Origin of the sequence: Paenibacillus kobensis NBRC 15729 (assembly GCF_004000825.1) — a bacterium.
Classification (GTDB): domain Bacteria; phylum Bacillota; class Bacilli; order Paenibacillales; family Paenibacillaceae; genus Paenibacillus_T; species Paenibacillus_T kobensis.
In genome coordinates this window covers 1-57,671 of the sequence record NZ_BILZ01000004.1, presented here as the reverse complement: position 1 = coordinate 57,671, position 57,671 = coordinate 1, and the positions used below count along the sequence as shown (strand labels likewise).

57 protein-coding genes, 3 pseudogenes and 1 riboswitch (1 of these 61 running past the window's edge) are annotated in these 57,671 nt (G+C 50.8%); of the genes and pseudogenes, 44 read left to right on the top strand and 16 right to left on the bottom strand.

Features of this window, described 5'->3' with window-relative positions; genetic code table 11:
* From PKO01S_RS04535 to PKO01S_RS04525, 3 genes are all read left to right on the top strand, one after another.
* A protein-coding gene (locus PKO01S_RS04535) for a VanW family protein (protein ID WP_246070436.1) crosses the window boundary here: on the top strand, nt 1-534 show its 3' portion. It extends 420 nt beyond the left edge of the window; 534 of the gene's 954 nt are visible here — the last part of the coding sequence; the start codon falls outside the window, past its left edge; the stop codon is at nt 532-534.
* A 167-nt stretch (nt 535-701) separates the two neighbouring features.
* The gene (locus PKO01S_RS04530) at nt 702-1,130 is read left to right on the top strand and encodes an Rrf2 family transcriptional regulator (RefSeq protein WP_127530116.1); all 429 of its coding nucleotides are present in this window, start codon (nt 702-704) and stop codon (nt 1,128-1,130) included.
* Nucleotides 1,131-1,205: 75 nt separating this feature from the next.
* Nucleotides 1,206-1,844, top strand: coding sequence for an NAD(P)-dependent oxidoreductase (locus tag PKO01S_RS04525; protein ID WP_127530115.1), 639 nt, complete (start codon nt 1,206-1,208; stop codon nt 1,842-1,844).
* A gap of 73 nt (nt 1,845-1,917) precedes the next feature.
* On the opposite strand, the gene PKO01S_RS04520 is transcribed toward PKO01S_RS04525, so the two are convergent.
* A complete protein-coding gene (locus tag PKO01S_RS04520) occupies nt 1,918-2,517 on the bottom strand; it encodes a hypothetical protein (RefSeq protein ID WP_127530114.1) in 600 nt (199 codons plus the stop codon).
* Between the two features lie 142 nt (nt 2,518-2,659).
* Here PKO01S_RS04520 and PKO01S_RS04515 point away from each other — a divergent pair, with 142 nt between their 5' ends.
* The 5 genes from PKO01S_RS04515 (at nt 2,660) to PKO01S_RS04495 (ending at nt 10,429) form a co-directional block, all read left to right on the top strand.
* Entirely contained in the window at nt 2,660-3,028 is a 369-nt protein-coding gene (locus PKO01S_RS04515) for a glyoxalase superfamily protein (protein WP_127530113.1), read from the top strand.
* Nucleotides 3,025-3,693, top strand: coding sequence for an HAD family hydrolase (locus tag PKO01S_RS04510; protein WP_127530112.1), 669 nt, complete (start codon nt 3,025-3,027; stop codon nt 3,691-3,693). The genes PKO01S_RS04515 and PKO01S_RS04510 overlap by 4 nt, the downstream gene beginning before the upstream one ends.
* A gap of 186 nt (nt 3,694-3,879) precedes the next feature.
* Nucleotides 3,880-5,196, top strand: a complete 1,317-nt coding sequence (locus PKO01S_RS04505) for an ABC transporter substrate-binding protein (RefSeq protein WP_246070435.1) — start codon at nt 3,880-3,882, stop codon at nt 5,194-5,196.
* 92 nt (nt 5,197-5,288) lie between these two features.
* A complete protein-coding gene (locus PKO01S_RS04500; protein ID WP_127530111.1) occupies nt 5,289-5,864 on the top strand; it encodes a GNAT family N-acetyltransferase in 576 nt (191 codons plus the stop codon).
* 539 nt (nt 5,865-6,403) lie between these two features.
* A complete protein-coding gene (locus PKO01S_RS04495; protein WP_127530110.1) occupies nt 6,404-10,429 on the top strand; it encodes a sugar-binding protein in 4,026 nt (1,341 codons plus the stop codon).
* Nucleotides 10,430-10,617: 188 nt separating this feature from the next.
* Here PKO01S_RS04495 and PKO01S_RS04490 read toward each other — a convergent pair whose 3' ends face one another.
* On the bottom strand, nt 10,618-11,208 hold the full coding sequence (locus PKO01S_RS04490) for a kinase (protein ID WP_127530109.1): 591 nt from the start codon (nt 11,206-11,208) through the stop codon (nt 10,618-10,620).
* Nucleotides 11,209-11,449: 241 nt separating this feature from the next.
* Here PKO01S_RS04490 and PKO01S_RS04485 point away from each other — a divergent pair.
* Nucleotides 11,450-11,623, top strand: a pseudogene (locus PKO01S_RS04485) (amidohydrolase family protein); the annotation flags it as partial.
* Nucleotides 11,624-11,662: 39 nt separating this feature from the next.
* Here the strand turns inward: PKO01S_RS04485 and PKO01S_RS04480 are convergent.
* A complete protein-coding gene (locus PKO01S_RS04480; protein ID WP_127530108.1) occupies nt 11,663-12,202 on the bottom strand; it encodes an NAD(P)H-dependent oxidoreductase in 540 nt (179 codons plus the stop codon).
* Nucleotides 12,203-12,460: 258 nt separating this feature from the next.
* Between PKO01S_RS04480 and PKO01S_RS29730 the strand changes: the two are divergent.
* From PKO01S_RS29730 to PKO01S_RS04450, 6 genes and pseudogenes are all read left to right on the top strand, one after another.
* Nucleotides 12,461-12,711 (top strand): annotated as a pseudogene (locus PKO01S_RS29730) (winged helix-turn-helix transcriptional regulator); the annotation flags it as partial.
* Nucleotides 12,712-12,890: 179 nt separating this feature from the next.
* Nucleotides 12,891-13,187 (top strand): hypothetical protein, encoded by a 297-nt coding sequence (locus PKO01S_RS04470; protein ID WP_127530106.1) that lies wholly within the window; start codon nt 12,891-12,893, stop codon nt 13,185-13,187.
* Between the two features lie 36 nt (nt 13,188-13,223).
* Nucleotides 13,224-13,670, top strand: coding sequence for a hypothetical protein (locus PKO01S_RS04465; protein ID WP_127530105.1), 447 nt, complete (start codon nt 13,224-13,226; stop codon nt 13,668-13,670).
* Between the two features lie 193 nt (nt 13,671-13,863).
* The gene (locus tag PKO01S_RS04460; RefSeq protein WP_127530104.1) at nt 13,864-14,760 is read left to right on the top strand and encodes an AraC family transcriptional regulator; all 897 of its coding nucleotides are present in this window, start codon (nt 13,864-13,866) and stop codon (nt 14,758-14,760) included.
* 179 nt (nt 14,761-14,939) lie between these two features.
* Nucleotides 14,940-15,545, top strand: coding sequence for a sigma-70 family RNA polymerase sigma factor (locus PKO01S_RS04455; protein WP_127530198.1), 606 nt, complete (start codon nt 14,940-14,942; stop codon nt 15,543-15,545).
* Entirely contained in the window at nt 15,472-16,788 is a 1,317-nt protein-coding gene (locus PKO01S_RS04450) for a DUF4179 domain-containing protein (RefSeq protein ID WP_127530103.1), read from the top strand. Before PKO01S_RS04455 ends, PKO01S_RS04450 begins: the two co-directional genes overlap by 74 nt.
* Before the next feature lie 169 nt (nt 16,789-16,957).
* On the opposite strand, the gene PKO01S_RS04445 is transcribed toward PKO01S_RS04450, so the two are convergent.
* Together PKO01S_RS04445 and PKO01S_RS04440 are read right to left on the bottom strand one after the other, a co-directional pair.
* A complete protein-coding gene (locus PKO01S_RS04445) occupies nt 16,958-18,175 on the bottom strand; it encodes an AGE family epimerase/isomerase (protein ID WP_127530102.1) in 1,218 nt (405 codons plus the stop codon).
* Between the two features lie 27 nt (nt 18,176-18,202).
* Nucleotides 18,203-18,901: pseudogene (locus PKO01S_RS04440) on the bottom strand (glycoside hydrolase family 113); the annotation flags it as partial.
* Nucleotides 18,902-19,145: 244 nt separating this feature from the next.
* Between PKO01S_RS04440 and PKO01S_RS04435 the strand changes: the two are divergent.
* The 13 genes from PKO01S_RS04435 (at nt 19,146) to PKO01S_RS29585 (ending at nt 30,469) form a co-directional block, all read left to right on the top strand.
* Nucleotides 19,146-20,420, top strand: coding sequence for an ABC transporter substrate-binding protein (locus PKO01S_RS04435; RefSeq protein ID WP_127530101.1), 1,275 nt, complete (start codon nt 19,146-19,148; stop codon nt 20,418-20,420).
* A gap of 108 nt (nt 20,421-20,528) precedes the next feature.
* On the top strand, nt 20,529-21,410 hold the full coding sequence (locus PKO01S_RS04430) for a carbohydrate ABC transporter permease (protein WP_407669627.1): 882 nt from the start codon (nt 20,529-20,531) through the stop codon (nt 21,408-21,410).
* A 2-nt stretch (nt 21,411-21,412) separates the two neighbouring features.
* Nucleotides 21,413-22,243, top strand: a complete 831-nt coding sequence (locus PKO01S_RS04425; protein WP_127530100.1) for a carbohydrate ABC transporter permease — start codon at nt 21,413-21,415, stop codon at nt 22,241-22,243.
* 23 nt (nt 22,244-22,266) lie between these two features.
* Complete coding sequence (locus tag PKO01S_RS04420) at nt 22,267-23,052, top strand: response regulator transcription factor (protein ID WP_127530099.1); 786 nt, start codon at nt 22,267-22,269, stop codon at nt 23,050-23,052.
* Between the two features lie 270 nt (nt 23,053-23,322).
* Nucleotides 23,323-23,868 carry a hypothetical protein gene (locus PKO01S_RS04415; RefSeq protein WP_127530098.1) on the top strand — a complete coding sequence of 182 codons (546 nt, stop codon included), beginning with the start codon at nt 23,323-23,325 and terminating at the stop codon, nt 23,866-23,868.
* A gap of 36 nt (nt 23,869-23,904) precedes the next feature.
* Complete coding sequence (locus PKO01S_RS04410; protein ID WP_127530097.1) at nt 23,905-24,873, top strand: hypothetical protein; 969 nt, start codon at nt 23,905-23,907, stop codon at nt 24,871-24,873.
* Between the two features lie 264 nt (nt 24,874-25,137).
* Nucleotides 25,138-25,542: a hypothetical protein gene (locus PKO01S_RS04405; RefSeq protein ID WP_127530096.1), complete on the top strand. Its 405-nt coding sequence runs from the start codon at nt 25,138-25,140 to the stop codon at nt 25,540-25,542.
* A gap of 55 nt (nt 25,543-25,597) precedes the next feature.
* On the top strand, nt 25,598-26,017 hold the full coding sequence (locus PKO01S_RS04400; RefSeq protein WP_127530095.1) for a DUF5071 domain-containing protein: 420 nt from the start codon (nt 25,598-25,600) through the stop codon (nt 26,015-26,017).
* Nucleotides 26,018-26,553: 536 nt separating this feature from the next.
* A complete protein-coding gene (locus PKO01S_RS04395; RefSeq protein ID WP_127530094.1) occupies nt 26,554-27,282 on the top strand; it encodes a (Fe-S)-binding protein in 729 nt (242 codons plus the stop codon).
* A complete protein-coding gene (locus PKO01S_RS04390) occupies nt 27,279-28,811 on the top strand; it encodes a LutB/LldF family L-lactate oxidation iron-sulfur protein (protein WP_127530093.1) in 1,533 nt (510 codons plus the stop codon). The genes PKO01S_RS04395 and PKO01S_RS04390 overlap by 4 nt, the downstream gene beginning before the upstream one ends.
* On the top strand, nt 28,795-29,520 hold the full coding sequence (locus PKO01S_RS04385) for a LutC/YkgG family protein (RefSeq protein WP_127530196.1): 726 nt from the start codon (nt 28,795-28,797) through the stop codon (nt 29,518-29,520). The genes PKO01S_RS04390 and PKO01S_RS04385 overlap by 17 nt, the downstream gene beginning before the upstream one ends.
* A gap of 39 nt (nt 29,521-29,559) precedes the next feature.
* Nucleotides 29,560-30,267 carry a FadR/GntR family transcriptional regulator gene (locus PKO01S_RS04380; RefSeq protein ID WP_127530092.1) on the top strand — a complete coding sequence of 236 codons (708 nt, stop codon included), beginning with the start codon at nt 29,560-29,562 and terminating at the stop codon, nt 30,265-30,267.
* Nucleotides 30,268-30,334: 67 nt separating this feature from the next.
* Nucleotides 30,335-30,469, top strand: coding sequence for a hypothetical protein (locus PKO01S_RS29585; protein WP_281278829.1), 135 nt, complete (start codon nt 30,335-30,337; stop codon nt 30,467-30,469).
* Between the two features lie 80 nt (nt 30,470-30,549).
* Here the strand turns inward: PKO01S_RS29585 and PKO01S_RS04375 are convergent, their stop codons facing one another.
* On the bottom strand, nt 30,550-31,221 hold the full coding sequence (locus tag PKO01S_RS04375; protein WP_127530091.1) for a class I SAM-dependent methyltransferase: 672 nt from the start codon (nt 31,219-31,221) through the stop codon (nt 30,550-30,552).
* Between the two features lie 278 nt (nt 31,222-31,499).
* On the opposite strand from PKO01S_RS04375, the gene PKO01S_RS04370 reads away from it, so the two are divergent.
* The gene (locus tag PKO01S_RS04370; RefSeq protein WP_127530090.1) at nt 31,500-31,937 is read left to right on the top strand and encodes an Rrf2 family transcriptional regulator; all 438 of its coding nucleotides are present in this window, start codon (nt 31,500-31,502) and stop codon (nt 31,935-31,937) included.
* 146 nt (nt 31,938-32,083) lie between these two features.
* The gene (locus tag PKO01S_RS04365) at nt 32,084-32,734 is read left to right on the top strand and encodes a nitroreductase family protein (RefSeq protein WP_127530089.1); all 651 of its coding nucleotides are present in this window, start codon (nt 32,084-32,086) and stop codon (nt 32,732-32,734) included.
* A gap of 112 nt (nt 32,735-32,846) precedes the next feature.
* On the opposite strand, the gene PKO01S_RS04360 is transcribed toward PKO01S_RS04365, so the two are convergent.
* Nucleotides 32,847-34,121 carry a serpin family protein gene (locus PKO01S_RS04360; RefSeq protein WP_164779475.1) on the bottom strand — a complete coding sequence of 425 codons (1,275 nt, stop codon included), beginning with the start codon at nt 34,119-34,121 and terminating at the stop codon, nt 32,847-32,849.
* A gap of 222 nt (nt 34,122-34,343) precedes the next feature.
* On the opposite strand from PKO01S_RS04360, the gene PKO01S_RS04355 reads away from it, so the two are divergent.
* Both PKO01S_RS04355 and PKO01S_RS04350 read left to right on the top strand, forming a co-directional pair.
* A complete protein-coding gene (locus PKO01S_RS04355) occupies nt 34,344-35,348 on the top strand; it encodes an aldose 1-epimerase (protein ID WP_127530087.1) in 1,005 nt (334 codons plus the stop codon).
* A 162-nt stretch (nt 35,349-35,510) separates the two neighbouring features.
* The gene (locus PKO01S_RS04350) at nt 35,511-36,755 is read left to right on the top strand and encodes an acyltransferase (protein WP_127530086.1); all 1,245 of its coding nucleotides are present in this window, start codon (nt 35,511-35,513) and stop codon (nt 36,753-36,755) included.
* A gap of 113 nt (nt 36,756-36,868) precedes the next feature.
* Here PKO01S_RS04350 and PKO01S_RS04345 read toward each other — a convergent pair whose 3' ends face one another.
* Entirely contained in the window at nt 36,869-38,896 is a 2,028-nt protein-coding gene (locus PKO01S_RS04345; protein ID WP_127530085.1) for a beta-galactosidase, read from the bottom strand.
* Nucleotides 38,897-38,995: 99 nt separating this feature from the next.
* Complete coding sequence (locus PKO01S_RS04340; RefSeq protein ID WP_281278831.1) at nt 38,996-39,877, bottom strand: helix-turn-helix domain-containing protein; 882 nt, start codon at nt 39,875-39,877, stop codon at nt 38,996-38,998.
* Nucleotides 39,878-40,212: 335 nt separating this feature from the next.
* On the opposite strand from PKO01S_RS04340, the gene PKO01S_RS04335 reads away from it, so the two are divergent.
* The 6 genes from PKO01S_RS04335 (at nt 40,213) to PKO01S_RS04310 (ending at nt 48,273) form a co-directional block, all read left to right on the top strand.
* Nucleotides 40,213-40,455, top strand: coding sequence for a hypothetical protein (locus PKO01S_RS04335; RefSeq protein WP_127530083.1), 243 nt, complete (start codon nt 40,213-40,215; stop codon nt 40,453-40,455).
* A gap of 176 nt (nt 40,456-40,631) precedes the next feature.
* A complete protein-coding gene (gene glgB, locus PKO01S_RS04330) occupies nt 40,632-42,548 on the top strand; it encodes a 1,4-alpha-glucan branching protein GlgB (protein WP_127530082.1) in 1,917 nt (638 codons plus the stop codon).
* Between the two features lie 16 nt (nt 42,549-42,564).
* On the top strand, nt 42,565-43,731 hold the full coding sequence (locus tag PKO01S_RS04325; RefSeq protein ID WP_127530081.1) for a glucose-1-phosphate adenylyltransferase: 1,167 nt from the start codon (nt 42,565-42,567) through the stop codon (nt 43,729-43,731).
* Nucleotides 43,728-44,840, top strand: coding sequence for a glucose-1-phosphate adenylyltransferase subunit GlgD (gene glgD, locus PKO01S_RS04320; RefSeq protein WP_174818544.1), 1,113 nt, complete (start codon nt 43,728-43,730; stop codon nt 44,838-44,840). Before PKO01S_RS04325 ends, glgD begins: the two co-directional genes overlap by 4 nt.
* A 20-nt stretch (nt 44,841-44,860) precedes the next feature.
* Entirely contained in the window at nt 44,861-46,324 is a 1,464-nt protein-coding gene (gene glgA / locus PKO01S_RS04315; protein ID WP_127530080.1) for a glycogen synthase GlgA, read from the top strand.
* Nucleotides 46,306-48,273 (top strand): glycoside hydrolase family 15 protein, encoded by a 1,968-nt coding sequence (locus tag PKO01S_RS04310; protein ID WP_127530079.1) that lies wholly within the window; start codon nt 46,306-46,308, stop codon nt 48,271-48,273. Before glgA ends, PKO01S_RS04310 begins: the two co-directional genes overlap by 19 nt.
* A 170-nt stretch (nt 48,274-48,443) precedes the next feature.
* Here the strand turns inward: PKO01S_RS04310 and ade are convergent, their stop codons facing one another.
* Entirely contained in the window at nt 48,444-50,210 is a 1,767-nt protein-coding gene (gene ade, locus PKO01S_RS04305; RefSeq protein ID WP_127530078.1) for an adenine deaminase, read from the bottom strand.
* A gap of 49 nt (nt 50,211-50,259) precedes the next feature.
* Nucleotides 50,260-50,358: riboswitch (purine riboswitch) on the bottom strand.
* 174 nt (nt 50,359-50,532) lie between these two features.
* Here ade and PKO01S_RS04300 point away from each other — a divergent pair.
* The gene (locus PKO01S_RS04300; protein ID WP_127530077.1) at nt 50,533-51,033 is read left to right on the top strand and encodes a GNAT family N-acetyltransferase; all 501 of its coding nucleotides are present in this window, start codon (nt 50,533-50,535) and stop codon (nt 51,031-51,033) included.
* Between the two features lie 119 nt (nt 51,034-51,152).
* On the opposite strand, the gene PKO01S_RS28665 is transcribed toward PKO01S_RS04300, so the two are convergent.
* The 6 genes from PKO01S_RS28665 to PKO01S_RS04275 all read right to left on the bottom strand — a co-directional run bounded on the left by PKO01S_RS28665 (nt 51,153) and on the right by PKO01S_RS04275 (nt 53,486).
* Nucleotides 51,153-51,293 (bottom strand): hypothetical protein, encoded by a 141-nt coding sequence (locus PKO01S_RS28665; RefSeq protein ID WP_164779474.1) that lies wholly within the window; start codon nt 51,291-51,293, stop codon nt 51,153-51,155.
* 191 nt (nt 51,294-51,484) lie between these two features.
* Entirely contained in the window at nt 51,485-51,964 is a 480-nt protein-coding gene (locus PKO01S_RS04295) for a spore germination protein GerPE (RefSeq protein WP_127530076.1), read from the bottom strand.
* Nucleotides 51,961-52,209, bottom strand: a complete 249-nt coding sequence (locus tag PKO01S_RS04290; protein ID WP_127530075.1) for a hypothetical protein — start codon at nt 52,207-52,209, stop codon at nt 51,961-51,963. Before PKO01S_RS04290 ends, PKO01S_RS04295 begins: the two co-directional genes overlap by 4 nt.
* Entirely contained in the window at nt 52,206-53,024 is an 819-nt protein-coding gene (gene gerPC, locus PKO01S_RS04285) for a spore germination protein GerPC (RefSeq protein ID WP_127530074.1), read from the bottom strand. Before gerPC ends, PKO01S_RS04290 begins: the two co-directional genes overlap by 4 nt.
* Before the next feature lie 19 nt (nt 53,025-53,043).
* Nucleotides 53,044-53,250: a spore germination protein GerPB gene (locus tag PKO01S_RS04280; RefSeq protein WP_127530073.1), complete on the bottom strand. Its 207-nt coding sequence runs from the start codon at nt 53,248-53,250 to the stop codon at nt 53,044-53,046.
* Complete coding sequence (locus PKO01S_RS04275; protein ID WP_127530072.1) at nt 53,247-53,486, bottom strand: spore germination protein; 240 nt, start codon at nt 53,484-53,486, stop codon at nt 53,247-53,249. The genes PKO01S_RS04280 and PKO01S_RS04275 overlap by 4 nt, the downstream gene beginning before the upstream one ends.
* Before the next feature lie 174 nt (nt 53,487-53,660).
* Here PKO01S_RS04275 and PKO01S_RS04270 point away from each other — a divergent pair, with 174 nt between their 5' ends.
* From PKO01S_RS04270 to PKO01S_RS04250, 5 genes are all read left to right on the top strand, one after another.
* On the top strand, nt 53,661-54,080 hold the full coding sequence (locus tag PKO01S_RS04270; protein ID WP_127530071.1) for an Hsp20/alpha crystallin family protein: 420 nt from the start codon (nt 53,661-53,663) through the stop codon (nt 54,078-54,080).
* Nucleotides 54,081-54,196: 116 nt separating this feature from the next.
* Entirely contained in the window at nt 54,197-54,397 is a 201-nt protein-coding gene (locus tag PKO01S_RS04265) for a hypothetical protein (RefSeq protein ID WP_127530070.1), read from the top strand.
* A gap of 139 nt (nt 54,398-54,536) precedes the next feature.
* Nucleotides 54,537-54,758, top strand: coding sequence for a hypothetical protein (locus tag PKO01S_RS04260; protein ID WP_127530069.1), 222 nt, complete (start codon nt 54,537-54,539; stop codon nt 54,756-54,758).
* Between the two features lie 174 nt (nt 54,759-54,932).
* On the top strand, nt 54,933-57,011 hold the full coding sequence (locus tag PKO01S_RS04255) for a stalk domain-containing protein (RefSeq protein WP_127530068.1): 2,079 nt from the start codon (nt 54,933-54,935) through the stop codon (nt 57,009-57,011).
* Nucleotides 57,012-57,194: 183 nt separating this feature from the next.
* Nucleotides 57,195-57,626 (top strand): Fur family transcriptional regulator, encoded by a 432-nt coding sequence (locus tag PKO01S_RS04250; RefSeq protein ID WP_127530194.1) that lies wholly within the window; start codon nt 57,195-57,197, stop codon nt 57,624-57,626.
* Nucleotides 57,627-57,671 lie beyond the last annotated feature (45 nt).

Below are 57,671 nucleotides of genomic sequence, written 5' to 3'. Positions count from 1 at the left end.
TATACGACTTACTTCAACAGCCGGAATCGAAATAGGACCACTAATATTGCGCTTGCCGCACAGGCAATAAACAATCATGTCGTCTTTCCAGGAGAGACGTTCTCGTTCAACGGCGTCGTCGGACAGCGGTCAACGGAGAAAGGCTACATGCGCGCCCCTGTCATCGTGAAGGGCGAGGTGTCCGAAGGGATTGGCGGCGGTATCTGCCAAATATCCTCCACGCTGTTCAATGCGGCGGACCGGGCTGGATTGCAAATTGTACAGCGGTATTCGCATAGCCGCAACGTGCCGTATGTGCCTCCCGGACGCGACGCAACCGTTAGCTGGTACGGACCGGACTTCGTATTCAAAAACCGTTATAGCCAGCCGATTCTAATTCGGGCCTATGTTTATGGCGGCCAAGTGAGCATTAGCATTTTCTCCTCCGAAGCGGTCGATCATGAACCTCGGCAAGTGCCGAGCGCATCGAAGAAGCTGCCGGAAGAAGTCCGGATGGAGCAAAGCGTAGGCGCCGGGAAGGCGGCAAACGATTAGGGTCGAAGAGAAGCAGTCCTTGCAGCCGAACAGGGACTGCTTCTAGCGTGATATGCGGTGTCTGGCTGGACAACACAAATGCGTCACCTAGCTGTTGACAATTTGAGTTGTAACTGATAAGGTTACATTGTAAACGTCATTCGGTATCGCAATTCGAGCAATGGGAGATGTTCAAGGTGATTAGCAGTCGATTCTCGGTCGCGATTCATATTTTGTCCTTAATCGATATCCATGAGGGCAAGATTAAGTCGGAATATATCGCAGGCAGTGTCAATACGAATCCGGTCGTCATCCGGCGGATTATGAGCATGCTGGGCAAAGCCGGACTTATCGAGTCTCGTGCCGGCGTGACGGGAATCAAGCTGTTGAAGCCTTTGTCTGCTATTTCGTTTCTCGATGTATACCGTGCGGTAGAGCTGCCGGAGAACGATGTGTTGTTCAACATCCACCGCAACTCGAATCCACAATGTCACGTAGGACGCAACATTCAAAGCGCATTGGAGCAGCCGTTGACCGAAGCGCAGCGTCAGCTAGAGAATACGCTTGCTCAGACGACCGTCGCGCAAGTGGTCGGTCATATCCAGTCTCAGTCGTAGTCTTTTTTTTGCAACAATTAGTAACTAATTTGGTTACAGGTTTGCGGGAATTATAATATTTGGAGGATGATAAAGATGAAAATCGCGGTAATCGGAGCAACAGGCAAAGCAGGTCAAGCCATCGTGAAGGAAGCGCTGGAGCGCGGACATGAAGTGACGACTATTGTGCGCGACAAAGCAAAGGTACAACAACAGCAAGTGAGCGTCGTGGAGAAAGAAGTATTCGGGCTTCAAGCGGGTGATCTCGCACCGTTCGATGTGGTCGTGAACGCGTTCGGAGCGGCGCCTGGACAGGAGCAGCAGCATATTGAAGCAGGACGCGTCTTGATCGAAGCGCTGAAGGGCGCGCCGAATACTCGTCTGATCGTTGTCGGCGGCGCAGGTAGCTTGTTCGTCGATGCAGCCTTAACGACCCGACTGTTCGATACGCCGGAGTTCCCGGAGTTGTATCTGGCTACGGCCCGCAGCCAAGGACAAAATTTGTCCGAACTGCAGCAATCCGAGGGCATTCGCTGGACGTTCGTCAGCCCGTCCGCATTCTTCGATCCGGCTGGACGCCGGACGGGAGCTTACACGGCGGGGCAAGACCAATTACTCGTCAACTCGCAAGGTCAGAGCTATATCAGCTACCCAGACTACGCGATCGCAATCATCGACGAGATTGAACAGCCGAAGCATGAGAACCGCCGCTTCACGGTTGTGGGCGAGGCTTAATAATTCTTTTGTACGAAAGCAGCTAATCGTGCTTATGCACGGTTAGCTGCTTTTATTTGGCAAGAGATTGATTTCATTTTACTCGTAGAACGATTTCACCGTCTGTCCCTTGGTTGGGGGCAGGCATGAGTTTGAACACGAACTTAATACCGGACAGATTGTCCGGAAGCGGGGGCGTAACGACGAAGTTATTGGAGGAATGGCCGGAGCTGCTGTTTCCTCCATCGAACCGGCAAACATAGCCGACCCCTAAGTCGAGCTCAAAAAATTTTGCTTTCGAATGCATCGGGTCCTGGGCCTCGTTAGAAGCGTCCCAATCGATGAATAGAGTGACGACACTCGCGTTCTCGTACTGTTTGACCGCAGTTATGGTATAGAAGAAGCCGTTATTCTCCACAGATTGAAGTGCGGCAATGTGTTTGCGAAATCCGCTTGGTTCCACGACTGGCTTGAAGTGGTGCTCGTTCATGAACATACCGAACAGTACTTTCAAATATTCTTCGTATAACCCACTAGAAGCTGCCCATGCCTTAATGAACTCGAATGGCGGGTAGCCCGGATTGTTCTGAGAAATTTCTTTGCGATGCCTCAGCAATTCGCAGAGTTGCTCGTCAATCTTCATGACCTTCATATCGTAATGGTCCGTTGGCCGTTCGTATGGTAATCGTTTCATCGTTTATCCTCCTAATCGAGTAATTGGCATACGGATCCATTCGACCAATTCCTTACCATTTCCTTGTTCGATTCACTTGATTGTTGCCTGCATCCGTTCTACATTGAATATAGTTAATTGTCCGATAGGAGTGGGTTGCCATATGGCACAATTCGAAATCGCGGGTACGACGCCGATCCTGCGTATGTATGATGAAGAAGCGACGAAACAGTTTTATACGGAATTTCTAGAATTCCGGATGGATTGGGAGCACCGGTACGAACCAGATCTTCCGCTGTACATGCAAGTGTCGAGCGGCGGATGTATCCTTCATCTGTCGGGACATTTCGGTGACGGTACGCCGGGAACAGCCGTCCGGATCGGTGTCCGCAACACGGAGGCGTTCCATGACATGCTGGCTGCCAAACGGTACAAGCATGCGAGACCAGGCTATAACCGTGAGGAACGATCTGTAACACTGCATGACCCGTCGGGCAACCTGCTGAGGTTCTATGAGGAGATAGAGTCATGACGGCGGCTGAAGACAAACGCAGAATACGCGGAATCATTTTTGATATGGATAATACGCTCGTGCAGTCCCGCATCGACTTCGCTGCAATGAAACGGGATGTGTATGCTTATTTGCTGCACCATGGGTATGCAGAGCGGGGGTTGAATCTGCAGCAATGGACTACGTCTATGCTCGTCGAACAAGCGAAGCGTGAAGGGATGAATGAAGCTCAGTATGATGAGGCGATGCTCATTGCACGGCGGCATGAAATTGTCGGGATGCAGGGGGCGGAGCTTGAACCAGGTGCCGTGCAACTGCTCGACGAGTTGGCTGATAGTTATGTACTGACGATTGTGACGAACAATGCGGAAGAGGCTGCGCTGGAAGCGCTGAAGCGCAACGGTATCGCAGACCGATTCATTGAGATCATCGGCAGGGAAAGCATGCGGGAGATGAAGCCGTCGCCGTCCGGTTTCCAAGAGATTGTCCGCAGGACGGGGATGGCGGCGGACAACTGGCTGTCGGTCGGCGATTCGTGGATCGACGGCAAGGGCTCGATCGATGCAGGAATTCCGTTCATCGGTTACCAGGTGAACGAGCATGATCTTCAGCAGCGAGGTGTACAACCGCTCATGGTAATCGACCAATTATCGGCGCTCCATGACGTTCTGAGTCTCATGGATTGAAGGCTGCGGAAGCTTTCATCCGAGACGGATTATGTTTCCTTCAACAAGCAAACTGCCCGCACGGGGCCGTCCCGATGCGGGTGGCGGTAAGGCAAATGTGATTGCGCTTCCATACCGGCAACCGAACCGTTGGTCTTACGGGCTGATGGCAGCGGGTGACGAAACGGCCTTAGAGGAGGAGTTGGAATGAGGAACGGACGGAGTCGGTGCGGCCTAATCGGCGGCGGCCTGAGCTTGTTCATAATGGCCTGCATCACGCTAGCCGGGTGTACGTCAGAGCGTGTTCCGAATGTGGAATCGGCAGTCCAACCCGAGGAGCCTGTTACGAGCGAACAGACCATAACGATGTTGACGAACCGCGTCGATCTGATTGAGAACGGACAGATGGACAAGTATGCCGAACCATTCGAAATAGCGCATCCCGGCACGAAGATCCGGTTCGAAGGTCTCGCTAATTATACGGCTGATATTATGGTCAAGCTGTCTACCCGCAGCATGCCGGACGTACTGCTGCTGCCGACCAATTTGTTGTCGCAGGATTTGCCGAGATATTTCGAACCGCTGGACGATTCGATGTTCGAAGGGATGCGGTTTGCCGATTATAAGTCTTATCAAGGTTTGCGGTACGGGCTATCGACCGGCGCTTCGACTGTTGGAATCGCGTACAACAAGAAGGCGTTCCAAGCCGCGGGAATCACGGCGCTGCCGACGACGCTCGACGCGTTCTATGATGCGTGCAGGAAGCTGAAAGCGGCTGGCATAACGCCCATTTATCTGAATTACGGTGCAGGCTGGCCGATGAAGCTATGGGGCGAAGAACTGGTCAGCTTCATGACGGGAGACCCCGCTTATCTGAACGCGATGGTGAAGACCGACGCGCCGTGGCAGCTTGACAACGCATGGGGACAAGCTATGACCATTGTGAAGACGTTAATCGCTCGCGGCTATACGGAGTCGAATCTGATGGCGAACCAGTGGGAAGCGTCCAAGAGCAAAGTCGCAAGCGGTGAAGCCGCCATGTACTTCAACGGCAATTGGATCATCCAGCAAGTGATAGACGCAGGCGCGAAGCCGGACGATATCGGGTTTTTCCCTATGCCGTATGATAATGGGACGAAGCACTATGCGCCGCTGCTGCCGGACTGGTTCGTCGGAATCAGCAAATTCAGCAGCAATATAGAGCTTGCTCAGGCGTGGATCGAATATTTTGTGAAAGAGTCGAGTTACGTGGAAGATTCCGGATTTCTGCCGATGATGACGTCGAAGGAGCCGGCTCTTCGGCAGTTTCAACAGTTTCTTTCGTTCTCGCCGACGTTCGTCGAGACGGAGTCGCCGAGCGACTTGTTTCTCGAGTTGGCAGAGAAGGCGCAAATCCCGTTCTGGTCGGGCGAGTATATCCAAGAGTGGGTCGTGTCCAATGATTTGCAGTCGAAGTTCGAAGCGTATAACGAGAAATGGAAACTAGCACGGGAATCGGTTATTCCTGCTGTTGCAAATCCTTAAAGTGACTAAAGTGATTAAATGATTGAGGCAGAAATGATAGAGATATCTATTTAGTGAATAAGCAGTAGTTCAACGAGATCTGGAGGGTACACATGTTAGATACAAGTCTCGATTGGTTTAGAGTTATTCTCAAACGTGAACAAGGAACCCCACTCCCGCAAGCTTCATTGCCAAGCGGGTACTCCATCGTAACCTTTCAATCAGGTGATGAAGAAGCGTGGGGAGAAATAGAAGCATCCGTCCTAGAATTTGCCGATAAAGATGCTGCGACGGAGTATTTTGCGAATAACTATCTTCCTTATAAGGATGAGCTAGCACGCAGGACGATGTTCATTCAGGCACATGACGGAGAAAAAGTGGCTACTTTCACGGCTTGGTGGAATTATACAGGAGTGCGCCGCCATCCGTTTGTTCATTGGGTTGCTGTGAAGCCGCCATTTCAAGGACAAGGACTTGGCAAAGCGATCATTGCAGCTGGTGTAAAACATATGATCGATATCGAAGGGGATCGGTTAATGTATATCCCTACATCGACATGGGCTCATAAAGCCATAAGGTTGTATAGGTGGGCGGGATTTGAAGTCGAGCGCCATGAACCGGCGCCAGGCGGATTTGAGAATCAAACGGCACAGGCTTTACAAGTGTTGAAAGAACGTATGCTAATATAGTCGAGTTGCGAGGGACGGAGTCCACCGCCGGGAAGAGCAATGGCGGGACCAGCGGTTTCCTGAATGCAGGTCGGTTACGCGGATACCATTTAGGTTAACAATTTCTTCAAAAAGCAAATAGGCATTACACCCAGCAAGTACATAAATCACATCCTATAGAACTGAAAATATTCCTTTTGACCCGAGAATATTCTCTGCCAAACAAAGGGGGAAAACCGTACAATTTAAAACAGGATCGATTGACAACGCTTACAAAGACCTGACTGAATGGAGCGATCCCAAAATTATGGATGTGTGAACTAGGAGGTCAGAACTGTTTACGGCAACGGCTTGCGGTTCGATGCTCAGTCTCCCGGCGAATCGGAATCCCCGGCGGGTCAGACCTCTAGCAACAAAGACGATGGGGGGAGAAAATTAAGCTAAAAGCGATAACGATTACGACCGTCGAGATTATCGTCTATATGATCGGCAATGAGAGATTGATGACGCACTGACGGCAGGGACTATCTTGAAGTGAAGAATGAGAGGGGTTGGATAGGATGCTAAGTATTTCGGTTAAAAGGGAATGGCGCTCTATCTTAATGACGGTCTTGACCGTTGTTCTTGTTATGGCCAATTTCTCGGTTCCACAGGCTGCTTCGGCAGCGGAGACGTCTGCAGCACAGGCTGTGTATTACGTATCTCCAAGCGGGGATGATGTCAATCCGGGAACGATCACCGCGCCTTTCAAAACCATACAGCATGCAAGGGATATTATTCGCTCCGTTAATGCAAGCATGACGGGGGATATCTACGTGTATCTTCGCGGCGGAGATTATCCGGTCTCGAGCACGATCGAGTTCACGCCAAGCGATTCCGGCACAAATGGCTATCATATCATTTATCAAGCTTATCCGAATGAGACTCCGGTGTTGAACGGAGGTGTCCAAGTTAGCGGTTGGACTCAGCATGCAGGGAATATATGGAAGGCTCCCTTGGATCGAAGCAATAAACTTCGCGCGCTATATGTGAATGACAAGAGAGCAATGATGGCCTCGAAAACCATCAACTCTTTAGGCTGCTACGGTACGTATACCATAACGGCGGGTCAAGCCGATTGGGCTTGGGAATCAGGCTCGCAGTGCGATGGAGCCAGATACAACCTGACGGATTTCCCCGACATTCAATCGAATCAAGGTGATATCGAGATCGAAACGCGGACGACCTGGAACACTGCAATCGTAGGGGTTCGCCAAGTGACAACTACCCCAGACGGGGCCAATCGCGTTGCGTTGTTCCAAGAACCGGGAGCGGCTATTGCCCAAGGTTCCTTTAATGGAAATTTCCAGATCGGCGGTAGCCACAGAATCATGAATGCCTATGAATTTCTGGATGCGCCGGGCGAATTTTATTACGACAAAACCAATAAAACCGTATATTACTACAAAGCCGATAACGAGGATATGACCACGGCACAGGTATTCGCTCCGAACAATGTAACAACGATTCTGAAAGTGGCCGGCGCATCTATTAGCGATCACGTGCGCAATCTGACTTTCGATGGTATCACCGTTGAGCATTCCGATTGGAACCTATCCGAAATAGCCGGTTCGGCATTTAAACAGGTGCAGCAAGGGAATCTCAGCGCGATCGCTTATGCGAAACAAAACTTTCATGACTATTACTATCGCAATGTCGATTTGGAGCCTAGCGCCATTGATATTGAGAATGCAGATGGCATCATGCTTCTTAATAATAAGGTAGAGCATACCGGATCAGACGGCGTTAGTATGGTCAACGATGTTTCGAACTCGAAGTTGATAGGAAACTATACGAATGACATCGGCGGAGCCGCTATTTCGATCGGTCATCCACAGCATGTGTATATCGGCGATTATACTTCTGCTAATCATGAGAAATATACAGTCGACAAAGAAGGCGTCTGCAAGAACATTGATATCGAGAATAATTATCTGCACGACAGCGGAGTGCTGTTTAACGGATCTGCTGCTATCCAAGCCTTTTTTGTTGATTCGATATCGATACAACATAACCGGATCGAAAAAACGCCGTATGTCGGCATCTCGCTCGGTTGGGGATGGTGGAACTTTGATGGCTCGTCAGGCTCCATCGTGCCGGGCGTACCAACCACAACCGCCCGAAACAACAATATCAGCTACAACCAGATTATAGACACGATGCAGAAATTGGACGATGGCGCACCGATCTATACGCTGGGCAGCCAGCCGACAACCATAATTAGCAATAACTACTTGAAAGGCGTTCCGGCGGGCCATAAATACGGGCTGCATCCTGACGAAGGTTCAGCCTATATCAACTTTAGCAATAACGTATTGGATATCGACCCGAATGTTACGTATACGATCAACTCTGACGACTGGGGAAGAAAGCATGACCTGAGCATTATCCAAACGTATAGTAACGTCAACAAAATATCCAATAAAAACCTGCCGAGTAGCGTCGTTGAAGACATCAATTATTATCAGGACAGCGTATGGCCGTTGGCAGGATATACCATCGCATTGAATGCAGGTTTGGAAGGTCCGTATCAGTATCTGGAGTCGCCGGCCCATACGCCTGTACAAGATGTTGTGCTCCCGGCGAGCGTTTACATCAATCCTCCGACGGCTTCGATTCCGATACAGTCTGCGGGAGATGCCGCCGCAACCGTATGGCTTGCACCTGCAGGAACAACAAGTTTCATCGAAGGTCCGACCATGACGAAGGCTAGTGGAACGGCCGCTTTTATTGCTGTTCCACAGACTGCAGGGACCTATCATCTCTATGTGGTTGATGCACAGGGGAACCCTTCTGATCCATCGCAATCGGTGGTAAGATTCGCTTTGCACGGAACGGGTCAAGTGGTCTCGAAATCGTTAACGGCAGGGAAAGCGTCCTTGACTGTCGATGGATCCATGGATACGATCTTGAAGGCTGTCGCGGCGAGTGAAATCAAAGACGCCAATGATGCAGGAATAGCAGATTTCCGTACAACCTATGACGATTCCCATCTCTATCTGCTCGTCAATATCCATGATGCAACCAAGGATGCAGCGGACAAGGTTGAGGTGTATATCAACGGCACCACACCTTATGTGTTATCTCGCGACAACAGCACTGTACGAGGGGCCGACTACAGGATCGCGGAGACGAGCGACGGATATCGTCTGGAAGCGGCCGTTCTTCTGGATCATGCTTCAAGCGGCCAGAATCTGAAATTTGACCTTCGCGTCACCGACGGACATGCAGCAGGGCCTGTTGCGTGGAACGATCCGGACAACGCGGATACGGATCTCAATCATTTCGCTTCACTAACATGGGGTGGTCCGCTTGAATTGACCTATGTTATCCATGGTACGCCTGCAGGCTTCGATGATCCGCAGTGGAACAACGCCGACCAAATCGCCATGGATCAATTCGTTCAGGGTACGAGCGGTGCAACCGGCACGGTGAAGACGATGTGGGACGATCAATATTTATATGTTCGCGCTCAAATCCATGATCCGATCTTAAGAAAAGATTCTCGCAACCCTTGGGAGCAAGATTCCATTGAAATTTTCGTGGATCAGGATCACAAGCGAACAAGCAACATTGAGAGTGACGACGGCCAGTATCGCATCAACTTTGCTAATGTGCAAACAGTTGACCATCGCTCAAGCGGATCGACCTTTGACACCGTCACGAGCGCAGTCTACGACGCAGGTGGTCAGACGGTGGGATATGACGTCTTTGCAAGAATTAAACTGGATCGGATTGTCCCTCAAGTCGGCACATTGGTCGGATTCGATGTTTCCGTGAACAACTCGGATAACGATAAGGGAACGCGTGACAGCGTTGCGGTTTGGAGCGATGTCACCGGCCAACAGTGGCGGGATAGCTCCAATCTTGGAAACGCTCTGCTGGTCCAGGATATCCCGAGCGATTCGAGCGGTGATCAAGTGCCTCCGACAACGGCGTATACGATCGACCCTGAGACACCTAGCGGAACAAACGGGTGGTATAATAAGGACGTGACCATCTCCTTGTATGCCGAGGATAATGCGGACGGTTCCGGAGTTTCCGGAACGGAATACCGGATTAATAACGGAGATTGGATTCCTTATCAAACACCGTTCACACTGTTGGCCGATGGACGATATCAAATCGACTACCGAAGTGAAGACAAGTCGAGCAATGTTGAGCCGTTCAAAACGTTCCAAGTGAATATTGATCGAACAGCACCGCAATTAGCAATCTCCTTGGATAAAGCAATGATTTGGCCGGCCAACCAAAAAATGATTCCGATCCAGGTCACCATTGATTCGTCGGATGTGGTCTCCGGTCTGGAATCGGTCGTATTAACTTCGATTACAAGTAATGAAATGCTGCAGTCTGATGATATTCAAAAAGCAACTTACAATGTTCCGCTGCTCTATTCTTCCGATTCATTTGAGGTTCGTGCGGATCGATCAGGAAATGGCGAGGGACGCATTTATACCATTACTTATGCTGCTAAGGATTTGGCCGGCAATGTGGCCACAGCGTCGGCTATTGTGACCGTTCCACACGACCAGTCGAACAAATAAATGTGCAGGAGGAAGAGGAGCCCTTGATTATCGGGGTTCAAATTATCAAGACCTAAACTTAAAAAAATCAGATAAAATAAAGGGTATCACATATTAGTTATGCATAATATGTGATACCCTTATTTTTAGGCTCGTTTCGTAAAAGTTGTTGCTATTGACCGTAATTAATGAGTTCAATTGGACATTCTTCAGGAACTAATAATCATATCGGCGTTGGTTAAAGGAGCTATCGAATCCCAATAGAAGTCTTCCGCTTTCCAATATCTTGACCTGAATTTTTCAATGTTCTCCTTGGCAGATGCAGATTCTCGTTCGAATCGTTTATCTCTTGGGCAATCCAAATACACGATGTAGTCAAAAAAGTCTCGCCACTCTGGTCGTTGAAGAAACACACCTTCAACAATCAGAATGCAGTTGATTGGTATGGTAACGGTCTTTATTTCTAACTTATCCAAAACCGAGTTGTAGAAGGGAAGCTCTACGACTACTGCATGGTTTAACTTTGAAAATAACTGGTTACGCAAAAGTTCAACATCCCATTGAAGGTTGTAATACTCATACCATTGCTCAAATTCAGTGTCGTATCTATTCTTACGTTCCACAATATGGTCATCAATGTGGAAGATGCAAATTGGTTTCTGGTATTGAATCAGCCTGTTTCTCAACTCCGTTACAAATGTGGTCTTTCCAGAGCGACTCAGCCCGTCAATCCCAAGTATGAGTCGGTTGTTAACATAGCGGTTCAAAACGGTATCTATTACCTTGTCGTAATCGACCATAATTTCACCTCTCCATATAACTCCCTCGCAAATAACTCGCATATCATCTTGACATTCACTTTACGTCAGGGTTTATTATAAACCCAGAAAAAGGAGGTTGTCATGATGAAAAAATTAATCAAAGGCGCGACCATCCCATGGAAAGAAATGAGCCATTTGCAGGGGATATTCTCATTGCATTTCGGCCATTCAGACTGACATTACCGCTGAAGTCGATGAAGTGATTTACGGCGAAGGTATGGCAGCGATGCCTGGGCTTATTAACGCTCACCAACATACCCCAATGAGCTTACTGAGAGGATTTTTCGACGATCTCAAGCTAATGAACTGGTTAAACAAGAAAATGCTGCCCGCTGAATCCCGAATGACGCCTGAGGACATTTATTGGGGAACAAAGCTCGCAATGGCCGAAATGAAATTCAAAGCTCTGCGAGGCTGTCCTTTTGTTATGGAATCAATGGATGAGCACTTCCCTCGGAGCTTTTATGAATTCCGCGTACTTTTCTGCTGCATTTGCCAAATCAGCATCTGTAGCTTGCGTTACGCGGTACACAACGAAGGCCGGAAGAAAAGTGCCGTTGCATTTCGTCAGCGTTCTTTCGATTGATCGCAGAAACTCGCTGATTGTATACGTGTTTTCACCGCCCGACCTGTAACAAGCTTCGGTTCCACCGGTCGTAGTGGCGATCATGAATTCTTTGCCGAGCAGCTTCTCTCCTCCGGGGCCATAAGCCCAGCCAAACGTTAGTACATCGTCAAACCACTTCTTAAGCAGAGGAGGACAGCTGAACCAATAAAAAGGGAACTGAAACACAATCCGATCGTGCTGCAGCAGCATCCGCTGTTCTTTTTTCACATCGATCTGCCAAGTGGGGTGTTCCAGATATAGGTCGCGAATATGAATATCCGCGTGTTTATTAAGTTCACGAATTAAGGCCTTACTGGCTCTGGACTGATGTAAATCGGGGTGTGCAGCGATGACCATAATGTTCATCTTAATCATCCTTTATTCGGTTTTAGCAGGATCGCGATCTGCACTCCCTATTATTGGTGAGAAGTAGCAGCTTGCAAAGTACGCTCTTTTTTCATACTATGTTCTGCCGGACATACTGTGGATTTCGGAGGAACATATCTCGAATGGTATGAAATAGCGTGCCAAGTACGGAAAATGATCGTACTGTTCGAATTACCGATACTCTGGTAAAGTGCATTACATGAGTCGTTATCAGGAACGTGGAGGCGGGAAACATGCATGACGGAATTCGTGAACCGAATCATCGCCACACAAGGTATTTTGGCGACACTACACGCAATCGGGGGAAAGTGGAAGCCGCTGATCCTGTTTATTTTGCTGCACGACGGGACGATGAGGTTCGGGGAATTACGTCGGCTGCTCCCGAACATTACGCAAGGTATGCTTACGGGCCAGCTGCGCGAAATGGAGCAAGATGGACTTATCGTGCGCCGAGTCTATCAGGAAATTCACCAAAGGTCGAGTACTCGTGATACGGAAGATTATAATATGCTCATAGGTGATTATATTTTGGATGAAATAGAGGAAAACGGAGAAGAAAAGATTACGAAAGGAAACAGGGGGAAGAAGAAACTTGTTAAACTAAGTGAATGTCTTTGGGTAATAGGTGCGAGTTTCATATACCAAAATCTATTCTTGGAGGATTGCTGTGGACAACCAAAGGTTTGTTAAAGCCCATATTCATTGGAAAAAAGATCCGAGCAAGTTTCCAGTAAACCAATGGATACGAGATATTGTTGTAAACTATGGTGAAACCAAGGACAAGACATTTTATGGTGAGACATGGACGGTGCTAGTGAAGATCACAAGACCTATTGATGGTACATGGGATACATATGCTGATATTGCTTTTATTGTTGACGAAGCACCATGGCAATTACTCGAAACAGGCTATAGCTTTAATCTCTGGGCAGGAAAGGATATTGCAGCAGTGACCATTATCTAAGCGATGTCTTATTGATAGTAAGGAGGAGGGGCTCTCTTGCAAAAAATAATAATGCCAGAAGAGGTTTCTAAAAGTTTGAGAATAAATATGGAACGAATGTGGGATATAAGACAACCTTACTGGTATCCATTATTCGATTGCAGTAGAGAAGACCTCATAGCATTTAATTCCGAATATATAGAGAATGAAGAAAGATTAAATGATATTAAAACGTTGCTTAAGCACCATGGAATTATGCAGGTGATAGAATTTCTAGAAACAGGTGAAACTTTCAATATACAGGTCTCAAATCTCTACCCATATTATTGTTACAATGACGATTTCTCAGGCGGTGAGGGTTTTTGGACTTCGCAGAGTATGGATTGGATTATCTATGCATCTCATGAAGGAACAACAACGATCGGCGGAGAGTGGTTAGTTAATAAAATAAAGTCATTGTGGACAGACTGGAGAACCAGTATTAAGTGGGATACCAAGAATTAAGCTCCTCTTTCTGTAAGTCTCCCTTCATCCAAATTGCCGTCGATTATGTTCAATATCCTGATTTTGTTATCGTAAATTAAGGGAAGTGTTTATAGATATATTACGTTGCATTGGGAAGCAACTTCTTTGGGCACAAATCGTTGCGAAGCTATTGCCCGCCCCGTCTAAACTTAATTTGAGAGGAGGGATTGAGATGGAGTGGCTGGGTAGGATGAATCGGGCAATTGACTATATTGAAACGAATCTGACGGAGGAGCTAGAACTAGGGGAAGTGGCCCGCATGGCCTGCTGTTCGTCGTATCAGTTCCAACGGATGTTTTCTTTCATTACGGACGTGACGCTGGCGGAGTATATTCGGCGCAGACGGTTAACCCTTGCTGCGCTCGAACTGCAGAATGGCGGTGCGGCGAAGGTGATCGATGTCGCGCTGAAGTACGGTTACGAATCGCCAGTCTCGTTCGCACGGGCGTTTCATGCATTGCATGGAATTACACCGGCCATGGCTCGTCAAGAGGGGATTGCTCTCAAAGCCTACCCCCGTCTGTCCTTTCTTATCACCATTAAAGGGGCAGAGGCAATGAACTATCGAATCGAAACGAAGGAAAGCTTTGAAGTGTTCGGCATTGAAGGGGTATTCCGTGCCGACGGGTGCGGAGATGCACCACAGACACCGGCAAAGCTGTGGGAGCAAAGCCTTGCGAACGGCGATGTGAAGAGGCTTGAAGCGTGCGCAGGTCCGTTGCCTTCGTTCGTTAGCCAGGACTTGAATTCGGTTCATGCGGTATGCAGCTATCGAAAAACTGGACTCGACACGTTCCCGTATATGTTATGCGCGTTCAAAGACGAAAGAAGCAATACAGATGGGTACACGACAGTGATGATACCCGCGCAAACGTGGGCGATCTTCCCGGCGGAGCCGCATGCTTGGGATCAGTTTGACGGGATGATCGAAACGCTATATAAACGCTTTTACACCGAATGGCTCCCGACGTCTGGCTACGAGCAAGTGGAAGGAGCAGAGTTCGAGATGTACGGCGCTAGAAACGGGCTGAACTATTTCGAACTTTGGTTTGCAGTTCGTAAAGTTTAAACACGAGCAAGTGCATCAAGCTTTAAGGGGCATCTCTGACAAAGAATCGGACAACTTATCTCTCCTCAACCTCCTAGGGGCAGGCTATCGTCCCTTCGGTCTGGTTGAGGAGAATTTTTTTGTTCATCATGAACTTTATCAGCTACTACGGGCTCTTACTTGTGAAAAGGGGTGAGAACGTGAATGTAAGCCGTCTTGTGAAACAAGCGCAAAGAGGCAGCAAGGATGCTTTATTACAACTTATCATAGCCGAACAGGACGCTTATTACCGACTTGCCTACCGATACATGGGCAATGAGCATGACGCCTTGGACGCTATGGAAGATATGATTGTGACACTTTATGAGAAACTGGATCAGTTAAAAAAAAGCGAAGCTTTCTACAGTTGGAGCAAAACGATTCTCGTCAATCGTTGCAGAACGATGCTTCGCAAGAAGAACCGATTCCTCCCATTAGAAGAGGAGCGGGAGGAATCAATGGATGCTTTAACGGAAGTTAATCCGTACCGTGACACGGAATCCGAGATGGATATGCAAGAGCTGCTCTCCCATCTGAACGAGCGTCAGAGGGAAGCAATCGAGCTGCGTTACGTCCACGATCTGCCGTATCAGACGATTGCGGATATGACCGGCGCGCCGCTCGGCACGATTAAATCAAGAATTTCGCAAGGCATTCTGAAATTGAAGGCTATAATCGGAGGAGGTGATCGTTATGACAACGATCGAGGAGAGATTGAAGCAGCACAGACAGAACTTGAACAACATCCAAGCCCCGTCCGGACTTGAGGATAGACTGCGGCATGCGCTTGATCGTATTCCCGCTAAGAGAAAAAAACGTAATAGTGCGAGAATGTGGTTTGCAGCAACGGCTGCGGCAATCGTATTGATTGTTGGCACATATCAATATCCTGCCTTTGCCTATTACAGCGGCAAGCTGTTTAACAAGACGGAGCTTAACTCGCTAAGCTTCTCCGAGGTTGCCGAACACGGCTACGGTCAATCGGTCAACAAAAGCAAAACGCTCGACGACGGTACGGTCATTACGATTAACGGGGTAATTGCGGACGATAACGCCTTGCTGTTGTACTATTCCATCAAACGACCTGAGGGATCTGTATTTACGGACGACTATTTTTCTCGATATGGAGTTAGTAAGATGCATGGATTCTTGACCGATTACAACATGAAGGAAGGAAGCAGCAACTACCGGATGGGTAAGTCCGAGTACGAGGGGATTTATAAATTCGACCCGGTCAAACCGTTCTCCAGAACATTAACCGTTACGTTCAATGAGCGATTAGACAACGGGGAACAGGCTGTCTATCCGATATCGTTCAAGTACGATGCGAATAAAGCGATGAACAGCCTATTGAAAGAGGAATTGACCGAATCCCTTCCTGTTGATCGGGGGAGGATCCAATATGATTCCTTAACGGCTTCGCCGACTTCAACGATGGTGAAGGGTCATTATGAAATGGATAACGGAGAATTCCCTTACTTTGTAGGTCAAACCGAACTTTTGGTCAATGGTATAGAAGTGCAAGCATTTGGTATGCGTTCGAATGGTATCACGGACGACGGAGTTCAAGATTTCGAGCTTGAATTCGATGTGCTTCCGACCGACAAGATCGAGAGCGTAGAGCTTGTGCTCCACAATTTCGACGGATATGAGACAATCGAGCAGCCGATCTCCCTCGCTTCGCCATCTGATCGTTCCATCCGAATCGGTACTGAGAAGCTGTGGATTCGAAGCGTTACTCCGACGGATAAAGGCTATGATGTGGTGATCGCCAGAAAACAGTTCACAATCTTGGATACCCAGCATCTAGCCATTCAGGCTGGTGGCAGCGTCGTACCTGTTTCCTCCATCTCGAGGTCGCGCCCGTGGGATTTACACAACGGCAACATCCTATGGGAGCAGACGTATTCATTCAACACGAAGGAACAACCGGAACAGCTGTTACTGGACGGCTATCACTATATTAAAACGTACGACAAGACGATATCGCTTCCGATTGGCAAGAGATAACTTGGACGACGGTTGCGCTCTCGTAATGAATTGACTCTAATCGCCGCCAAATGGTCACGGCCTGTGAATCTGCTTGTTCCATATTGGAACGGCAGGTCACAGGCCGATTGATTAGGTCGACTGGATTTGATGCACGAGCACGCTAACGAACCACAGCGACCTTATTTGGCTACGGCCTCGCCAGCCGATCCAGCATCTCAAAGCATGCTCTGCTATTGTGGTAGGGACATTTCCAAGCGTTCACTTTCCCTCGGCCTTGGGTCGGGATGCCTTCGCGTGTGACGCTCCAATGCCATTCCCCGAGGCGGCGGTCTACGATATAACGTTCGATGAACGACCAAGACGCGCGCGAAGCTTCCAAATACCGCGACTCACCGGTCAGTTGATACGCTTGATAAAATCCGACTACTGCTTCCGCCTGCGGCCACCAATCTCTGTCGCTGTCGATAATGCCGCTGTCATCCGCTTCATTCGGAATGCCGCCGTCCGCATCTACGCCTTCTTGCAGCACAGCTTCCGCCATCCGGACGGCGGTCTCGCGCGCCTTCGCAAGCAGCTCCGGTTCGCCGAGCGTCTCCGCTGCTTCAATAAGCAGCCAGCTGCCTTCGATATCGTGGCCATACGAGATATGGCTGTTCTTACTGTTCCACTGCTCATCGAAGAACAGCTTGAAGTGTAACGTCACAGGGTCAATGATATAGCGTATCGTCAGTTCGATCAGCTCGGCAAGTGACTGTTGAAGACGGGCGGCAGGCCACACCCGGTATAAGTTGGAGTACGCCTCCATCACATGAAGATGCGTATTCATCGATTTCCGGACGTTCAACTCGTCTCTCCCGTCCAGACTCATGCTGCTGATCGGCGTCCAGTCTTGGGCCAGTCCTTCGGCGTATCCACCGAATTCATAATCACGCGCATGGTTCTCCAGTAACTCGAACAACTGAATCGCGTGTTCGAGCGACTCTTGCGTACCGGCAGCCCGATAGTATTCCGACAACGCGTAGATGGCAAAGGCTTGGCCGTACATCACCTTGTCGACCGCCGAAGGAGTGCCGTCAGCCTCAACCATCCAATACATGCCGCCGTACTCTTGATCGAGGAACGAGTTGATCAAATACTGATAAGCCCGGTCCGCCATCGACAGATGCTCTGGTTGGCCGAACAACCGGTAAGCAGTGGAGAAGGTCCATAAGACTCGAGTGTTCAGCACGAGACTTTTGTCGGCGCTCAAGTCGGCGTTTCGCTCATCATCGATGCGGCCGATGAATCCGCCGCGCGGGTCGACTGTATGGTCCATCCAGAACGCTAAAATGTTCTCATTCAGCTCATTCATGATGGCAAGCGACCACTCCGCTTTCCAAGGGGCCGTCTCTGTACCGGTCATCATCGGATCCCGACCTTTCCTTCATAGTAAGGGACAGCCGGCTTCCATGAAGAAGAACGGCTTCCCGAACCGGCGTACGACGCCTTCGATCCGGTCCAGTTGATTGTTCCATTCTCCGACTGGATAATAGCCGCTGGAGCTGATGACGTCGATGGCATCCCACCAGCCTACGCGGTCTTCCTGATATTTATCGCAGTTGTAGGTTACGATGCCGGAGTAGACGCGGCGGACGGCCGCAATCAGTTCGCGCCATTCTTGCTCGCGGCGGTCAGTTTGCGCCATCTCGCAGCCGATGCACAGCATCTCGCAGCCCGTTTCTTCTGCGACACGTGCGTAATGAACGATATATTCGGTATAAGAAGCGAACCATTCCGACCATTTGGGCTCGCATGGCACATCATGATCGAAGAAGTTAATATGAGCGCGCCACGTGCTGTTCGCACAATTGACAACCGGCTTCAGACAAACATGCAGACCGTGCCGCTTCGCTTCGGCAATTGCATGACGGACTTCTTCCTCTGTGACGGTCGGCTCATCCCGGAACGGGATCGTTGTCGACTGTGCATGGGCTTGAACGGCGGCAAAAGACAGCGCGGTCCAATGGATGCCCATTCACTCCTTCATTAATGCCATTGACCGGTCCGCGGTTTCATTCGACCACGTTCCCCGGACGCCAGTCCATCCCCATGTCATGCCTGCGATAAAGGTGTCCTTGTCCCACTGATTCATGCCGATATCTCCTTCGCGCTTCACGACAATCGATAGGTGTTGTCGTATGTTTATTTTTGTTAGATAACAAGATTCACTGATAGGTTAACTTCTTGTTATTGGTTTGGCAAGCGGAATCTAACAAAAGAGGGAAAGGTAAATACAAGACTAGAAATGACAATACAGACCATTTTTTGTGTTGGAACAAGCCAGTATAATCAATGTTGAAAGCGTTATCAACCATATCAAGGGGGCAAATGATTCGATGAAAAGAAAAGTATCGTTATTGCTTTCGGCTATGCTTTTGCTAACGGTTGTTCTTGCAGCATGCAGCAGCAAGGAAAAAGAAGAAACAACCGGCACGACGTCGGCTAACGGCGATATTAAAGGGAAGATCGTCTTCCTGACGAATCGGACGGATATGATCGGCAAGCAATACAACGATTATAAGAAGCGGTTTGAAGAGAAGTATCCGGATGTCGATTTGGAATTCGAGGCGATAACCGATTATGAGAAAAACTTAAAGGTACGGATCGCATCAGGCTCCTATCCAGACGTGGTGCTGCTCGCGGGCGGCATTCCGAACAGCGATTTTCCGAAATATTTTGCGCCGCTGGACGACATCCACTTCTCCGATGATCTGTACTTTAAAGATTTGAAGGCGTTCGAAGGCAAAATGTACGGCGTCAGCTCCGGCAGCAGCACGGTCGGCATCGTCTACAACAAGAAGGCGTTCGCTGCGGCCGGCATTACGGAAGTGCCGAAGACGCTCGACGAATTTTATGCCGCATCGCAGAAGTTGAAGGATAAAGGCATTGTGCCGCTAGCTTCGAACTTTAAGGACAAATGGCCGCTCGACGCGTGGCTGTATGACGTCCCGACAATCATCGGCAACGATTCGACGCATCAGAATAAGCGTGCCGACTCGGATGCTCCTTACGGTATGGACAGTGTATATGCGCAGTCTTGGAACATTTTGCGCGAGATGAACAAACAGGGATTTCTGGAGAAAGACATTAATTCAACGAACTGGGAGCAATCGAAGAAAGACGTGGCGCAGGGCAAATTCGCGATGTATCTGCTTGGCAACTGGGTCATCAACCAGGTGATCGAGAACGGAGCGGCAGCGAATGATGTAGGCTTCTTCCCATTCCCAACCGATAATTCCGGCGAGCTGAAAGCACCGCTCAATCCGGACTTCTTCTATGGCGTGAACAAGAACGGCAACGTGCCGGCTGCGAAAGCGTTCGTGCAATGGATGATCGAAGAGTCCGGCTTCGACGATTTCGCCGGCTTCATCCCAACGCTGAAGAGCAAGAAGCCGCAGCTCGCGCAGCTGTCCGAATTCAACTCCTACAATCCGAAGTTTATCGAAGCGGGTCCGTCCAACGATACGGCAACGGAAATCAACAATAAAGCGCAAATCGACCAAGAAGCATTCGTGCAAGAATACGTCCTTGCGGACGATCCGGCGAAAGTGCTCGATAAGTATAACAAAATGTGGGCTTCGGCGAAGAAATCGGTCACAGGCAGCAAATAGTCAGGCAAGCGAATAACAAGGGGCGGTCGAGGCAGCAGCTGGCTGCGGCCGCCCTTCCTTGCAATTGACGCGAAGCGAAAAGCTGTAGAGAGGAAGGAAATCCTTGTGCTGAACCGAATGTCCATCTCGAAGCAGCGGACGATTATTATCGTCTCATTCACGCTTATTCCGCTGCTGCTGCTGCTCACTTTCGCTTATTATCCGGCGCTGCAGCTCATTCATCTGAGCTTTACGAACTGGGACGGCATGAGCCAGGAGAAGGAATGGGTCGGGTGGGACAATTATGCCGAGGTGTTCAACAACCCGGACATCTTCGGCGTGTTCCGCCACAATCTGGCTTACTTCTTCGTCGGCATCGTTCAGAATTTATTCGCGATCTATTTCGCTGTTATTCTGAAAGGCAAGCTGAGAGGCCGCAATTTGTTCCGGCTGCTATTGTTCCTTCCTTACATCTTGAATGGAGTGGCGGTCGCGTACTTGTTCGGTTATGTGTTCGATACGACGAACGGCTCGCTCAATACGGTGCTTGGGGGGATCGGGCTGCCTAACGATACAAGCTGGCTAGGGATGAAATCGCTCGTTAACTATACACTGGCTTCGATCGGATTCTGGCGGTTCATGGGCTTCAATATGGTCATTTATTTGGCCGCGCTGCAGTCCATTCCGGAAGATCTGTATGAAGCTTCGTCGATTGACGGCGCGAACGGATGGCAGAAGTTCCGGTTCATTACGCTGCCTAACATTTATAAGATTATCGAATTGAACTTATTCTTAACTGTTACAGGAGCGCTCGAGGTGTTCGATCTGCCGTTCGTGCTGACGACGGGCGGACCGGCTGGCGCTAGCGAGACGTTCGTGATGAAAATTATTTCGACCGCTTTCCAGTTCAACAATTATGGCCTCGCCTCTGCGATGAGCGTCGTATTGTTATTGGCGGTCGTCGCCGTCTTGTCGGTGCAGCGGTACTTCCTGAACAGGGGGAATGATTAGCGATGACGAAAGATACGCCATTGTGGGCGTCAGTCAAATACGGCTCGCTGGTTCTCGCCGTTCTGGCGATTCTGTTCCCGCCTTATATAATGATCGCCAATGCGTTCAAGACGAAGGACGAGTTCCTGAGCAAGAAAGCGATGGAGCTGCCGGACAGCTTCTTCAACCTCAGCAATTTCGCCGAGGCGTTCAAGCAGGCCGATATGAGCCATGCGTTCCAGAATACGATCATCATCATCGCGACGACGCTGCTGTTCAATATCGTGCTTGGCTCGGCGTTCTGCTATGCGGTCGGGCGGTTTCAATTTCCGTTCCGGGGACTGCTCGTCGGATTGTTCTTATTCGCAACGATCATCCCGCAAATTACAACGCAGGTCGTCAACTTTAAGACGGTTCAGACGATCGGGTTAACGAACCATCTGATGGGACCGGTGCTGTTGTACGTTGGCGCCGATATTTTGCAAATTTATATTTACTTGCAGTTCATTCGCAATATCCCGTATGAGATTGACGAAAGCGCGATGATCGAGGGGGCTTCGTTGTTCCGCATCTTTTATGCGATCATCTTCCCGCTGCTCGGACCCGCTACGGCGACAATCATAATTTTGAAGACGATCGCCGTCTATAACGATATGTTCACGCCTTACTTATATTTGACCAAGACGGAGAATGTTGTCGTATCGACATCGCTCATGCGGTTCTTCGGCATTAACAGCGGCAATTGGCAGATGGTATCAGCCGCCGTCCTGCTCATTATGATTCCGACGTGCATTCTGTACTTGTTTATGCAGCGGTATATTTTTAACGGTGTAACGAACGGCGCGGTCAAATAAGACGACGAGGGGGCAGTACGGCGATGAATGTGATTCTTGTAGATGACGAAGAGATGATTCGGCGAGGGATGCACAAAATGATGATGAAGCTCGGACTGCCCGTCCAGATCGTCGGTTCATATGGCAGCGGCGCCGATGCTTGGTCGCGGATCGAAGGAATGACAGAAGGCGAGCTGGACCTTCTGATTACCGATATCAAAATGCCGTTCATGGACGGCTTGCAGCTCATCGAACGCGCGAGGGCGAAGCTGCCGAACATGGCAATCATCGTGCTCAGCGGATTTAGCGAATTCGAATATGCGCGAATGGCACTCCGGTTCGGCGTTCGCGATTATTTGTTGAAGCCGGTTGATAAGAACCATCTGCACAATATCATTAGCCAACTCATCGAAGAGCGATCGGCTGAGCGGACAGAGGCGGCAACACGACCCGCAGAGGGGGCTTCGCCGTCACTGGAATCGACCACGGTTCAACCGGAGGACGGTGACCATTACATGGTCGAGCATATTCGAAGCACGCTGGACAAGACGTACGACCAGCCGCTCGACTTGGATAAGCTGGCGCAGACGGCCGGTATGAGCGCCAGCTACATCAGCCGGTTGTTCCGCCAGAAGATGAACAAGACGATGACGGAGTATGTCATCGGGCTGCGCATCGAACGGGCGAAGGAATTGCTCACGGACAATCCTGCGCTCAAAAACTATGAAATCTCACAGTTGGTCGGCTACCATGATCCCGTCTATTTCAATAAGCTGTTCAAGAAAGAAGTAGGCGTGACGCCGAAGGATTATAAGGTAGGCCGACGATAGGGGATTGTTCGCGGAAGCGGGCGGTCCCTTATTTCTAATGGGATTCAAAGGTTGAAACGGACAGGAAGATCCATAATGCGGACGATCTACTGCTCCGATACATTAGGCCTCACCTCGAGTGCAGGGGTTATATTTTGCTAGTGACTAATCTTGGAAGGGAAATGATGGATCTGCCCTAAAAAAATGTTGCTGAAAGCAACAAACCATGCGGCTATTTCGTCATGATAAGTGTGATGCTGTAAAGATGAGGAAGAACAAGGGGAGATTGCGATGGCGAGAAAGTGGTTAGGAGTCGTACTCGTCGTAAGCTTTTGCTTCATTGCGATATTCAGCAGGCACGAAACGGTGAAGCAGACGAACGGTAAAGTCCGTCTTACTGAGCATCGTACCAGCGTCGTACGCTATGTGAATGAAGAACCGGAGGGCGGCGTTGAGCTGCAGTTGTTGAAGCGGGACAGCGAGCGTTATAACATTTACCGGACGATTGATAGGCCGCGTCAGGTGGAGCACGCGCTGCGTGTACTGAAGCAGGCGGATTGGATGAAGGCTCATGTCGATATGGACCGGCAGCCCGATTATAAAATCGAAACGATTCGTGCCGATGAGCCGCTTACCTATGACGTATGGGTGACGCCTCGACGCAATCTCGAAATCGTGATCGAGGGCAAAGCCAAATACGTGAAGCTAAGCGACAGGACGAGCCGGACGTTATTGGATATGTTTGAATCCCAGTATGAATCGGAAAGGGATGGTCAAGTTGAAGAGCGCCGGCCAAGAAACAATCTAGATGAACGAAACGTCGAGATTGAACGATAGGAAATAAGTGTATGGGTTAGGTAGGGGGAGATAGAGATGAGAAGCATACTGTCGCTCATGTTGTTATCCTTTGTCTTAATGGTTGCTGCCGCCGGATGCGGAATCCGGCTTCATTCGGTGAAGAATACCGGAAACGCAGAGTCAGGTGTCCCATTGAGCAGCAGCCAAACCGCGTCCGGTGAGGATGCGGTTTCGTCTGAACCGTCGATTGTTCTGCCGGAAGCCGACGATGCACAAGCATTGTCCCGGCATGGAGGACCAGCGCCGCGTTATGTGTCGTTCTATATCGAGCCCGAATATTCGGATTATAAGACGGGAGAGACGATCGTTTTCCGGATTAAGCTGACGAATGAATGGGAGAAGGAGCTTCATATCGGCAATGAGCCGAAGCTGCGGGTCGGACCGGCGATGAGCGATACAGGCAGCCTGGATGAGATCGCGGTTCCAGCGCTGGCGAATTTATCGCTTGAGCCCGGCAAATCGTTGAATACGACAGCGGAGTGGAAGCAGCGGGGCAAGTCGGGGCAATACCGGGTTGAGATTGGCGATGTCGATCTCGGACTTGTCCGGACGAGCAGCGGAGGAACGACGTTCTTCGTGAAAGATCCAGAGGAACCGATGCTGGTCCGAGCGGTCGACGGCAGCGGAGAGATTACCCTTCCGAACAGCCAGATCGAAGAGAAGAGCACCATCGTCATGAAACACATTGAATTTACGGATCATGAGACGGCCATCCAGTTCGATATTCATACGAAGCAGATGGCGCCGTTAGGGTTCAACGTCTCGCTTATTCGCGACGATAACAAAGAGGATGCCGAGAGAGCGCTTAGCGTCGAGCAAAGCGATCAGATCGACGGCATCATTACAGCTAAGGTTACGTTTAATCCGACTTCTCTCGGCACGAAGCGGCTGAAGCTTGTATTTTCCAACTGGAATGTCGTACATACCGGTGAAGGTGTAGAAACGATCGACGGACCTTGGAGCATAGAGCTTCCATTGAACTAATAAGAAGATCATGATTCCGCCATCGGCGGAATTTTTTTTGATCAATATCAAACGTTGGTTATCATTTTATCGAAAAATCGTATCACCAATTCATAAAAATCACGCATGTTCGGAGGCTTCGGGCGGCGGGACTGTTTTATCAAGAGAAGAGGAATTAATCAGAAAATGGTAGAATATACGAATTGCAGCACATATTAAAGCCGTGGTTGTGTCACCGAACTGCGATACGGTCGGTCACATTTCCCGGGAATTTATGGAGGTTATATGACTCATAAAGTGCCTGCGTCATTTTGGTGGATTTTGATTAGCTCTAGTGTACTGATGCTCATTTCGCTTACGACAGGGATCATGAATATAAGTTTAGATCGTCCTCTATGGTTAATAATCTTTTCTTTTGTGCCGGTGCCTGTTGTATTGTTGCTTATTGTGACCAGTATAATTGATCTTATTAAAGGCAATCAGGTTATCTGTGGTGTGTTGAACGAGAAGAAGGATATTGTCAACGGATACCGATTGCATATACGTCAAGATGGCAGCGAGCGGCTGCAAACGTTCCGTATGAATCTAAGATTTACGGAAGCGTTAGCAGATCTGCAGATCGGCGAAAGCATCGAAGTCCGATATTATAAGCTTACAAGGATCGTAGTTGACGTGCGTAAATTTCAATAGAACGATCGTAATGAAAGCAGCTTCGAGAGCGGCTGTTGGAAGGGCAGGATAGGATATGGTTTATTTGTTTCCCATTAAGGAATTTATTCCGAAGAACAAGTTTGACTACGAAGCAATAAATAAATTAAAGTCTATTGATCCGGCTAGATATAACCTTCAACCAATAATGAGTCAACTGTTCGAATGGATTCAAGACATCAATTGGCCGGTTGCACAGGAGTTGTGCCCTGTCCTAGCCAGCCTGAAGCCAGAGGATATTATTCCACATATTAAAATGGTTTTGCAGAGCGGCGATGATTGTTGGCAGTACGCATGCATTCAATTTCTTATACCTGCTTTACCTACAGAGGTTAAACTTGAGATAGCACCGGATTTATTAAGGATAATAAAGGCTCCGACTACAAATGAAAAACTTTGTGAGATTGATGAAACGGCTAGAGAAATATACGAGGATATCATTGGGAAGTTAAGTTGAAACTGTCGCGTTGCTTGCACGATAAATAAGGTGCTAACAAAGTTGCTTGATTCGTGATATGTCATTAGGCGCATCCATTTACACAGGGGAGAATCCCCTGCAAAAGTGGGGAGTGCAGTAGTAGAGCGTGTTCTGGAGGGACGAAAGCGAGGATTACTCTAACTGTTGTGAGGGGCGGCGAATAGGCAGCGGACGTGGGAGAGTTACAAGATACGAAGGTAGAGAGCGGACCCCGGAGGGGTGGAAAGCGGGTGGAAGTACAGACGCCATAGATTCCGCTTAGGGGAGTCCAGAGGGCGCGAGCCCTATGGGGCCCTCCCTTGCAGGGAGGGTTTGGGTGGGTGGAAAGAGCCCTTTAGGGCTTGGGTGTTTAAAAGTTAGGGGGCGAAGGGGGAGAATCCCCCATCACACATCTCCCATCACACATTCCACTTGTCTGACAACCTGATAATATAATATCATATCAATATATTAGCCTTATATTAGCCTTATATTAGCCTTATATTAGCCTTAGCGGCAGCTAACGAGGTGTGCGCATGAAAGTGTCATTATTTATTACTTGTCTAAGCGACGCGTTCTACCCGAATGTCGGTGAGTCGATGGTACGGCTGCTTGCCAGGTACGGAGTTCGGCTCGATTTCCCGCCTGTACAGACATGCTGCGGCCAGCCTGCATACAATAGCGGCTATTGGGACGATGCCCGCAAGACGGCAGCGACTATAATTGAGGCGTTTGATGAAAGCGATTTCGTCATTTCGCCTTCCGGCTCGTGTACCGGAATGATTCATCATTATCCGAAACTGTTCGAGCATGACCCGGTCATGCGGGTCAAAGCCGAACAACTGCAGGCTAAAAGCTACGAGTTTACGCAGTTTCTCGTTCATGTTCTCGGTGTCACCGATGTTGGTGCAACGTTTCCGCATAAAGTGACCTACCATCCCTCCTGCCACGGCAGCCGGCTGCTTGGCGTCAAGGACGAGCCTCTGGCACTTATGCAGCAAGTGAAAGACATGGAGCTTGTTCCGCTGCCATTCGCCGAGGATTGCTGCGGTTTCGGAGGGACGTTTGCCGTGAAGATGGCCAATATTTCGGGGGCGATGGTGACGGAGAAAGCCGATCATGTGCTTGAATCGGAAGCGGAAGTGCTCGTCGGGCTCGATATGGCATGTCTGATGAATATTGCCGGCAACTTGAGGTACCGGAACAAGCCAGTGCGTGTCATGCACCTAGCAGAACTGTTGTATGAAGGAGTGGAGCGGGCATGAGCAGTACGGCGGCAGGGTCGAAACAGTCTACGGTGAAACAGAGGGCAGAACTTGCGCTGAACGATGAGTTTCTTCGCAAGGCGGTTAAGTTTACGACGGAGAGGCTGCGGTCCGGCAAGAAGAGTGCGTCCGAAGAGCACGGCAACTGGGACGATTGGCGCGAACGCGGGCGGCAAATCCGGCTGCATACGATTGCTCATCTTGATTATTATTTGAATTTATTCGCAGATAATGCACGCGCGAATGGCGTACATATCCATTTTGCACAGACCGATGTGGAAGCGGTTCGCATCGCCCTTGAAATCGCACAGCGCAAGCAAGCGAAATCCGTCGTCAAATCGAAGTCGATGGTGACCGAGGAACTGCACTTGAACCGGGCGCTTGATTCGATCGGCGTCGAAGCCATCGAAACCGACCTCGGCGAATATATTATTCAACTTGCCGGCGAGACTCCATCGCATATTATTATTCCCGCCATTCACAAAAACCGGTACCAGATTGCGGATTTGCTCTCGGCTGAGGCCGGAGAGACACTGGCGCCGGATACGCAAATTTTGGCCGGCTTCGTCCGCAAGAAGCTGCGCGAGAAGTTTCTCGAAGCGGATATCGGCATGACGGGCTGCAATTTCGCGATCGCGGAGACGGGATCGATGGTGTTGTTCGAGAACGAAGGCAACGCCCGGATGGTGACGACCGTGCCGAAGACGCAAATTACGCTAATGGGCATGGAACGGATTATACCTTCCTTCGAGGATTTGGAGGTTATGGCGACTCTGCTGCCGCGCTCGGCCACCGGCCAGAAGCTGACGGTTTACATGTCGGCCATTACCGGACCGAGACGCAGCGACGATGCCGACGGTCCCGACGAAATGCATATCATCATTGTCGATAACGGACGGTCTAATCAGCTCGGCGATCCGGAATTCCAAGAGCTGCTCAACTGCATCCGCTGCGGCGCTTGCTTGAACGCTTGCCCGGTATACCGTCATATCGGCGGCCATGCTTACGGAGGAACGTACAGCGGTCCGATCGGAGCCGTGCTCACGCCAGCTTTGAACAGCAATGTGGCGGAATGGGACGATATCGCGAACGCATCGAGCTTGTGCGGCGCCTGCTATGAAGCTTGTCCGGTCAAAATCCCGCTGCACGACATGCTGGTCTACTTGCGCCGGCGCAAAGTAGAGAGCGGAAACGGCAGCAAGCTGGAGTCGGCCGGAATGAAAGGATTCTCGGCTGTTATGGGCGATGCGAGAAGAATGCGTTCCGCATTGAAGATCGGCCAGTTCGGCCAGAAGCTTGTTGTCCGCGAAGGGGGCATACGGCTGAGGCTCGGACCCCTCAAAGGCTGGAACACCTATCGCGTTGCGCCGAGTTTGCCGAAACATACGTTCCGAGACCGGTGGAAGGAAGTGGATCGGGATGCGCAGATGAAAGGCAAGCCGCTTGATCCAGCCGTTCAAGCCAGGATGGAAGCGATAGTGAAACAACGACAGCAAGGAGGCGGACATGGACATGGCGGACACGCATAAAGAATGGTTGCAACAGATGGAGCTGCAATCGCAAGCGAAGCAGAAGTCATTCATTGACGGTATCTCGGCGAAGCTTGGCCGGCCGCGGACTGAGCAGCCTCCGGTACATCCGTTTCGCGGAGCGCCGGATTTTTGGCGGACGTTCGAGTGGACGGCGGAAGAGCGCATTGAACGGTTCGGAGCGAACTTCCGTGCGGCAGGAGGCTACGTGGAAAGGCTGTCCGACATGGACGAAGTCAGGCGGTTTATTTCGGACAAAGCGGTCGAATGGAGTGCGAAATATGTTGTTCGTCAAGGACAGCCTGAACTGGATGAATTGAACCTCGAGGACGCGTTAGAGAACGCGAACGTGGCGGTATGGAATTCGAGCGTTGACGAAGAATGGAAAGCGCGTGCGGCAGAAGCGGATTTCGGTGTCGTCCTGGCGGACTACGCCGTTGCGTACACAGGGTCGATTACGGTATTATCGTCGAAGAACAAAGGCCGCTCGGTAAGTTTGCTGCCAACGGTGTTGTTCGCGGTCATACCGGCAGAGCGGATGAGGACGCGGCTAGGCGAACCGCTTCAACAATTCGATGCGATCGGACGCGAGGAATTGCCTGCAGGCATTCATTTTATATCGGGTCCGAGCCGTTCGGCTGACATTGAGAACGATTTGACGATCGGCGTCCACGGACCGGGCGTCGTCTATGCGCTAATTGTAGGTTAACGAAGTAAGCGCACCGTGATGGAGGAGTAGTTGAACCGGATGGAAATAACGAGGCTTGAGAAACGAAACCATTATGAAGAAATCAAAGATCAGCTTGTTCAGTTCATCACGAGCGGCAAGCTGAAGATAGGAGACAAGCTTCCTTCGACGAAGGAGATGGCGGAGCAATTCGGCGTTGGCCGATCGACGATGCGGGAGGCGCTTAGCGCTCTGAAGGCGATCGGGATGATCGAGATCCGCCAAGGAGGCGGGTGCCGTGTCGTAAGCGACCAGCCGCTTAGTGAAGCCGCTCCAGCGGATACGATTCGACTGCAGAGCTCAACCCTTCTGGAGTTATTGGAAGCGAGACAGTCGCTCGAGACGTCGAATGCGGCAATGGCAGCCCGCAAGCGGAGCGAAGAAGACGTTGCTAAGCTGAGAGATATTGTGTCGCGTATGGAAATGGCAGCCGGTGACGATGAAGAAGGGGAGCGGCTCGATCTGGCTTTCCACCAAGCGCTTGTGCAAGCGACGCGCAATTCGATCATGGTGCTGCTGTTCGAAACGATAATGCTGCAGACCGAGAATGCGATAAAAGACGTCCGGAGAGCCGAGATGTATGCCAGCCGTGCCGTAGCCGAGCAGTTGTATCGCGAGCACAACGCCATTTGCGAAGCGATAGCCTTAGGCGATTCGGAGGCCGCTGCTCTGGCGATGCGCGCGCATTTGGAGCATGTCGAAGCGATCGTGACGAAGCATATCCAATAGGAGGTACAGCCTGGCATGCATGGGTTCTTCAACGATGGCTCATCCTAAGGCCAACGGAGGTGATGACATGACAGGGCGAAACAGCAAACCTAGAAATGACGGACCTGCCGCTTCTCCTTCTCAAGTCGAACAATTCGGCGCTGAGCTTCATGGTGAGAGCGGCAACCTTCCGAAGAAGAAAAAGCCAGGAAGCTGTCCTTAACCGGCATGTTAACTTAGAAGCAAAGACAAAGACCGTTCCCTTCTTCATTCAATGGGAACGGTCTTGTTCTTGTTATTCGCTCAGTTGGTTTCTTCGGCACGAAAGGCGTATAGCCGGCCTCTTGCACTGTTTGTTCGTGTTTCGTGCGACACATAGGAATCGAATTCGCCGGCGAATGAATAGCCGCATGACCGCACAATGCGCGCAAATGACGGAAAATCCGCGAAGCTGTCATCGAAGGTGAGAACAAGCAATCCCCCTGCTCGTAGGACACGCCGAAATTCGTCAAGCGCGGCTTGTGCTTCCTCCGTTGCAAGCCGGTCCAGGACGGAAAGCCCGAATACGATGTCGAATTTGCCTTCTTCATAAGGCAGCGCGGCAATATCCGCTTGGATGAAACGCAAGCTGTCCAAGCTGCTTGAATAGGCCGCACCATTCGCGGGATCGCCTTCAGTTTCTTCCTCTTGGCCGACGTCCAGCCGTTCAACGACGGATTGAAGGGAAACGATGCGCGTATTAGCTGCCGCGATACTGTCTGCTGACACAGGCTGTGTGATGAACCGGAATGTATTCGGCAATCCGGCTGCCGTATCAAGCATCACTCCGCCGGAGTGTACGAATAAGCCGGCCCAAGCGTGAGGCTTCGGGCGGCTCCACCAAGCGGAAGGGAGTGTAAACTCCAAACGGCTGGCCGGTATATCCGCTTGATCATCCGTATCCTTCAAGGACTTCGACGTAGGTTCTGTCGTCATGGTGGTTCCTCCTTCTGGCGCCGCCGGTCGTCGAATTAGGGAGGCGTACTATAACTTTATGGCGGTTTGTTTAGGTTTTATGCTTGACTGGATGCAGTTGGAAAATAGATTGACTATTTTGAAGTCCTCACTGGGGACGATATGCGAAGCAGATCGGCCTATTGGACTACCGTTTACTATTGATTGGTTAGTCATGGTTACGTATTGTACTAGTCAAAATAATGCTAATGCGCTATAGTGTTTTTAGTTAAGAACGTCATGGGGGAGGGGACGGCAAGATGAATATGGTCCGTAACAGCTGCTCGCCAAGCTTCCGTACTTTCGGGCTTGCGGTGCAAGCGATGGTCGTCCTCGCGAATAATCAACAAAACTGTCCGAGCTGCTTCCTGGCAGAGCAATTGCAGTCGGAAGCGACGCTTATGCGCAAGATAATGGCGCAGCTGGCGCGAGCTGGACTGATCGAGACGCGGGAAGGCCGGGACGGCGGATATCGGCTGACACGTGCTGCCGGCTGTATTACGCTGGCTGACATTTATACGGCGCTTCATATCGGCGGCGAGATGTGCAGAACGATGGGGGAAGCGACAGGCACTCACCCGTTCGGCATGCAGATGAAGACCGTTTTTAACGATCTGGTCACCGAACTAGACGAATGCATGCTGGCCGTTCTGTCCAAGCATACGGTTGAGGAATATGTTGGTCGAGCTATTTGTTAAAATGAGGAAATTATACCTAGGAAGGTGCTGTTGACAGCACCTTTTTGTATCGCATATACTGTGACTAAAGATGAACAGTTAATGAGCGTGTATTTTTTTACTCTTAACTGTGCGAGATTACACACAGATAATGGAGGGAACCTACAATGACTACAACTAATCAAGTTTCGAGCCCAGAGTTCCAAACGGTTATCCGCGAGCGTCATTCTGTCCGTAAGTACGACCCAAGCTTCCGCATTACGCGCGAAGAGATGGAACAAATGCTGCAAGAAGCGACGCTGGCGCCGTCTTCGAGCAATCTTCAGCCTTGGCGTTTTCTCGTTATTGACGACCAGAGCCTGAAAGAGAAGCTGCTTCCGATTGCCTTCAATCAACAGCAAGTCATCGATGCTTCGCATGTTATCGCGGTTCTGGCGGATAAAGAATCGTACCGTTATGCCGATACGATCTATAGCCGGGCAGTTGATGTGAAATTTATGGATGCGGAAACGAAGGAACGGATGGTCGACCGCATTACGGGCGACAGCTCTCCATATCGAAATGCCGAAATTGCCAAAGATATCGGATTAGTGGACGCAGGACTAATCTCGATGCAGTTCATGCTCGTCGCGAAGGCGCATGGATATGACACGGTGCCGATGGGCGGATTCAACAAAGCCCAATTTAATGAGTTCTTCAACGTTCCGGACCGTTATGAGACGGTAATGCTGATCGCAGTCGGCAAAGCAGCGGTTCAAGCGCACGCTTCCGTAAGGCTGACGCTGGACGAAGTGTCGTTCTGGAATGAGATTAAGTAATCACCAATAAGAGGTTTACGCCGTACGAAGAGGCTCCCGAAACGTTATTCGGGAGCCTCTTGTTGATTTATGAGTTGGCTAATAAATCGGATGGACGTTTTCCGTTATTCCGTTATTCATCTGAGGCTGAAGCTGGATTGTACATTGAACCGGTAAACAATTGAACGCCGGATTGCAAATCCTCGATCGCGAAGTAGAACGGGCGATTGACGTTCATATTGAACGGGACGGGGTCGACTGCTGGTGCGGAAGTCGCTACGGTTTCGATTGAGGTAACCGCAGCGGCCTCTGTCCCTTCCTCGCTGACTTCGATGATGCTCTTGTGCAGCACTTTCGAGATGACAAGATCGCGCTTGCCGGTTATGCCGGACAGATCGGCGGCATTGCTGTCGAACGGCAGCTTCATGCCTAGCTTTTGCAGAGCATCGTTTAGCTTTGCTGAATATTCCATCTTGAACTTCGGAAGCCGGATAGAGCCGCGGTGCTTGGCGAAGCGGTCGCTGACGGTTATTTTGCCATTCCACAGCAACTGTTGGAAGTCGTCCAGCGTTTTGCCGTTTGCGGGCAGGACGATCGTCATCGCCATCTGGCCTTCTCCGTATGGCAGCCGGATTGCTTCGTAAGAATCCGTTTTCTTGTATTCGAATTGTCCGGATTGCGACATAAAGGCTGCCGTTACATCACTGCCGTCAATTAAATGGAAAGGGGCGTCGGACGTATCGCTTTTACGGAAGGGTTCTTTCCATTCTCCATTAAAGTAGATGGCATTCAATAGCATGAGCACGGTATCGGGATTAACGGAATCCGCATCGAGCAGCTTTTTGATCATCGAATTCGTATGCTCGGATACCCAGCCGTTGATTTGCTTAGCGGTATTGTGCGGATCAGTGAAATCGGCTTGCTTCGGCTCTGCGCCATAGTATTGGTGCAGCGTGTCCGTGAAAGCGGTAAGGAGGGCTGCCTTCTTATCTGACCACATCGAGTTGGCGATTCGGAGCTCGACGCCTGCTCCAGGTTCGGAGATGAGGCTGAGCAACTGTTGATAGGCGGCATTTAAATCCTGGGCAGACTTCCCGTCCCACCCGAGCACATGAAGCAATTCGTTCAGCGTGTCGCCTTTGCTCCCGTTCGCTGCCATGGCAAAAGCAGTCGAGATGCTAAGCGGAGACAGGAACACGTTGTGGCCAGACTCCGATTTGACAAGCTGCTCATGAAGCCGGAGGCCAAAATGATTGGATGATTGCACAATCGTCTGATCGATGCTTTCGGACAGTTGTTCGCGCTGTTCCAGTGTAATCGGCTTATGCTGGTTCGTTGCTGAGCTGCACCCGCTGGTCAGTACAGTGGCCGCAATCGCGGCAGAGGCGATGAATGTTCTCATGCGCATAGTCGAACCCCCGTCTGTCGTCTTATGGTTGTAACATGGATTGAATAAGAAACGTAGGAGAAAGAATAAAAGTTGCGCCAATAATAGGGATAGAAGATGTTTCCTCCGAATAATGAAGGAATCGTTTGCTCTTGCAGCCTTACTGTTCGTATAATAGATAAGGTGAGGGAAGTTGTACATACAACTTGAATATAATAATGCGATTAGGGGTAGTGATCAAATATGGCAAATGAATCCGTGTTCGGATTGTTTAATGGGGTAAAAGCGTTATGGCTTCGGCATGGCAAGTACGAAGCGGCACTGTTGCCGGGCGTTGGGGCGAATTTGATTGCTTTCCGCGATATAGAAGCGGGCTACCGCATGTTGCGCGAACCAGCTGAGTCAGAGATGGAATCGTTTCTTGCATCGCCAGCTGTGTACGGCATCCCGGTATTGTTCCCGCCGAACCGGTACCGTGACGGTAAATTCGAAGTTGCAGGCATTGAATATCAACTGCCGGTCAACGAGAAGGCAACGGGCAATCATCTGCACGGCTTCTTCACGGACAACGAGTGGGAAGTGGTCGAACACGGGGCGAACGAAGAAGAGAGTTTCGTCGTCGTTACGTATAAGGTCGACGAGAACGACAGCATTTATAAGCTGCTTCCGCACCGGTTCGAGCTTCGCCTTCGGTATTCGCTCTCTTCGAACGGCCTAACGCAGACGAGTACCGTCACGAACAAAGGTGACAAAGTGCTTCCTTGCATGCTCGGTTTCCATACCGCATTCAATGCGCCATTCGCACAAGGCGGCAAGCGTGAGGATGTAACGGCTCGGGTAACAACTGGCGTGCGTTGGGAGCTTGACGGACGTATGCTTCCGACAGGAGACACGATCCCGATGACCGAAGCGGAAGCGGCAATGAAAAGTCCGGAAGGCGGATGGCCGTATGCGGAAGCGCTCGACAACCATTATTCCGCGGCACCGGTCGACGGCCGCAACTTCTGCGAAATCGTTGATCATCGCATCGGCGTGAAACTTGTATACGATGCAGGTCTTAAATACAAACAATGGATGATTTGGAATAATGGCGCGTCAGCAGGCTACTTCTGCCCTGAGCCGCAAATTAACTTGGTTGATGCGCCGAATGTCGATCTGCCTAATGAAACGAAAGGCTTCATCACCCTTCAACCGGGCGAAACTTGGAGTGAAACGAGTCGTATTTATACGGAATCGGTGCTAGCGTAACCCGATAGATTAAATAAGCTTGTCGTCTATACTTAATAGACGGCAAGCTTATTTTTTTTAACTTTGGTGAAACTTTACAAAGATTTATGTCGTCTATATTAAACAACTATGCGAAAATATTCATATTAAAAGAGAATAATCGATGAGTTCAGGAGGGATTACATGCGAGATGGAGCGCTGAAGCGCCCGCTTAAGCTTCCGCAGCTTGATCTATTTCGGTTTTTCGCCATTTGCGGCGTAATTAGCGTGCATTCGTCCTCAACGGCAGCAGCAGTGGACGGCATTCATTCCAAGTATTTTCCGATCTTCAATGTCATGAACATATTTTTTAAATTCGGGACGCCGTGTTTTATTTTTCTTAGCAGTTTTGTCTTATTTTACAATTACTATAATAGACCTGATACGGGAGCGTTGATCGCACGCTTCTACCGGAAGAGAACGTTATACATTATTATTCCTTATCTTCTCATCTCGATCGCTTACTTCTTGTTCAATAAAGGATTGAACCACTCTCCTTGGCTCAATTGGCATGATGAGTACGCGAGGTTTGTGAAGAAACTGTTGACGGGTTCGATGCATACGCATCTATATTTTGTATTTATTAATGTGCAGTTTTACTTATTATTCCCTTTATTCCTGATTGTATTGAAGAAATTGAAGTGGGCTCCAATATGGGCGTTTCCGGTCGGCTTAGCGCTTCAATGGGGCTACGTATTGCTTAATCATGAGTACAACTTCCAATGGTATGTGCCGAAGGGCAGCTTGGCGATTACGTATTTGTCTTACTATATGCTAGGCGCTTTTACGGCGATTTATTTCGACCGGCTGCGCGGTTGGCTGACATCCGGATGGAAGCAGATGAATGTTGTTCACCGTACGGCAACGTTGGCCTTATCTCTGAGTTGGCTGGCGGTTGCAGTCGTTCATGTCGCAATCTGGTACATGTCGAGGCTGCATCATACCCGGTTCAACTCTCTGCTGTTCGAATTGCTTTGGAACGTGCATACGCTATTGTCTGCTTATTTCTTATTGTTCGCCGCATTCCAACTGCACCGGTTGTTCGCGGCTAATAAGTTGATCCGGCTTTTGTCGGTAATTGGCCAGCTGTCGTTCGCTATTTATCTTGTCCATCCGATGGTGCTTGCACTCTACAGGAAGACAGGAGCCAGCATTTCCCCGTTCGTCTCGGAGTATGTATTCTGGATCTGGGGCGGATTTGCTGCCGCGCTTCTCGTATCGCTTCTTGCCGTTCATTTGCTGTTCCGGTATATACCGGGCACATGGTTGTTGTTAGGCGGAAAACCGGCCTATCAAGGGCAAAGAGGGGAATCGGCATCGTCGGGGACAACCAGTTCGAGTGCCAGATTCGTTCCGGCTGGAGAGCGTAACCAGAAGGCGAAGGCATAAAGCATTTCGGCGTGAAGCTGCTTTGCAAGTCATGACTTGCAAAGCGGCTTTTTTTATTTTGAATATAAAAAAGAATGAGCAGAGACCGCGCTCTGCCCATTCGTTTGACTATGTTATTTTTCTTCGATGATAAGTACGCCGCGTCCTGCAATGACGATTTGTCCCTCGGCTTTCGATTCCGTCAGCAGCTCAGTTCCAGTGACACTGCCAAGCTCGATCGTCTGCGCATCGGCATTATGGTTAAGTACGAACACATATGATTGCCCGTCCTTCGTGCGGCGCGTCGTCTCGATGCCTGCTTTCGGCGGGATGATCGGGGGGATACCGCGGTCTGCGCAAATCTGTCCAAGCAAGCCTTGCAGGAACGAGGGTTCTGGACTGGATGCGACATACCAGGCATCGCCTTGTCCGAACCGGTTGCGCGTGAGCGCCGGCATGCCTTGGTAGAAGTCTTCGCCGTATTCGGCGAAGACTTCCGCTCCTTCGCTGTGAAGGAGGTCGCACAGCAGACTGCATTCATATTCGCCTGCCAGCGAACCGGCAGCATCTTTCATGATGATTCGGTTCGTTTGGTTCGGGAATAACGCATCAATCTCCTCGACCCAGATGCCGAGCAGCTTCCGGAGCTCGCCTGGGTATCCTCCGAGCGTCACAATGTCGTTCTCGTTCACGATTCCGCTGAAGAACGTCGTAATGAACGTTCCGCCATTCGCGGTGAACTGCTCCAATCGTTCGGCAACGCCAGGTTTGACCATATAGAGAACCGGAGCAATCAGTACGTCGTATTGGCTGAAGTCGGCATCGAGGCCGACCATGTCGACAGCAATGTTCTGTTGATGCAGGGCATCATAATAGTTGTGGACTTCGTCTGTATACTTGAGCGCAATCGTCGGACCGCTCGAATATTCGATTGCCCACCAGTTGTCCCAGTCGAAAATAATGCCGACCTTCGCAGATACGCGGGAATCGAGCAGCTTGTCGCCTAATTGTACAAGCTCGCCGCCAAGCTGGGCGCACTCCCGGAATACGCGCGTATGTTCATGGCCGACATGTTCGATCAATGCGCCGTGATATTTCTCGCATGCTCCGACGGAGCGGCGAAGCTGGAAGAACATGACGCTGTCTGCGCCGTGCGCGACGGCCTGATAACTCCATAGCGACATGACACCAGGGCGTTTAAGCGAGTTGTATGGTTGCCAGTTCTGTTGGCTCGGCGTTTGTTCCATCAGCAGAAACGGCTGGCCGTCCTTCAAGCCTCGCATGAGATCATGCATCATTGCGGTGTAGCTGAATGGCGTATCGGCGGAAGGGTAGTTGTCCCACGAGACGATATCCATATGTTTGGCCCATTTGAAATAGTCTAAAGGTTTATAGGCCCCCATCAAATTTGTCGTTACTGGAATGTCAGGCGTATGTTTCTTCAGCTCCGCATACTCCAGTTTATAGCAATCGAGCATGCTGTCGGAGTTAAAACGCGTGTAATCGAGCGAAATCCCTTGGAAGCAGGTATGACGGCTGGACCATTGCTCGCTCAACATATTCGGAGGCACGATTTCTTCCCAATCATAGAAGGTGTGGCCCCAGAATTTCGTGTTCCATTGTTCATTCAGCTTATCTAACGTGCCGTATTTGTTGCGCAGCCAGCCACGGAATGCTGCCGCACAATTATCGCAGTAGCATTCGCCGCCGTATTCATTCGAAATATGCCAGAGCAGCAGCGCAGGGTGATTTTTGTACCGTTCCGCGATTTTGTCGGCAAGCTTTGTCGAATACGTGCGGTAGACAAGGCTGTTCGGACACGAATTGTGTCTTCCTCCGAATTTGCGCTTGCGTCCTTCGAAGTCGGTGCGCAATATTTCCGGATATTTGCGGGCCATCCAAGCGGGATGGGCTCCTGTGCTTGTAGCAAGACATGCGTATATGCCGTTCGCGTGCAGCATATCCATTATCTCGTCGAGCGTAGAGAAATCATACGTCTCGTCGTTTGGCTGAAGCATCGCCCAAGAGAATACGTTGACAGTTGCAATGTCCATGCCAGCCAGACGGATCATTCGCATGTCTTCGGGCCATACGCTTTTATCCCATTGTTCAGGATTATAATCGCCGCCATATAACATTTTGGATAGTTTCGATGATATCAAACAAATCAGCCCCTTTGCATGTGTTATATGTATTTTACATCAGCCTTTTGGGCTCATACATATAACAATCAAAGGGGCTGATATAATAATTCGGAACGATCAGCGTCTGCCTATCTCCGGCCACAGCGTATTGACGTCGACATTTAATTCGGAAGCGACCAGCTCTGCGGTCAGCCGCTGAGGCTTCAATATTTTACCGTTGCGAAGCTTCGAGATCGTCTGCATCGAAATGCCGGTCAATGCCGATAACTGGCTCGCCGAAATATCCCGTTTGGCCATCCATATTTTGAGCTTCATCCCCGGCTGATCGGCCTCCTCGGATTCGCGCATATCCCAGACGGAGAAGGCGTACTGCTGAATATGGCCGAATCCGTCGAATATAATGCAGATCGTGGCGCGCAGCTCAAGTTCGCTCAGCTCATCGAATTTAATTGTGTGCACGACGATATCGCACGGATATTCGGCCATACCGCAGCTTAAGAGCTGTTCGCGAATCGTATCGTGCTCGGACGGATCCAAATAATCGAAAATCGATTGATTCACGATCGATATGTCGGACATCGTCTGCTGGACATGCGTATTGAACATCCGGATCAAGTACTGGCTGTCGCAGATGCCTGTGTACAAGGCTTTTCCAGTTCTCGATTGTTGTTCTAACCATTTCTCGGCACTCATATCCTTGGCAATAATCAGAAACATTGGCCGGCCTTCCTCGTCGTGCGCATCGATCGACTTCACGTTTAGCTCGACCAATTTCTGGTTGCCCGAACCAGTTTCGAGCATCGTTTCCGAAAGGCCCTCCGGAAGAATTGCGTTTTTAATATCGGCTAATCTTGGGAAAAGCTGTCGAAACGGCGTTTGAGTCAATTTATGTTTATCGTATCCGGTTAATCGGATAAACGATGGATTGGCTTCAATAATAGTGAAGGAACGGCCGTAGCGTCGAACGACAGCGAGCGGTTGTTCGATTGTATGAAAGATGTGGCGAAATATATCCTACCATTCCTCTCTCTTAAATAAATCATCCTCATGAAACAGTATAGTTGTTAGCGGCAGGAACGGACAATGATACAAAATAGCTATTTGTTCCGGATGTTTCCAAAGTAAGCGGTTTAGAGTTGGCAAAGTAAGTGCTTTATTTAAAAATTTAAACCTGTGCGCACGATTCGGACGTTGAAGCGCCTATTCCGATAACGGAAGGTGCTGCGGGGCTTGCTTGGTCTCTTATCGCGCTTTATCCGGGCATCAAATCTCGTTATGATAGTATTTGCTCATCGAATAGCAGTATTGTTAAAACAGCAGGGGGAAAGCGCACGATGAACTCGAATACATGTGACATTAACGATTGTACAAAGCCTGTTAAAGCGAAGGGACTTTGCTCTATGCACCACCAACGAATGCGCCGGCATGGCAATCCGCAGACGGTAAAGACTAGAGGGGCGAAGGAGCCTTCGGTTTGCGGATGGGCGAATTGTACGAGAATGGCCGTCAGCAAAGGGTGGTGTACGAAGCATTACTATATTAACCGCATCAACGGACAACAATCTACTCTTACCTGACGAGAATTATGTCATATTTATGAGAATTTTGTGTGATATTCGTGTAAATTAACTTTCCATTAATTTTGAAAATAGGGTTTCAAATTTTCATTCAGCTTTGTATAATAAGGCTAATCACCGAGAGAAGCTTGCTAACCAAATAAATATGGACGGTATGTCTGACAGGAGGTGTTACATTGCCGAGAACAGCCACGCCGCCTTATGGACTAACCATGCATGATGTTTATCTATTTAACGAAGGTGCGCTGTATCAAAGCTATCGGACATTCGGTGCTCACCGAATGAAATGGAAACGAAAGTCGGGCGTTCGATTTGTTGTATGGGCGCCTAACGCCTCCGCTGTAAGAGTTGCCGGCGATTTTAACGACTGGGATGGAACCGGCAGTGAGCTTGAACGGTTCGGAAGCACCGGCGTATGGGCCGGATTCATTCCGGGGATCCAAGAAGGTGCAGCCTACAAGTACGAAATCGTTACCGCAGACGGGCGCATATTGCTCAAAGCCGATCCTTATGCATTCGGCGCCGAGCTTAGACCGAATACTGCTTCGCTTGTAACTGATCTGAACGGTTACGAATGGGGCGACTCGGATTGGATGGCGAACAAGCGAAGTTCCTTCGATCGACCGCTCCTTATTTACGAAGTGCACGCCGGCTCCTGGAAGATCCACGGCAAGGAGCTGTTCCTCTCCTACAGTGAACTGGCGGACCAGCTAGTTGACTACGCAGTATCGATGGGCTATACCCATATCGAGCTGCTCCCGCTCGCTGAGCATCCGTTCGATCGGTCTTGGGGATATCAAATTACCGGCTTTTATGCAGCTACCAGCCGATATGGCACACCGAAGCAGCTAATGCACTTCGTCGACCGCTGCCATCAGCAAGGAATAGGCGTCATCATGGACTGGGTTCCAGGCCATTTTTGCCGGGATGATCACGGACTCCGCGAATTCGACGGCACGCCGCTCTTCGAAGGCCCTAATTGGCGCAAAGCCGACAAGCCGCTATGGGGAACGCTATCCTTCGATTTCGCACGAAGCGAAGTAGTCGGTTATTTAATTTCGAACGCTTTATACTGGTTGGACGTTTATCATATCGACGGCCTTCGGGTAGATGCAGTTGCCCACATGGTCGATCTTCATATGGATAAACCGCCTGAGCTTTGTACGCTCAACCCCTATGGCGGCAAAGAGGATTTAGACGCGCTCCGTTTTCTGCGGACGCTGAACGAAGTCGTATTTCACTACTATCCCGAGACGCTAATGATTGCCGAAGATTCCTCAGCTCAGCCTGCAGTCACATCACCTACCTACCTCGGCGGACTCGGATTCAACTTCAAATGGAACATGGGCTGGATGAACGATATGCTGCGTTATATGCAGCTTGACCCGGCCGACCGCAGACACAACCACGACCTCATCACGTTCTCACTTCTATACGCATTCTCGGAAAATTATGTGTTACCGCTATCCCACGACGAAGTTGTACATGGCAAAAGATCACTTCTGCACAAAATGCCTGGTTCATACGAAGAGAAATTTGCTCAGCTTAAATTATTTTACGGCTACTGGATTACACATCCCGGCAAGAAGCTGCTGTTCATGGGCGGCGAGTGGGGGCAGTTCGATGAATGGAAAGATCTTGAACAGCTCGACTGGATGCTGCTTGATTACCCGATGCACCACAGCATGCACCGTTACGTAAGGCGTTTGAACACCATCTACCGCTGCACTCCGGCTTTATGGGAACGGGATACGGAAGCGGATTGCTTCCGCTGGATCGATGTACATAACGCCGAGCAGAGCGTCATTAGCTTTGAACGGAGGGGACGGGACGTCGATGAAATCGCCGTCGTCGTCTGTAATTTCTCGCGGAACGATTACGGTGAATACCGGATTGGCGTTCCTGAGCCTGGCCTTTACAGCTTGCTGCTGCACACTGGCGATAGCGAAGAAAGTGCCGAAGGCAGCGTGACCTATACCATATGCAGCGACCCGATTTCTTATCACGGGCGTGGACATAGCATTGCGTTTTCGCTTCATTCTTTCTCGTTTTTGTTATTCCGTTATGAAGGAAACACGCCACAATTATTTTAACTAGGAGTGGATGTCTATGGGGCGTAAAGAAATGGTCGCCATGCTGCTCGCCGGGGGAGAAGGCAAAAGACTCGGCGTATTGACGAAAGATTTGGCTAAGCCGGCCGTTTACTTTGGCGGGAAATATCGCATTATCGATTTCACGCTCAGCAATTGCGCTCATTCTGGCATCGACACTGTTGGTGTTTTGACGCAGTACCAGCCGCTTGATTTGAACCGTTATTTAGGTATCGGCAGTCCGTGGGGACTTGACCGGCGCGATGGCGGTATGGCCATACTGCCTCCATTCGTTAAGCAGAAGGGCGGCGTATGGTACAAAGGGACGGCGAATGCCATCTACCAGAATATGGGGTTCATTGACCGTTCCGACCCTGAGTATGTGCTCATCATCTCTGGTGACCACATCTACAAAATGGACTATGAAAAAATGCTCGCTCACCACAAGAAGACGGGAGCGGACGTTACGGTTGCCGGTATCGAAGTGCCCTGGAAGGAAGCGAGCCGGTTCGGCATCATGCATGCGGACGATGAGGACCGGATTACCGCATTCGAAGAAAAACCGAAGGTGCCGACAAGCAATACGGCATCGATGGGTATTTATATTTTCTCGTGGCCGGTGCTGCAGCGTTATTTGATTCGGGACGAGGCGAACCGCCACTCTTCCAATGATTTCGGCAAAGATATATTGCCTGCGATGCTGAAAGACGGCATGGATATGTTCGTCTATCCGTTCAAGGGCTATTGGAAAGATGTCGGCACAATTGAGAGTTTGTGGGAAGCGAACATGGATTTGCTGGACGACCGTCCGCCTCTTGATCTGACCGATCCGGAATGGCGCATCTATTCGGTGAGCCCGAATCGGCCGGCGCAATATATTGCTCCGCAGGCGCGCATTGTGTCATCCATCATTACGGAAGGCTGCTTGATCGAGGGAGAAGTGAACCGTTCTGTCATTTTCTACGGCGTGCATGCAGGGGCCGGCAGCGTCATCCGGGAGTCGGTCGTCATGCCGAATGCGCGGGTAGGTGCAGGTGCTAAGCTGTATCGGACGATTGTCGGCGATGGTGCTGTTATCGCGGACGGCGTCACAATCGGACATCCGGATCAAACGGCGGTGACCGTCGTCGGCAGCGACGAATTCGTTGCCAATTACAAAACGCTGCTGGAGGTCGAACCGTCGTGAAAAATAAAGTGATGGGCGTTATTAATCTGATTCATGAGCCGGATGATTTGGAAGGGCTGACGGCTGGACGTTGCCCGGCAACGGTGCCGTTCGGCGGCCGTTACCGGCTGATCGATTTTATTCTTTCGAACATGGTGAATAGCGGGATATCCAGAGTTGCCGTCTTCGCGCATACAAAATTCCGGTCGCTTATGGATCATCTGGGCTCCGGCAAACATTGGGATCTTCATAACCGTCAGAGCGACTTCTTCATCCTGCCGCCGACGACAGAAGACAGCCAAGATCTGCGCCGCGGCGACCTTTACCATATGTATCAGAACCGGGATTATTTCACGCGAAGCCAGCAAGAATACGTTGTCTTTGCGCGCAGTCATGTGATCTGCAATATCGATCTGGCGCCGGTCATTGCGTACCATGAGAAGCAAGGCGCTGATATAACGGTCGTCTGCAAAAGGCAGGCTTCCTTCATCCCCGGCAGAAGCCGCAAGGTTGAGGTGAATGCTGACGGACGTATTACGGCAATGCAGGATCATTTCGGCCGGCTGAACAGCAATTTGCTGTCGACCGAAATTTACGTCATGCGCCGCGATCTGTTGTTGGAGCTGGTAGAGACATCGCTGGCGCAAGGACAGGAACACTTGATCCGCCATTCGATTATGTCGCGGCTTGATAAGCTCAACGTGTGCGCCTATATGTACGACGGCTATCTGGGCATGATCAATACGCTCGACAGCTACTATTACAATAGCATGCAGCTGCTCAAGGCGGATGTATGGAAGGAGCTGTTCTTCCGTCCGGGGCCGATATATACGAAAGTGAAGGATGAGCCGCCTGCCCGGTATTTGGAAGGGGCCAAAGTATCCGGGTCCATTGTGGCCAACGGCTGTGTCGTCGAAGGCACGGTCATCAACAGCGTACTGTTCCGCGGCGTTCACGTCCGCAAAGGGGCGATTATCCGCAACAGCATCGTGATGCAGAACGGAATTGTAGGCGAGAACAGCGTGCTTGATTACGCGATTCTCGATAAGGACGTTGTTATTGAGCATGGCCGGGACATTCGCGGTGCGGCAGGCTTGCCGTTCGTCGCCGCGAAACGCAAAACGATCTAAAACTGTAAGGGGGAAGTGCTGTGAATGTATTGTTTGCTGCTTCGGAGGCTGTCCCGTTGGCGAAGTCCGGCGGGCTGGGAGATGTCGTTGGCGCACTGCCAAAGGCGCTTAACGAACGCGGAGCGGATGCGCGCGTAGTGCTTCCCAAGTATGCCGGCATTCCCGCTTCATTCGCAGAGCGGTTCGAGACGATTCATACGTTCTCGTTCCGCTTCGGATGGCGGTACCAATATTGCGGCTTGCTTCGCGCCGAAATCGACGGCGTTATTTATTACCTGATCGACAACGAACAATATTTTAATCGCGATGGACTGTACGGCTACGAAGACGATCCGGAGCGGTTCGTCTTCTTCAATTTCGCGATTGCGGAATGTTTGCCGCACTTCGGCTTTATTCCGGACATTATCCATTGCCATGATTGGCAGACAGCGCTGCTGCCTTTTCTGCTGAAGACGAGGTATGCGTACGATCCGCTGTGCCGTTCTGTCCGTACGGTATTTACGATTCATAATTTGAAATACCAAGGGGTATTCGGACAGAAATTGCTGCAGGATCTTGCTGGGATGGATGATTTATGGTTTTGGACAAGCGGTCTGGAATTCTACGGCGCGGCTAACTGTATGAAAGCGGGCTTGCAATATGCGGACAAGCTGACGACGGTAAGTCCGACCTACGCCGAAGAAATTCAGACGGAGCATTGGGGCGAGAATCTCGATGGCGTCATTCGTTGGCGCGCGTCGGATTTGCATGGGATATTGAATGGAATTGATACGGACAGCTACGATTCCATGAACGATCCTGCGCTTCATACCCCTTACCGAGGATCGATCGCCCGCAAGCGCAAAAACAAGCTTGCGCTTCAGCAAGAGCTCGGACTGCCGGAGTCTGAATCCATTCCAGTTATCGGGATCGTGACTCGTCTTGTCGAGCAGAAAGGCATCGATCTGATAGAACATGTCATTGAGCCGCTGCTAGACGAAGGCATTCAGCTTGTCGTGCTTGGCGCGGGCGATTATTACTACGAGCAAATGCTGCGGGCCGCTGCAGAGTGGCGTCCCGAGCAGTTACATGTCAGACTCGGCTATGACGAGGGGCTGGCTAGACGGATCTACGCGGGTTCGGATATGTTCCTTATGCCGTCGCGGTTTGAGCCGTGCGGCCTTAGCCAGCTCATAGCACTCCGATACCGGTCGGTGCCGATCGTTCGCGAGACGGGTGGGCTTAGAGACACGGTACAGTCGTACGATGAATATACTGGAACGGGCAACGGGTTTACATTCGCCAACTATAATGCACACGATATGCTTCATACCGTCAGAAGAGCGCTCTCATTGTACCAAGACGAGGAAGCTTGGAAAACAATCGTTGCGAATGGCGCGAAGGAAGACCATAGCTGGAGCCGTTCTGCCAAATCGTACATGTCCCTGTATGCTGAACTGCTGCCTCTGCGAAAGGAGACAGAAAGATGGCCCGTCATCTCGTGATTGGTAATGGCAAGATGCTTCTCAATCTTGACAATCATTGTTTTATCCGGGATATCTATTATCCTTATGTCGGACAGCTCAACCATGTCGGAGGCCAGACGTGCCGCTTTGGTATTTGGGTTGCCGGTCGCTTCGCGTGGCTGGACGATCCGGGCTGGAAGTTCGAGCTCGACTATATCGAGGGCTCATTGGTGACGAATATTATCGCGAAGCACGAGGCGCTCGGCGTCCAGCTTCATATGAACGACGGTATTCATCAACGGGAATGCATATATATTAAACGCGTGGTCGTCCGCAATCTTGCGGGCGAGCCCCGCGAGTTCCGGATGTTCTTTCATCAGGATCTGATGATTGACGGCTCGGAAGTTGGCGATACGGCCGCATATTTTCCGGAAAACCATACGTTGTTTCATTACAAGAGGTCGTCGTACTTTATGTTCAACGGATTTTCCGATGAAGGCGGCATCATGCAGTATTCGACCGGTATCAAACGGTTTCAATCGGCCGAAGGCACTTGGCGGGATGCGGAAGACGGCGTTCTGATGGGCAATTCGATCGCGCAAGGGTCGGTTGACAGCACGATCAGCTTCCGGACGATCGTACCGCCAGGAGGCGAGAAAACCGTCTACTACTGGATGACGATCGGCAAAGGCTTGGAGGAAGTGAAGGAGCTTAACCAATACGTACAGGAGAACCATCCGGAGAAGCTGCTGAGCCGAATGGTCATCTACTGGAAGCATTGGCTGCACCGGGCGGAGAAAGATTTGGGCGATTTGCCTGACGACGTCATACGCATCTTCAAGCAAAGCCTGTTAATCGTCAGAACGCAGACAGATGAGCGCGGTGCGATTGTAGCGGCGAACGACACCGATATTTTGCAATACAATCGAGATCATTACAGCTATATGTGGCCGCGGGACGGCGCGTTGATCGCCCAGTCAATGTCCGCAGCAGGCTTCCACAGCGTCATCGCCCCGTTCTTTCATTTCTGCGCGCAGGCGCTCGCTCCTGAAGGGTATTTGTATCATAAATACAATCCGGATGGAACGGTCGGATCAAGCTGGCATCCCTATATCGTCCAAGGAAGCCGCAGGCTGCCGATTCAAGAAGACGAGACCGCACTCGTCCTGTTTGCATTATGGAAAGACTATACCCGCCACCAAGTCATCGAACTGCCCCAGTCGCTGTATTCGAATCTGATCCGCAAAGCGGCGCATTTCTTGACGCAATACATGGAGCATTCGATGTCGCTGCCGAAGCCGAGCTACGACTTATGGGAGGAACGTTACGGCATTTGGACGTATACGGCCTCATCCGTTTATGGCGGACTGATGGCAGCCGCATACTTCACGGAACTGTTCGGCGACTATGAGCGAAGCGATTATTACCGGAATACGGCGCAATCGATTAAGCACGGTATTATAACGCATTTGTGGGACGAGGAAACGGGCCGGTTCGCCCGGGGACTTGTGCAGAAAGATAACCGCTGGGTCAAAGATATGACGCTTGAAAGCAGTCTGTTCGCGATCTGGGAATTCGGCGTGCTGCCGGTCGATGATGAACGTGTCGTCCGGACGATGCAAGCGATCAAAGAAGGCTTAAGCGTTCGAACGCATGTAGGAGGCATCGCCCGTTATACGAACGATTATTACTTCCAGCAGTCTGGTGATATCGAGAAAGTGCCGGGTAACCCATGGATCATATGCACGCTATGGGTGGCGAACTACGAGATCGAATCCGCCGAGTCGCTGGAAGATCTCGAAGGCCCGAAACGCACGCTGCAGTGGGTCGTCGATCATGCGCTTCAAAGCGGCGTCCTCCCGGAGCAGCTGAATCCGCACGACGGCGGCCCGTTGTCGGTGGCGCCGCTCACGTGGTCGCATGCCACATTCGTTCAGAGTGTGACGAAGTATGCGGGCAAGTACCGGGAACTGACCAAATTGAGTTAGAAAAACGCAGCTGATCCGAGTATGAACTGTACCTCCAATTGCTAGATGGTGTCTAACAATTGGGGTGCAGTTCAAGTAGGGATTGGCTGCGTTTTTGCGTTCAGGTATCACGTAACCAGCTCATATCGCAACCTCGCCTCACGTCGGTCGCGTAACGGACTGACAACACGTTATTCCGATTCCGCCTCGATCGCAATGTGCCGGTTGGATTCGAATGCGAATAAGCCAAGATCCGTCAGCTTGAGCTGAGGGATGACGGGCAGCGCCAAGAACGACAGCGTCAGGAAGGGATTAAAATGACCAGGTGCGCCGATGGCCTTGAGTGCACGGTTCAATCCTTTCATTTGCTCGTATACGACTATAAATGGCTGATCGGACATTAATCCGCCAATCGGAAGCGGCAACGATGCGATAATGCTGCCGTCAACAGCGACGGCAAGACCGCCGTTTATCTCGGTAACATGCTCGATTGCAACCATCATGTCGGCATCGGAGACACCGGCGCAGATGATGTTGTGGGAATCGTGGGCAACCGATGATACAATAGCGCCGCGAAGCAACTGAAAACCTTTCACGATGCCTAACCCGATATTGCCGGTTGCGCGGTGCCGCTCGACGACGGCCAGTTTCAACTGGTCGCGTTCCACGGACGTTATGAATGTCCCGTCGCTGCTCAACGTAATCTGCTCCTGAAGATGATGGGTGACTAGTGAGTTCGGAATGATGCCAATGACGCTGCACTTGTCTGATTGCGGCCGAATGACCAGATCGCCGGCGTGAATCGGCTTCATGCCGCTGCGCATTGTTTTTTTCGCTAGTATTCCATTATCGGGGGTCGGAGCAGCATTCGGAAAAGATTCTAGATGGAGCTGGCCGTCACTATAGACCCGATTGCCGTCCTTGAACACCTGCCGGATTGACAGTTGGTTCAAGTCGTCGACGATAACAAGGTCTGCTCGATAACCAGGCGCAATAGCGCCGCGATCGCGAAGGCCGAAGCATTCCGCCGCATTGATCGTCGCCATCTGAACGGCGGTAACCGGATCTAGACCGTTGCGGATAGCGAGCCGGATATTGTGATCCACGCTGCCTTCCTCCAGCAAGTCGTCTATGAGCTTATCGTCAGTGACGAAGAGACATCTTCGGGCGTTTCTCGGCGTAACAGCTGGCAGGATCGCTTCCAAATCTTTGGCGACCGTGCCTTCCCGGATCATCAAATACATGCCTAGATCCAGCCGGTGCCGGGCTTCTTCGGCGTTGACGCATTCATGGTCGGTGCGAATGCCGGCTGCCATATATAGATTCAATTGCTCGCGCGATATGCCGGCAGCGTGGCCGTCAATATGCGCGCCATGATCCAGTGCGTCCGCAAGCTTGTCCAACAGGTCCGATCTTGCGCTGGATAGAGCAGGGAAGTCCATCACCTCGGCGAGACCGAGGACGTTCGGATCGTTGTAGAACGGCCGCAGCTGTTCCGCATCGAGACGGGCGCCGTTGCTCTCGAACGGAGTTGCCGGTACGCATGACGGCAGGTTGACGTATATATCGACCGGCAGTCCAATAGACTTTTCCAACATATACTGAATGCCTTCGGAACCCATTACATTGCCGATTTCATGCGGATCGGTCACAACCGTCGTCACCCCGTGCGTAACGGCAATTTGGGCGAATTGAGGCGGTGTCAGCATCGAGCTCTCGATATGGACATGCCCGTCGATTAATCCAGGAAGCACCCATTGACCGGCTGCGTCCACGACTTGTTTCGCATCCTTATACGTGCCGATTCCAACGATCACGCCGTCTGCGATGGCGATATCGCCCTTCATCTCCTCACCCGTAAATACATTGACGATCGTTCCGTTTTGAATAATAAGATCGGCAACAGCTCTGTGTGCTGCTGTTTCGATTCGCTTTAACAATTTGTTCGCAGTGTTCATGACAGTATCATCTCCTTCAACGAAATAAAAAAATCCCGATTACCATCCATGCCGAATAAGCATGATGGTAATCGGGATTTTACGGTTCCCGGTAGAAACCCTCGACCCGGATTGTCGAGGTTATACGCATAATGAACCTAATTGTATGCGACCGTTGGCAGAGAATCAAGTGTGGACGGGCTGCTGCGAACGATTAAATGTCCGTTCTGGAGCGTGTCCGCTATCTATGCGATAATAAGAATGCGGCGTCCAACGAGGCGCCCGTTAGGTTTCCATCATGATGCTATTACTTTCAGAATGACGGTCAGGGAGGCGATGAACGGTGGGGATAGAGATACGAGTTACGACGGCAGAAGAGCATCACTTGCCTGCGATCGTCGCAATCTATAATTCGACGGTAGCGAGCCGGATGGTTACGGCGGATACGGAGCCTGTGACCGTTGAAAGCCGTCTGCCTTGGTTCCGCAACCGGGATTGGAGTACGCGGCCGATCTGGGTCGCGCATAACGGCACGGAGATGGTGGGGTGGCTTAGCTTCCAGCCGTACTACGGCCGGCCGGCTTATCACGCAACGGCAGAGCTAAGCATATATATTGCTGACCAGTACCGCGGAACCGGCATTGGGGGGTTCTTGTTAGACCGTGCCATTCATGCGTGTGGAGACTTCGGCATTAAGACGCTGCTTGGTTTCGTGTTCGGCCATAATAAGCCGAGTCTTCGGCTGCTGAATAAGCATGGTTTTCAGCAATGGGGGCTGCTGCCCGGAGCTTGCGAGCTGGATGGCGTGGAACGGGATGTCGTTATATTGGGGCGCAAAGTGTAGCGTGCATGAAGTTACGGAGGTCTGAGATATATCCAAGATGAGACGTCGCCAAAAGGGCCGGCGCCCGCGATTACCGCAGGCGTCGGCCCTATTGACTATTTATCGCATTCGCATCGGAATCAGAACCAGCCTGCGCGAAGTACGATGACAAGCAGGATAAAGAGAACGAGAATGACGCCGATGCCAGTGCAGAAGCCGCCTACGCCCCCAACAGGGCTGCAGCCGTGGCCCCCTGCAATGCCTGCAACAGGATATCCCATAGTTCATGACCTCCTATTTGGTACTGTGTGTGAAGGTTGATCTCACACTTCTAATGTATGTGGCAGGAGGGCCATTGATATAGACGTTTATACCGGTTGCAAATCATTTCAACATTCGCCTATATGTTTGCTGCCGAAGAACAGCCGGTAATCGGCCTGGCATCACATACGCCGCTTCACGGTGCCGCATGTTATGGATAAGCAGGCGGAAGCGAGTGCCTGCCTTTATACTGGCGAATATGTTTAATGCGCGCCTCGGAGCGGTGCGTCTGGCCGGTGCCGATGACAATCTGCGCTGCTGCGCCAGCGCTTGTAATGCTAATGCACCCGACCGAAATAACCGGGCATGCATTCCATCTATGCGTGACGACAAAGCTGTCAGGATCGTTGGCATCGATGAATGCAGGGATAGGCCTGTCGAATATAACATACGATTCAAAAAAAACATCCCCCGCATAAGGGTGATCTTCCTGCCGCTGTACGGCGAGCGCCCGAAGAACCGCATTCGATTCAGAACGGTCGCCGATTTGCAGCATACCCGCTTGCGAGAGCGTATTCACATAAATGCCCTGAACTTCCGATGTGCGTATGTTGGTATCGTCGAGAGACAGAAAGGTCGGTTCCGGCAAATTGGCACCTGGAATATAAAAAGTAACGCCGTTCATTCTCATCTGAGCTTGATCGTTACCGGCCCGGATCCGCCGTCCGGCCTCCGTTCGCCTTCCGCATTCTCGAAACCTTCAGGCAGCTCAAGCGGTGCCAGCTGTCCGACTACGACCGACTCCGGAGGCGTATCGAACATCGAGAACAGCGATATCGTATCATTATCGCCGACTTGCAGCAGCGATGAGCTGGATACACCTAACACCTCGATTGAGCCGACGCATATTTCATGATTGACCACGTAGAAAATCATGCTTGCAGTATGCCTCCTCCTTCAGGTCCGGAACCATTCGTGCTCAATTTCATCAAGTATTGGCGGAACGCCATCTGTATGTCCCGGATCGTCTTGCCTGTCACCTGTTCCTCAACGGTGAACGGCTGTGTGTCGGAATCCGGATTGTTAGTCTTCATCTGCTGCATATAGAACTGAATGCGTGTCGGAAGCTGGCGCCGAATGTCCTCGATGACAATTCTGCGGTGATAAGGATCGAGCGGCAATCCGATCTCCTGTTCCAGAGACGCTAATGCCTCAGCTCCTTGTTGTTCCATATACTGGTTAACTCTCCGTTGGATATTGTCAAAAGGAGGCGGCAGATTCGTCGCTGCCGGTCCTGCCGACGGGAACACGTTCGGTGTGCCGCTTGTTCCGGACCCCACAACGTTATTGCCGTCTCCGCTCCCATCGCCCGTGATACCGATGCCGTGTCCATTTTTCGCTTGCTGAACAATGAGCTGGTCGATATTGCTTTCGCTTCCGTCAGCAGGAGGCTGAATGCCGATGTTTAAGGTGCCGTCGAGCTTCTCGATTTTTAATTGATCGAAATGATACTCGATTTTATCAATGCTGTAAGTTGGTTTAGCTTCGGCTGATTTCAACTGCGCGGACAACATGTCGACACGTTTTTGCAGCATCATGATCTGTTCCTGCTGCAGTCTCAAAGCGTTCTGCACCTGGGCAACCCAGGCCGGCCATCCCGGCCATCCCGACGCAGCCTGCTGCGGCCTTGACTCGGATGACTGCGGGGGTTGGCTTGCTGGCGGTATACCGCTATTGTTCGACGACGTCATGCACACGCACCTCGCCTCTTTAAGCCGGATTCGGAAGCGGGACGAAAGAGAGCGGATTTTCTTCCCCTAACTGCGGGGCAGGTCCCGTAAATCCGCCGGAGTTGTACAGCTGCGACAGCGAGCGGATCGAACCGGCACTGCCGACTTGAAGAACAGAACTGTTCGATACGCTTTGTACACGAAGCTGTTGAATCGTAATCTGCTGATAAATCGTCCAATTGCTCATATGACGTTAACGCCGTTTCCGACTTGGTTTTGTGTGCTGTCCTGTACATCGGGATCAAGTGTGTTGGTGGCGCTAAGGGCGTTGTTGGAGTTCGCTAACCCGCCGGTCAGGAATGAACCTGCGCCTGCATACGTTTTGGAGTTGCTCGAAGGCGATACTTGGACCGTATCGCCGAACTGAACGACGGAGCTGGAGCCGACGCTTGTAATGTTGACGAAGCCTACGACAGCTGGCATGCGCTTCGAACCTCCTTATTCGAATATCGATATACGCTATCGTATGCGGCATTCGCCCATTGGTTCCGCACATGCCCATAGGATTTAGGCGGCCGAAGTACCTTGTTTGGGCTAATCGCATATTATAGGGTGTTGGGTGATGGATATCAGCGGATTACGTAGGAGGCGGGAAGCATGACGAAATGGGACGATATGGAGCAATGGATGAAGACGCAGCAGCTTCCGCGCGGGTTCGATGCGCTCAAAGATACGGGGTGGGTCGCAAATTACGTGAAATCGATGATGGCGGATGCGATACAAGAGAAAGGGAAGCTGGCTGGGCAGAATGCGGCGGAAACGTTTGAAACACATCATTTTATTGTCATCAAATGGCCGATTCCGCGCGGTGTGCATCCTTCGGAGCTGCGGCTTCTCGTAAGGGAGGATAAAGTGCGGATCGAAGGTTTGCCGGAAGGCAAGAAGGACACGGTTCCGCTTGCGAAGCAGGTGCTGCCCCGTTCGTGCAAGGCGCTGTGCAAGGATGGCATACTCCAAATCAAACTCCGCAAAAAACCGGCGAACCGACAATATTACGAAATGCCGATCCGTTGGTGACGATTTGTCATGATTTCGACGCATGCAGCTACTGGTAACGCTGTCACGCTTTCGTTATAATGTAGCGAGGTATGTATATGCAGCGACGGCTGTATATCAATTTAGGAGGATTGTTCATGACACTTGTCGACGTCAGCAGTGTTTCGGCGGGGTTGTTCGTACTCGGAGCCGTATTCATTATGCTTATCTTCTCGCTGCTTAGCTTTGGCGTGCTGAGCATGTTTCAACTGCGGTTCCGCACGGGATGGTTTTCGTTCGCGGGAGCTGTCGTAAGCGCAGTCGTATTCGGCCTTATTCTGAACACCTGGTATTTATAACGGTGTGTTCGAAGTTGGACAAGCGGCGCCGTCTTGGCGCCTCGCATGTTAATAGGATTCCGCCAGCGGATACGGCCGGTCGATGCGGCGTTCCGGCTGGCGGTTATTTATTTTGAATAAGAGGAGAGGCTGATCGCCCATGTGGACTGGCATTTGGTTCATGACCAACATTGTGTTTGTCGTGTGCGTTATCGCATATTTGTTCGCCCATCGCTCCGTTTCGGAAGCGAAACATACGAAAGCGGAAGTTTCCAAGATCCAATCACTAATTCTCAGACGCAAAGTGCTAGGCATTGCAAGCCTCGTGATGTTTCTCGTTATGGCGGGCAGTTTTATGATGAATATGAAAGTGAATGGTTGATGGATTGGATTTCCAATTCGGATGTAAATGTGGCAAAAGTTTGACAACCCGGCTTCCATACGCAACCTTTGTATGCTGCTAGGCGTCCAATGCATATAGGCATTCTTAGATACAGGCACGCAAGAAGTGTCTGAAAACGTTGAGAAGAAGCAGAATGCAGAAGGAGTCGTTGTTTTGAAAAAGCTGAAATGGTTGTTGCTCTTATCTCTATTGGTTGCACAAGTAGCCGTCTCTCAGACGGCAGTTCAAGCGGAAGGCTCGGATCCGAATCAGGCTCCAGGCACAGAGGTGGCGGATACAAGCGTTCCATCCTCTGTTAATACGCCAGCCGTCCCGACATCGATTACGACAACGAGCGCACAATTGGCTGCGCCGACAGACAAAATTACGATGAACAAGAACAGCAAGGTCATCCTTCACAACGGAGTGAAGACGACGGCTGCCCAGCCCCTTTCGTTCATCAACGGAACTTCGTATATTCCGCTGAAAGCAATTGCGGTTGAGTTCGGCTATAAAGTTGGATACATCGCGGCGACGAAGCAGTCGACGGCGACGAAGGACGGCGTCGAGCTCCGGTTCAGTCCGAACAATAAGACCGTACTGAAGAACGGCGAGAAAATCATGCTGAACGGTCCGGCTATCAATCAAGCGGGCACGTTTATGATACCGGTCAAATCGTGGTCGCAATTGACGGGCGCAAACCTGTCGCTGATCGGCAACGTCATGACGCTTACGTGGTCGACTGCGCCGAAGGCGCCGACTGCGGCATTCGAAGTAGCGCCAGCGGAGATCTATGCGCAGCAGACGACGGTTCAATATATCGACAAGTCGGTCGTGCCTAGCGGTACCGGCATCGCGAACGAGTCGTGGACGAACAACCTGACGGTGTTCGATCAAGCAGGCACCTATACGATCACCCGGCAAGTTCAAGACGGCAACGGCGTGTGGAGCGATCCGTATTCCGTCACGATCGTCGTCAAAGCGCCGAACCAGCCTCCGGTTGCCGATTTCTCGACCGAGAAGAGCGTTTACCGGATCGGCGAGAACGTCATCTATTCGGACCGAAGCACGGATGACGAGAATTCGATCACTTCGACGAAGTGGACGGGTAACGAGAAAGTGTTCTTCGAGGCAGGCGATTACCCGGTCACGCTCGAAGTGACGGACCGCCATGGGTTGACTTCGCAAGTGACGAAGACGGTAACGGTATCGAACGAAGTATTATATACGCGCGACGAATATGTTAAATTGTTCACACCGGTTGGAGACATCTATCCCATTAACGGCGCGAGTGTACTAGAGTACTCGACGATTAACTTCACGCCAGTGTTCGAACCGGCTCAGATGGTGCGGAGCAACAGTCCGGAGACGTGGACGGAGGAAGGGATCGCTTATCAGGATCAGCTTCTCGGTGAAGTGCGTTTCATGTTCCATAACATGAATAATGTCGGCGCACCGGTTAAGATGTACTTGCTCGCGACCAATTATGGCGGTACAACGGCGAACGTTGGTCTGAACGCGAACGGAATTGGCGGACCGAACCCTCAAGTATCGGCGACAGGTAAAGCGTCGACGATGCGTTACTTGACTTCGCTTGCTTCCAAGCCGGCTACGACCTGGATGACAGTCAAGCCGGGCGAGACGAAGGAAGTTCTGCCAATTATCTCGCAGCGTGCGATCAAGCCGAGTGAAGTGTTCTCGGCATTCGCCGATTTGGTTACCGACCAGAGTCTGGACTTCCAGGTCGTCGTCGTGCGAGAGGGCAAGAATCCGGTTGCTGAGCTGCCTAATCTGGAATACATGACGCGTGACGTTCACGTTCGCGGCACGTTCAACGGAACGAACCGGGAGATCGAGCTGAATGATGTCATTGGCAGCCAGCCGCAGCGCATGGTGATCGGCGACGGGAAATTTGATACTTTCCAAGACGGCTACGACGGCTTGACCGGCAATCTGGAAGTCAATAAGGGCAACTTTGGCGTTATGTATACGATGAATTTGAACCGCGTTGCGCCGAATACGCTCATCTCGCTGAATCCGCGCGGCGGCTATTACATGGGTGCGTTTCTTGTCAACGGCAAGCTAGTGGCGCTGCCGGCCAACGGCAGCATTATTAAAGACCAGAACTCCGCGGGCGTGCTGTACCGAACCGGATCGACAGAAGAGTCGGTTGAGATCGTCTTTACGATCGCGCCTGGCGGCAACTTGCCGATTTCTATGCTCTTTACACCGCTCCCTGAGCTTCGCTGGTAGGCGGATAGGTCTGAGACTGCGGCAGCAGTACGCGATGTGGCGTACTCTCCGCAGCCTTTTTTGCCATATGCCTCCATATGTCTAATGAATAGAACCCGGCGAGGCTGCATTGACGGCGCTAACGATTTCGGGCATTATGGTTTTAGAAGATTGTGTGGATTCGGAGGGTTTGGCTTGCTTACGATGACTACGGATGAAATCGTTCAGAAGATGGCGGCTCAAGGGCTGCGAATAACCGACCAACGCAAGACACTGGCCGGGCTTTTCGCGGATTCGCCTGGTTATATGTCACCTAAGGACGTCTATGAATATATGGGGCGCATCTATTCCGGTCTCAGCTTCGATACCGTATACCGGAATTTGCGCGTAATGGAAGAACTCGGCGTGCTGGAACAGGTCGTCTTCGAAGAGGGCGTCCGCTTCAAGCTTCACTGCCGGGAGCATGACCATCATCATCATTTGATCTGCCTGCAATGCGGCAAGACATATCCAATTACGCATTGTCCGATGGATCAGACGGTCGTGCCGGACAATTTTCAAGTCGTGAAGCATAAGTTCGAAGTGTTCGGCTATTGCAAGGATTGCCGCCAAGATGGAGACGGCGATGATCATTAAAGTGTTCCAGGCGCCAGTCCGGTTCTACCGGCGGGCCATCTCGCC

What these genes read in the sequence shown, in the direction of transcription:
- PKO01S_RS04505 (WP_246070435.1), top strand. Translation starts at nt 3,880, where the DNA reads ATGAGGAACGGACGGAGTCGGTGCGGCCTAATCGGCGGCGGCCTGAGC.
- gerPC (WP_127530074.1), bottom strand. Translation starts at nt 53,024, where the DNA reads ATGACGTCGTCGAACAATAGCGGTATACCGCCAGCAAGCCAACCCCCG.
- PKO01S_RS04265 (WP_127530070.1), top strand. Translation starts at nt 54,197, where the DNA reads ATGACACTTGTCGACGTCAGCAGTGTTTCGGCGGGGTTGTTCGTACTC.
- PKO01S_RS04360 (WP_164779475.1), bottom strand. Translation starts at nt 34,121, where the DNA reads ATGCGCATGAGAACATTCATCGCCTCTGCCGCGATTGCGGCCACTGTA.
- PKO01S_RS04325 (WP_127530081.1), top strand. Translation starts at nt 42,565, where the DNA reads ATGGGGCGTAAAGAAATGGTCGCCATGCTGCTCGCCGGGGGAGAAGGC.
- PKO01S_RS04395 (WP_127530094.1), top strand. Translation starts at nt 26,554, where the DNA reads ATGAAAGTGTCATTATTTATTACTTGTCTAAGCGACGCGTTCTACCCG.
- PKO01S_RS04250 (WP_127530194.1), top strand. Translation starts at nt 57,195, where the DNA reads ATGACTACGGATGAAATCGTTCAGAAGATGGCGGCTCAAGGGCTGCGA.
- PKO01S_RS29585 (WP_281278829.1), top strand. Translation starts at nt 30,335, where the DNA reads ATGACAGGGCGAAACAGCAAACCTAGAAATGACGGACCTGCCGCTTCT.
- PKO01S_RS04355 (WP_127530087.1), top strand. Translation starts at nt 34,344, where the DNA reads ATGGCAAATGAATCCGTGTTCGGATTGTTTAATGGGGTAAAAGCGTTA.
- PKO01S_RS04275 (WP_127530072.1), bottom strand. Translation starts at nt 53,486, where the DNA reads ATGCCAGCTGTCGTAGGCTTCGTCAACATTACAAGCGTCGGCTCCAGC.
- PKO01S_RS28665 (WP_164779474.1), bottom strand. Translation starts at nt 51,293, where the DNA reads ATGGGATATCCTGTTGCAGGCATTGCAGGGGGCCACGGCTGCAGCCCT.
- PKO01S_RS04415 (WP_127530098.1), top strand. Translation starts at nt 23,323, where the DNA reads ATGGCGAGAAAGTGGTTAGGAGTCGTACTCGTCGTAAGCTTTTGCTTC.
- PKO01S_RS04310 (WP_127530079.1), top strand. Translation starts at nt 46,306, where the DNA reads ATGGCCCGTCATCTCGTGATTGGTAATGGCAAGATGCTTCTCAATCTT.
- PKO01S_RS04500 (WP_127530111.1), top strand. Translation starts at nt 5,289, where the DNA reads ATGTTAGATACAAGTCTCGATTGGTTTAGAGTTATTCTCAAACGTGAA.
- PKO01S_RS04460 (WP_127530104.1), top strand. Translation starts at nt 13,864, where the DNA reads ATGGAGTGGCTGGGTAGGATGAATCGGGCAATTGACTATATTGAAACG.
- PKO01S_RS04370 (WP_127530090.1), top strand. Translation starts at nt 31,500, where the DNA reads ATGAATATGGTCCGTAACAGCTGCTCGCCAAGCTTCCGTACTTTCGGG.
- PKO01S_RS04270 (WP_127530071.1), top strand. Translation starts at nt 53,661, where the DNA reads ATGACGAAATGGGACGATATGGAGCAATGGATGAAGACGCAGCAGCTT.
- PKO01S_RS04450 (WP_127530103.1), top strand. Translation starts at nt 15,472, where the DNA reads ATGACAACGATCGAGGAGAGATTGAAGCAGCACAGACAGAACTTGAAC.
- PKO01S_RS04375 (WP_127530091.1), bottom strand. Translation starts at nt 31,221, where the DNA reads ATGACGACAGAACCTACGTCGAAGTCCTTGAAGGATACGGATGATCAA.
- PKO01S_RS04280 (WP_127530073.1), bottom strand. Translation starts at nt 53,250, where the DNA reads ATGAGCAATTGGACGATTTATCAGCAGATTACGATTCAACAGCTTCGT.
- PKO01S_RS04530 (WP_127530116.1), top strand. Translation starts at nt 702, where the DNA reads ATGTTCAAGGTGATTAGCAGTCGATTCTCGGTCGCGATTCATATTTTG.
- PKO01S_RS04365 (WP_127530089.1), top strand. Translation starts at nt 32,084, where the DNA reads ATGACTACAACTAATCAAGTTTCGAGCCCAGAGTTCCAAACGGTTATC.
- PKO01S_RS04520 (WP_127530114.1), bottom strand. Translation starts at nt 2,517, where the DNA reads ATGAAACGATTACCATACGAACGGCCAACGGACCATTACGATATGAAG.
- PKO01S_RS04290 (WP_127530075.1), bottom strand. Translation starts at nt 52,209, where the DNA reads ATGATTTTCTACGTGGTCAATCATGAAATATGCGTCGGCTCAATCGAG.
- PKO01S_RS04390 (WP_127530093.1), top strand. Translation starts at nt 27,279, where the DNA reads ATGAGCAGTACGGCGGCAGGGTCGAAACAGTCTACGGTGAAACAGAGG.
- PKO01S_RS04295 (WP_127530076.1), bottom strand. Translation starts at nt 51,964, where the DNA reads ATGAGAATGAACGGCGTTACTTTTTATATTCCAGGTGCCAATTTGCCG.
- PKO01S_RS04480 (WP_127530108.1), bottom strand. Translation starts at nt 12,202, where the DNA reads ATGAACATTATGGTCATCGCTGCACACCCCGATTTACATCAGTCCAGA.
- PKO01S_RS04400 (WP_127530095.1), top strand. Translation starts at nt 25,598, where the DNA reads ATGGTTTATTTGTTTCCCATTAAGGAATTTATTCCGAAGAACAAGTTT.
- PKO01S_RS04445 (WP_127530102.1), bottom strand. Translation starts at nt 18,175, where the DNA reads ATGATGACCGGTACAGAGACGGCCCCTTGGAAAGCGGAGTGGTCGCTT.
- PKO01S_RS04385 (WP_127530196.1), top strand. Translation starts at nt 28,795, where the DNA reads ATGGCGGACACGCATAAAGAATGGTTGCAACAGATGGAGCTGCAATCG.
- PKO01S_RS04410 (WP_127530097.1), top strand. Translation starts at nt 23,905, where the DNA reads ATGAGAAGCATACTGTCGCTCATGTTGTTATCCTTTGTCTTAATGGTT.
- PKO01S_RS04260 (WP_127530069.1), top strand. Translation starts at nt 54,537, where the DNA reads ATGTGGACTGGCATTTGGTTCATGACCAACATTGTGTTTGTCGTGTGC.
- PKO01S_RS04380 (WP_127530092.1), top strand. Translation starts at nt 29,560, where the DNA reads ATGGAAATAACGAGGCTTGAGAAACGAAACCATTATGAAGAAATCAAA.
- PKO01S_RS04405 (WP_127530096.1), top strand. Translation starts at nt 25,138, where the DNA reads ATGACTCATAAAGTGCCTGCGTCATTTTGGTGGATTTTGATTAGCTCT.
- PKO01S_RS04490 (WP_127530109.1), bottom strand. Translation starts at nt 11,208, where the DNA reads ATGGTCGATTACGACAAGGTAATAGATACCGTTTTGAACCGCTATGTT.
- PKO01S_RS04335 (WP_127530083.1), top strand. Translation starts at nt 40,213, where the DNA reads ATGAACTCGAATACATGTGACATTAACGATTGTACAAAGCCTGTTAAA.
- PKO01S_RS04495 (WP_127530110.1), top strand. Translation starts at nt 6,404, where the DNA reads ATGCTAAGTATTTCGGTTAAAAGGGAATGGCGCTCTATCTTAATGACG.
- PKO01S_RS04510 (WP_127530112.1), top strand. Translation starts at nt 3,025, where the DNA reads ATGACGGCGGCTGAAGACAAACGCAGAATACGCGGAATCATTTTTGAT.
- PKO01S_RS04525 (WP_127530115.1), top strand. Translation starts at nt 1,206, where the DNA reads ATGAAAATCGCGGTAATCGGAGCAACAGGCAAAGCAGGTCAAGCCATC.
- PKO01S_RS04515 (WP_127530113.1), top strand. Translation starts at nt 2,660, where the DNA reads ATGGCACAATTCGAAATCGCGGGTACGACGCCGATCCTGCGTATGTAT.
- PKO01S_RS04350 (WP_127530086.1), top strand. Translation starts at nt 35,511, where the DNA reads ATGCGAGATGGAGCGCTGAAGCGCCCGCTTAAGCTTCCGCAGCTTGAT.
- PKO01S_RS04435 (WP_127530101.1), top strand. Translation starts at nt 19,146, where the DNA reads ATGAAAAGAAAAGTATCGTTATTGCTTTCGGCTATGCTTTTGCTAACG.
- ade (WP_127530078.1), bottom strand. Translation starts at nt 50,210, where the DNA reads ATGAACACTGCGAACAAATTGTTAAAGCGAATCGAAACAGCAGCACAC.
- PKO01S_RS04420 (WP_127530099.1), top strand. Translation starts at nt 22,267, where the DNA reads ATGAATGTGATTCTTGTAGATGACGAAGAGATGATTCGGCGAGGGATG.
- PKO01S_RS04425 (WP_127530100.1), top strand. Translation starts at nt 21,413, where the DNA reads ATGACGAAAGATACGCCATTGTGGGCGTCAGTCAAATACGGCTCGCTG.